Origin of the sequence: Deinococcus carri, assembly GCF_039545055.1 — a bacterium.
Classification (GTDB): domain Bacteria; phylum Deinococcota; class Deinococci; order Deinococcales; family Deinococcaceae; genus Deinococcus; species Deinococcus carri.
The window spans coordinates 1-53,706 of record NZ_BAABRP010000021.1; the positions used below are offsets into that span (position 1 = coordinate 1).

At 68.8% G+C, this 53,706-nt stretch carries 51 protein-coding genes and 1 riboswitch; of the genes, 32 read left to right on the forward strand and 19 right to left on the reverse strand.

Translation table 11 applies throughout. The annotated features are described in order from the left end of the window. Window positions 1-146: 146 nt before the first annotated feature. Both ABEA67_RS16920 and ABEA67_RS16925 read right to left on the reverse strand, forming a co-directional pair. Window positions 147-638 carry a DUF4385 domain-containing protein gene (locus ABEA67_RS16920; RefSeq protein ID WP_345467535.1) on the reverse strand — a complete coding sequence of 164 codons (492 nt, stop codon included), beginning with the start codon at window positions 636-638 and terminating at the stop codon, window positions 147-149. 77 nt (window positions 639-715) lie between these two features. Beyond that, window positions 716-1,420: a Dps family protein gene (locus ABEA67_RS16925; protein ID WP_345467537.1), complete on the reverse strand. Its 705-nt coding sequence runs from the start codon at window positions 1,418-1,420 to the stop codon at window positions 716-718. Window positions 1,421-1,538: 118 nt separating this feature from the next. Here ABEA67_RS16925 and ABEA67_RS16930 point away from each other — a divergent pair, with 118 nt between their 5' ends. Beyond that, a complete protein-coding gene (locus tag ABEA67_RS16930) occupies window positions 1,539-1,997 on the forward strand; it encodes a DUF6328 family protein (protein WP_345467539.1) in 459 nt (152 codons plus the stop codon). 76 nt (window positions 1,998-2,073) lie between these two features. Here ABEA67_RS16930 and ABEA67_RS16935 read toward each other — a convergent pair whose 3' ends face one another. After that, a complete protein-coding gene (locus ABEA67_RS16935; RefSeq protein WP_345467541.1) occupies window positions 2,074-2,991 on the reverse strand; it encodes an MBL fold metallo-hydrolase in 918 nt (305 codons plus the stop codon). A 65-nt stretch (window positions 2,992-3,056) separates the two neighbouring features. On the opposite strand from ABEA67_RS16935, the gene ABEA67_RS16940 reads away from it, so the two are divergent. After that, window positions 3,057-5,267 (forward strand): APC family permease, encoded by a 2,211-nt coding sequence (locus ABEA67_RS16940; protein WP_345467543.1) that lies wholly within the window; start codon window positions 3,057-3,059, stop codon window positions 5,265-5,267. 81 nt (window positions 5,268-5,348) lie between these two features. Here ABEA67_RS16940 and ABEA67_RS16945 read toward each other — a convergent pair whose 3' ends face one another. After that, window positions 5,349-5,555: a hypothetical protein gene (locus tag ABEA67_RS16945; RefSeq protein ID WP_345467545.1), complete on the reverse strand. Its 207-nt coding sequence runs from the start codon at window positions 5,553-5,555 to the stop codon at window positions 5,349-5,351. Window positions 5,556-5,677: 122 nt separating this feature from the next. Between ABEA67_RS16945 and ABEA67_RS16950 the strand changes: the two genes are divergently transcribed. After that, window positions 5,678-6,895 (forward strand): MFS transporter, encoded by a 1,218-nt coding sequence (locus ABEA67_RS16950; protein ID WP_345467547.1) that lies wholly within the window; start codon window positions 5,678-5,680, stop codon window positions 6,893-6,895. 60 nt (window positions 6,896-6,955) lie between these two features. Here the strand turns inward: ABEA67_RS16950 and ABEA67_RS16955 are convergent, their stop codons facing one another. After that, window positions 6,956-7,480, reverse strand: a complete 525-nt coding sequence (locus ABEA67_RS16955; RefSeq protein WP_345467549.1) for a DUF4142 domain-containing protein — start codon at window positions 7,478-7,480, stop codon at window positions 6,956-6,958. Window positions 7,481-7,681: 201 nt separating this feature from the next. Between ABEA67_RS16955 and ABEA67_RS16960 the strand changes: the two genes are divergently transcribed. Then, entirely contained in the window at window positions 7,682-8,074 is a 393-nt protein-coding gene (locus tag ABEA67_RS16960) for a hypothetical protein (protein WP_345467551.1), read from the forward strand. A 39-nt stretch (window positions 8,075-8,113) separates the two neighbouring features. Here the strand turns inward: ABEA67_RS16960 and ABEA67_RS16965 are convergent, their stop codons facing one another. Beyond that, window positions 8,114-9,487, reverse strand: coding sequence for a S41 family peptidase (locus tag ABEA67_RS16965; protein WP_345467553.1), 1,374 nt, complete (start codon window positions 9,485-9,487; stop codon window positions 8,114-8,116). A 98-nt stretch (window positions 9,488-9,585) separates the two neighbouring features. Next, on the reverse strand, window positions 9,586-10,485 hold the full coding sequence (gene rocF / locus ABEA67_RS16970; RefSeq protein ID WP_345467556.1) for an arginase: 900 nt from the start codon (window positions 10,483-10,485) through the stop codon (window positions 9,586-9,588). Window positions 10,486-10,978: 493 nt separating this feature from the next. Here rocF and ABEA67_RS16975 point away from each other — a divergent pair, with 493 nt between their 5' ends. Next, a complete protein-coding gene (locus tag ABEA67_RS16975; protein WP_345467559.1) occupies window positions 10,979-11,419 on the forward strand; it encodes a pyrophosphohydrolase domain-containing protein in 441 nt (146 codons plus the stop codon). A 186-nt stretch (window positions 11,420-11,605) separates the two neighbouring features. Here the strand turns inward: ABEA67_RS16975 and ABEA67_RS16980 are convergent, their stop codons facing one another. From ABEA67_RS16980 to ABEA67_RS17010, 7 genes are all read right to left on the reverse strand, one after another. Then, the gene (locus ABEA67_RS16980) at window positions 11,606-12,373 is read right to left on the reverse strand and encodes a hypothetical protein (protein WP_345467561.1); all 768 of its coding nucleotides are present in this window, start codon (window positions 12,371-12,373) and stop codon (window positions 11,606-11,608) included. A gap of 174 nt (window positions 12,374-12,547) precedes the next feature. After that, window positions 12,548-13,090 carry a single-stranded DNA-binding protein gene (locus tag ABEA67_RS16985; protein ID WP_345467562.1) on the reverse strand — a complete coding sequence of 181 codons (543 nt, stop codon included), beginning with the start codon at window positions 13,088-13,090 and terminating at the stop codon, window positions 12,548-12,550. A 53-nt stretch (window positions 13,091-13,143) separates the two neighbouring features. Beyond that, the gene (locus ABEA67_RS16990) at window positions 13,144-13,644 is read right to left on the reverse strand and encodes a MarR family winged helix-turn-helix transcriptional regulator (RefSeq protein ID WP_345467563.1); all 501 of its coding nucleotides are present in this window, start codon (window positions 13,642-13,644) and stop codon (window positions 13,144-13,146) included. 145 nt (window positions 13,645-13,789) lie between these two features. Beyond that, on the reverse strand, window positions 13,790-14,251 hold the full coding sequence (locus ABEA67_RS16995; protein WP_345467565.1) for a DMT family transporter: 462 nt from the start codon (window positions 14,249-14,251) through the stop codon (window positions 13,790-13,792). Beyond that, window positions 14,248-14,706, reverse strand: coding sequence for a DMT family transporter (locus ABEA67_RS17000; protein WP_345467567.1), 459 nt, complete (start codon window positions 14,704-14,706; stop codon window positions 14,248-14,250). Before ABEA67_RS17000 ends, ABEA67_RS16995 begins: the two co-directional genes overlap by 4 nt. A gap of 34 nt (window positions 14,707-14,740) precedes the next feature. Beyond that, window positions 14,741-15,127 carry a hydroxyphenylacetyl-CoA thioesterase PaaI gene (gene paaI / locus ABEA67_RS17005; protein WP_345467569.1) on the reverse strand — a complete coding sequence of 129 codons (387 nt, stop codon included), beginning with the start codon at window positions 15,125-15,127 and terminating at the stop codon, window positions 14,741-14,743. A 57-nt stretch (window positions 15,128-15,184) separates the two neighbouring features. Beyond that, a complete protein-coding gene (locus ABEA67_RS17010; protein ID WP_345467571.1) occupies window positions 15,185-16,012 on the reverse strand; it encodes a MerR family transcriptional regulator in 828 nt (275 codons plus the stop codon). 83 nt (window positions 16,013-16,095) lie between these two features. Here ABEA67_RS17010 and ABEA67_RS17015 point away from each other — a divergent pair, with 83 nt between their 5' ends. The 12 genes from ABEA67_RS17015 to ABEA67_RS17070 all read left to right on the forward strand — a co-directional run bounded on the left by ABEA67_RS17015 (window position 16,096) and on the right by ABEA67_RS17070 (window position 28,139). Continuing rightward, window positions 16,096-17,160 (forward strand): M42 family metallopeptidase, encoded by a 1,065-nt coding sequence (locus ABEA67_RS17015; protein ID WP_345467573.1) that lies wholly within the window; start codon window positions 16,096-16,098, stop codon window positions 17,158-17,160. A 315-nt stretch (window positions 17,161-17,475) separates the two neighbouring features. Next, the gene (locus tag ABEA67_RS17020; protein ID WP_345467575.1) at window positions 17,476-19,701 is read left to right on the forward strand and encodes an esterase-like activity of phytase family protein; all 2,226 of its coding nucleotides are present in this window, start codon (window positions 17,476-17,478) and stop codon (window positions 19,699-19,701) included. A gap of 426 nt (window positions 19,702-20,127) precedes the next feature. Next, complete coding sequence (gene ribD, locus ABEA67_RS17025) at window positions 20,128-21,234, forward strand: bifunctional diaminohydroxyphosphoribosylaminopyrimidine deaminase/5-amino-6-(5-phosphoribosylamino)uracil reductase RibD (protein WP_345467577.1); 1,107 nt, start codon at window positions 20,128-20,130, stop codon at window positions 21,232-21,234. Continuing rightward, the gene (locus tag ABEA67_RS17030) at window positions 21,234-21,902 is read left to right on the forward strand and encodes a riboflavin synthase (RefSeq protein ID WP_345467579.1); all 669 of its coding nucleotides are present in this window, start codon (window positions 21,234-21,236) and stop codon (window positions 21,900-21,902) included. The genes ribD and ABEA67_RS17030 overlap by 1 nt, the downstream gene beginning before the upstream one ends. Further along, on the forward strand, window positions 21,899-23,086 hold the full coding sequence (locus ABEA67_RS17035; RefSeq protein ID WP_345467581.1) for a bifunctional 3,4-dihydroxy-2-butanone-4-phosphate synthase/GTP cyclohydrolase II: 1,188 nt from the start codon (window positions 21,899-21,901) through the stop codon (window positions 23,084-23,086). The genes ABEA67_RS17030 and ABEA67_RS17035 overlap by 4 nt, the downstream gene beginning before the upstream one ends. Before the next feature lie 63 nt (window positions 23,087-23,149). Beyond that, window positions 23,150-23,680 (forward strand): RNA 2'-phosphotransferase, encoded by a 531-nt coding sequence (locus ABEA67_RS17040; RefSeq protein WP_345467583.1) that lies wholly within the window; start codon window positions 23,150-23,152, stop codon window positions 23,678-23,680. A 4-nt stretch (window positions 23,681-23,684) separates the two neighbouring features. Then, entirely contained in the window at window positions 23,685-24,422 is a 738-nt protein-coding gene (locus tag ABEA67_RS17045; RefSeq protein ID WP_345467585.1) for an SIR2 family NAD-dependent protein deacylase, read from the forward strand. 107 nt (window positions 24,423-24,529) lie between these two features. Then, window positions 24,530-24,910 carry an ArsR/SmtB family transcription factor gene (locus ABEA67_RS17050; protein ID WP_345467586.1) on the forward strand — a complete coding sequence of 127 codons (381 nt, stop codon included), beginning with the start codon at window positions 24,530-24,532 and terminating at the stop codon, window positions 24,908-24,910. Next, on the forward strand, window positions 24,907-25,434 hold the full coding sequence (locus ABEA67_RS17055) for an SRPBCC domain-containing protein (RefSeq protein ID WP_345467589.1): 528 nt from the start codon (window positions 24,907-24,909) through the stop codon (window positions 25,432-25,434). The genes ABEA67_RS17050 and ABEA67_RS17055 overlap by 4 nt, the downstream gene beginning before the upstream one ends. A 193-nt stretch (window positions 25,435-25,627) precedes the next feature. Further along, on the forward strand, window positions 25,628-27,103 hold the full coding sequence (locus ABEA67_RS17060; protein WP_345467592.1) for a DUF512 domain-containing protein: 1,476 nt from the start codon (window positions 25,628-25,630) through the stop codon (window positions 27,101-27,103). A gap of 105 nt (window positions 27,104-27,208) precedes the next feature. Then, window positions 27,209-27,625: a large conductance mechanosensitive channel protein MscL gene (gene mscL / locus ABEA67_RS17065; RefSeq protein ID WP_345467595.1), complete on the forward strand. Its 417-nt coding sequence runs from the start codon at window positions 27,209-27,211 to the stop codon at window positions 27,623-27,625. Between the two features lie 55 nt (window positions 27,626-27,680). Then, the gene (locus ABEA67_RS17070; RefSeq protein WP_345467597.1) at window positions 27,681-28,139 is read left to right on the forward strand and encodes a DinB family protein; all 459 of its coding nucleotides are present in this window, start codon (window positions 27,681-27,683) and stop codon (window positions 28,137-28,139) included. An 82-nt stretch (window positions 28,140-28,221) separates the two neighbouring features. Here the strand turns inward: ABEA67_RS17070 and ABEA67_RS17075 are convergent, their stop codons facing one another. Further along, window positions 28,222-29,433 (reverse strand): vWA domain-containing protein, encoded by a 1,212-nt coding sequence (locus ABEA67_RS17075; protein ID WP_345467599.1) that lies wholly within the window; start codon window positions 29,431-29,433, stop codon window positions 28,222-28,224. A 212-nt stretch (window positions 29,434-29,645) separates the two neighbouring features. After that, window positions 29,646-29,728, forward strand: a riboswitch (cyclic di-GMP riboswitch). A 166-nt stretch (window positions 29,729-29,894) separates the two neighbouring features. On the opposite strand from ABEA67_RS17075, the gene ABEA67_RS17080 reads away from it, so the two are divergent. The 6 genes from ABEA67_RS17080 (at window position 29,895) to ABEA67_RS17105 (ending at window position 43,845) form a co-directional block, all read left to right on the forward strand. After that, on the forward strand, window positions 29,895-30,392 hold the full coding sequence (locus ABEA67_RS17080; protein ID WP_345467601.1) for a hypothetical protein: 498 nt from the start codon (window positions 29,895-29,897) through the stop codon (window positions 30,390-30,392). A gap of 71 nt (window positions 30,393-30,463) precedes the next feature. Next, a complete protein-coding gene (locus tag ABEA67_RS17085) occupies window positions 30,464-32,746 on the forward strand; it encodes a beta strand repeat-containing protein (RefSeq protein ID WP_345467603.1) in 2,283 nt (760 codons plus the stop codon). Window positions 32,747-32,895: 149 nt separating this feature from the next. After that, window positions 32,896-35,673 (forward strand): DUF11 domain-containing protein, encoded by a 2,778-nt coding sequence (locus ABEA67_RS17090; protein WP_345467604.1) that lies wholly within the window; start codon window positions 32,896-32,898, stop codon window positions 35,671-35,673. Next, entirely contained in the window at window positions 35,673-38,846 is a 3,174-nt protein-coding gene (locus ABEA67_RS17095) for a hypothetical protein (protein WP_345467605.1), read from the forward strand. Before ABEA67_RS17090 ends, ABEA67_RS17095 begins: the two co-directional genes overlap by 1 nt. Beyond that, complete coding sequence (locus tag ABEA67_RS17100) at window positions 38,843-42,850, forward strand: beta strand repeat-containing protein (protein WP_345467607.1); 4,008 nt, start codon at window positions 38,843-38,845, stop codon at window positions 42,848-42,850. Before ABEA67_RS17095 ends, ABEA67_RS17100 begins: the two co-directional genes overlap by 4 nt. Before the next feature lie 89 nt (window positions 42,851-42,939). Beyond that, a complete protein-coding gene (locus tag ABEA67_RS17105) occupies window positions 42,940-43,845 on the forward strand; it encodes a DMT family transporter (protein ID WP_345467608.1) in 906 nt (301 codons plus the stop codon). A 21-nt stretch (window positions 43,846-43,866) separates the two neighbouring features. Here the strand turns inward: ABEA67_RS17105 and ABEA67_RS17110 are convergent, their stop codons facing one another. Next, window positions 43,867-44,355, reverse strand: a complete 489-nt coding sequence (locus ABEA67_RS17110; protein WP_345467609.1) for a hypothetical protein — start codon at window positions 44,353-44,355, stop codon at window positions 43,867-43,869. Window positions 44,356-44,462: 107 nt separating this feature from the next. On the opposite strand from ABEA67_RS17110, the gene ABEA67_RS17115 reads away from it, so the two are divergent. From ABEA67_RS17115 to ABEA67_RS17140, 6 genes are all read left to right on the forward strand, one after another. Further along, complete coding sequence (locus ABEA67_RS17115; protein ID WP_345467610.1) at window positions 44,463-45,107, forward strand: response regulator transcription factor; 645 nt, start codon at window positions 44,463-44,465, stop codon at window positions 45,105-45,107. Window positions 45,108-45,127: 20 nt separating this feature from the next. Continuing rightward, a complete protein-coding gene (locus ABEA67_RS17120; protein WP_345467611.1) occupies window positions 45,128-45,376 on the forward strand; it encodes a hypothetical protein in 249 nt (82 codons plus the stop codon). Window positions 45,377-45,388: 12 nt separating this feature from the next. Continuing rightward, entirely contained in the window at window positions 45,389-46,237 is an 849-nt protein-coding gene (locus ABEA67_RS17125) for a serine hydrolase (protein WP_345467613.1), read from the forward strand. 193 nt (window positions 46,238-46,430) lie between these two features. Further along, entirely contained in the window at window positions 46,431-47,288 is an 858-nt protein-coding gene (locus ABEA67_RS17130; RefSeq protein WP_345467615.1) for a c-type cytochrome, read from the forward strand. A 50-nt stretch (window positions 47,289-47,338) separates the two neighbouring features. After that, a complete protein-coding gene (locus tag ABEA67_RS17135; protein WP_345467616.1) occupies window positions 47,339-47,995 on the forward strand; it encodes a Rieske (2Fe-2S) protein in 657 nt (218 codons plus the stop codon). Then, window positions 47,992-49,308 (forward strand): cytochrome b, encoded by a 1,317-nt coding sequence (locus ABEA67_RS17140; protein ID WP_345467619.1) that lies wholly within the window; start codon window positions 47,992-47,994, stop codon window positions 49,306-49,308. The genes ABEA67_RS17135 and ABEA67_RS17140 overlap by 4 nt, the downstream gene beginning before the upstream one ends. Before the next feature lie 430 nt (window positions 49,309-49,738). Here ABEA67_RS17140 and ABEA67_RS17145 read toward each other — a convergent pair whose 3' ends face one another. Both ABEA67_RS17145 and ABEA67_RS17150 read right to left on the reverse strand, forming a co-directional pair. Continuing rightward, window positions 49,739-50,698, reverse strand: coding sequence for a type I phosphomannose isomerase catalytic subunit (locus ABEA67_RS17145; RefSeq protein ID WP_345467621.1), 960 nt, complete (start codon window positions 50,696-50,698; stop codon window positions 49,739-49,741). Between the two features lie 87 nt (window positions 50,699-50,785). Further along, window positions 50,786-51,031: a DdrH gene (locus tag ABEA67_RS17150; protein ID WP_345467623.1), complete on the reverse strand. Its 246-nt coding sequence runs from the start codon at window positions 51,029-51,031 to the stop codon at window positions 50,786-50,788. Window positions 51,032-51,158: 127 nt separating this feature from the next. Between ABEA67_RS17150 and ABEA67_RS17155 the strand changes: the two genes are divergently transcribed. The 3 genes from ABEA67_RS17155 (at window position 51,159) to ABEA67_RS17165 (ending at window position 52,821) form a co-directional block, all read left to right on the forward strand. Further along, window positions 51,159-51,581, forward strand: a complete 423-nt coding sequence (locus ABEA67_RS17155) for a HesB/IscA family protein (RefSeq protein ID WP_345467624.1) — start codon at window positions 51,159-51,161, stop codon at window positions 51,579-51,581. 82 nt (window positions 51,582-51,663) lie between these two features. Next, window positions 51,664-52,167 (forward strand): crossover junction endodeoxyribonuclease RuvC, encoded by a 504-nt coding sequence (locus tag ABEA67_RS17160; protein WP_345467625.1) that lies wholly within the window; start codon window positions 51,664-51,666, stop codon window positions 52,165-52,167. Window positions 52,168-52,176: 9 nt separating this feature from the next. Continuing rightward, window positions 52,177-52,821, forward strand: a complete 645-nt coding sequence (locus ABEA67_RS17165) for a PrsW family intramembrane metalloprotease (protein ID WP_345467626.1) — start codon at window positions 52,177-52,179, stop codon at window positions 52,819-52,821. A gap of 21 nt (window positions 52,822-52,842) precedes the next feature. Here the strand turns inward: ABEA67_RS17165 and moaD are convergent, their stop codons facing one another. Then, window positions 52,843-53,517 (reverse strand): molybdopterin converting factor subunit 1, encoded by a 675-nt coding sequence (gene moaD, locus ABEA67_RS17170; protein ID WP_345467628.1) that lies wholly within the window; start codon window positions 53,515-53,517, stop codon window positions 52,843-52,845. Between the last annotated feature and the right edge of the window lie 189 nt (window positions 53,518-53,706).

Sequence of the window (53,706 nt, forward strand, 5' to 3'; positions counted from 1 at the left end):
TTGCGTCTGAGATTGGCCCATCTGGTGCGCAAAAGTCTATCCTTCTGCCGCAAACAAGCCAACCTTGAGACGCTGCTTTGGCTTTTCATCCATCGCTACAACGCGTCATTACCCTGAACCCTCGACCAGCCGCATTATCCAGTCTGTTATCCGTACCGCGCCTTGTGTTCTTTCTTCAGCCGCGCGTACTCCTCGTTGGCCTCGGCCTCGTCCCACTTCGCCTTGAAGATACGGGCGGACTCGGCCTTGACCGGGTCCTCCGGGGTGCGGGGCAACTCGGGGCGGCCGTGTGCGCCGCTCTGGCCTCTTTTGTCCTCGGGCACCGGCCCGGCGTACTTCTTGCCTCCCTTGTGGTTGGCGTAGCGCCGGGAGCGGGTAAAGCCCATCTGGAGGAACTTGCGGGCCATGTCCGCCCCCACGAAGTCCCCGGCCCGCAGGTAGGCCAGGAACATCGCGTACAGAGTCTCGCTGCTCTGCCGCGCCGCCTCGGGGGTAGCAAAGCGCCAGTGGGGCAGCAACTCACTCTTGTACGGCTGCACCAGCAGCACGCCCTGCTCGCCCACGCCCACCCGGTACAGTTCGGGGTGGGCGCGCAGGTCGAGGTGGGCGTAGTCGAGGGAGTAGTCGAATCTGGGCATACGTCTGGCAGAAGGAGCAAGGCAGATGGCAAAAGGCGGAAGGCCAAACGCCTTTTGCCATCTGCCTTCGGCGTCCTTCAGTTCATCCGGTCGTCGTCCAGCATCGCGCTGAGCATCCAGCGAATCTTGTCGATGGTCTGCGCATAGCCGTTGTACATGTCAGCGGTGGCGGGGTCGTTGGCGTCGTCCACGGTCTGCGAGTCGTCGCGGTAGCCCTTGCCCACGCGGGTGAGGTCGGACACCAGGTCGGCCACCTGGGTGCGGGCGTCACGCACCGTCTCGGTGGGCACCTGCACCACGCTGAAGCGGGCGATGTCGGCGGGCGCGGCGATGGGGCTGCCGCCCAGGGCCACCAGCCGCTCGGCCTGCTCGTCAATGCCGGGGAAAATTTCCTCGATGAACTCGTCGTAGGCGAGGTGCAGGTCGCGGAAGAAGCGGCCCCGGATGTCCCAGTGGTACTTCTTGAACTTGAGGTACAGGCTGATGGTGGTGGCGAGGTTGCGTTGCAGCGTCTCGCTGACCGTCTGGAACTCCTCTTCCGAGAGGTAGCCGTGGTTCACCAGCTGGTTGTTGACGGTGTCGAGGTGCGCGGCGTCGGCCTTGGCCTCACCCTCGGCGGGCACGCCGGGTGCGCCCTCGTCCTGCACGTTGGTCACCTCCAGCTCCGGTGCCCCCTGCGCCTGGGCCGCGCCCGCCTGCATGGCCTGGTCAGCCTGCTCGTCCGCAGTCTTTTTCTTGCGCGTTCCGCCGGTCTTGGAAGCCGATTTGGTCGCTTTCGTCATGTGTCCACGCTACGCCGCCACATGAAACGCGCCTATACGGCGTTTCTTTACGCTTGACGGTCCGGCGGCGGCTGTCACCGGGCGCGCACCACCCGCACCCGGTTATGCTGGGCCTCTCATGACCGACTCGCCGGACACGGACAGGCTGTCCGCCCTGCTGGACGAGCTGCGTATTCTGCTTCAGGGCACCCAGGTTCTCACGAGCTTCCTGATCATCTTGCCGTTCAACGCGAGTTTCCGCGACCTGGTGGCCTCCGAACGCTGGGTGTACGCGGCGACCTTTCTGTGCTCGCTGACCAGCCTGGTGCTGCTGAGTGCCCCGGCCCTGCACCACTACCTGCGCCGCCCGGTCCGCCATGTCGAGCAGTTCAAGGCGACCACCACCGCTCTGGTCCGGGTGGGGGCCGTCTTCATTTCCCTGGCCCTGGTGCTGACCACCCGGCTGGTCACGGCCCAGGTGATGTCCGGTGCCTTTGCCTGGATCGCGCCGGGCGGCATTGCCCTGCTGCTGCTGGGGGTGTGGTGGGCACTGCCCCTCCTGCATGAGCGCCGCGAGTACGGGGGACCCAAGACCTGAGGCCCCCAGCGGCGAGCCGGAACCGAGGGACCGGGTAGGCGCGGCAGAAAAAAGGCCGGAGTGGCCGGAAGCCGTATCAGGCCGGCCCGAAGACGAGGCGGCCCCCGGCCACGTCCATGACCACCGCGCCCGCATCCAGCAGCTCGGTCAGGTGCGCGCTGACCACCGCGCGGTTGAGGACCACCGCCCCCGCGTTCGTCATCTGCACGCCCAGGGCGTCACACACGCGTGCCAGCACCTCGTCCACCGTCGCCGGGCCGGCCTGAAGGGCTTCCCGCACGACCTGCGTGGTGCGCTCGTAGGCGGCGAGGTTGGCGGCGACCAGACCGGCCAGGTCCTCCGTGGGGTCGCCGTGGCCGGGTAGCACCACGCGCACGCCCGGCAGCGTTCCCAGCCGGGCCGCGGCCTCCTTCTGCGGGCGGGAGGCGGCGCAGAAGGTCAGGGGATGCTTTTGCAGGGCGTCCGGGCCGAAGAGGGCGTCGGCGGCATACAGCACGTCGCCGCAGCGCACGGCGTACATCTGGACCGCGTGGCCGGACACGTCCAGCAGCTCCACCTCCACCCCCCCCAGCCGCACCGGGCTGGTCGCGGGGAGGGGGCGGGCCGGACTCGCCGGGGCCAGCAGGAACTTGGTCCGCAACTCGCGGGGAGGCAGCGCCCCGAACAGCGACAGGGGTTCCAGCACCGGGTGGTTGATGACGGCGGCTTCCAGCGGCGGTGCGTGGACCTCCAGCCCCGGAAAGCGCTTCAGAATCAGGGCGTTGCCGCCGTGGTGGTCGGCGTGGCTGTGGGTGTTCAGGATGGCGGTGGGGGTGAGGCCCGCGCCCTCCACCGCGCGCAGGAGCTTGCGGGCGTGCGAGTCTTCCAGGCCGGTGTCCACCAGCAGCGCCCCGCCCCGGCTGCCCTCCACCACCACGCTGTTTACCGCGCCCGGCAGGAAGTGGACGCCCGGCGCGAGGGTCACGAGTGCGGGGTGCGGGAGGGGTGGGGTCATGGGAGACAGGGTAAGGGGCCGGGAAGGTAAAGGTGGGCGGGTGGGGAGAGGAGTACGCTACGCGAATGCCCTCTTCGGAGCAGCCTGCTCAGCCCCGCAGTCCCCTTTCCCGCTGGTTTCTGGAAACTGAACCCCCCGCGAGCGACCACGAGGGCTTCTACGAGGGCGAGCAGGCGGCGCAGGCGCAGCAGCACAAGCACCCCTGGTGGCAGGTGATGTGCCTGACCGGCGTGGACTACTTTTCCAGCCTGGGCTACGCGCCGGGCATCGCCTTTCTGGCGGCGGGGGCGCTCTCGCCCATCGCCACGCTGGTGCTGGTGGCCGTGATGCTGTTCGGTGCCCTGCCCATGTACCGCCGGGTCGCCTTCGAGAGTCCCAACGGGGACGGATCGCTGAGCATGCTCGAACGGTTGCTGGCCTACTGGCCCAGCAAGCTGCTGGTGCTGGCGCTGCTGGGCTTTGTCGCCACGGGCTTCGTGATTACGATCACCCTGTCGGCGGCCGACGCGGGGGCACACCTGGTCGAGAACCCCCTGCTCAAGGACGCGCTGGCCGGCAAGCAGGTCGTCATCACGCTGGGGCTGCTGGCGCTGCTGGGCGCAGTGTTCCTCAAGGGCTTCAAGGAGGCCATCGGGATCGCCGTGGCGCTGGTGGCGCTGTACCTGGGTCTGAACGTCGTGCTGATCGGGCGCGGACTGGTGGAGGTGGCGACGCATCCCGGCCTGGTGGGAGACTGGTGGACGGGTCTGCGGCACACCTATTTCTCGCCGCTGGCGCTGATCGGCGCGGCGCTGCTGGTGTTTCCCCGGCTGGCGCTGGGCATGAGCGGCTTCGAGACGGGGGTGCTGGTGATGCCGCTGGTGAGGGGCAACCCCGGCGACACCCCCGAGCGCCCGCTGGGCCGGATTCAGAACGCCCGCAAGCTGCTGACCACCGCCGCCCTGATCATGAGCACGCTGCTGCTCACCTCGTCGGTGGTGAGCACCACGCTGACGCCCGCCGCGGCGTTCTGGCCCGCCCTCACCTACACGCACGGCGTGAACTCGGGCGACCTCGCGCGGGGCAGCGCGGCCGTGAACGTGCCGCTGGACGACCCGAAGAACCCGCGGCAGTTCTACACGCTGAAGCTGCCCGCCAGCACTGCGGCCGGGCCGCAGAGCTTCAATGTCCGGGCACAGACGGCGGATGGCCCGGTGTCGCTGGCGGTGACGGTCACGCCCACCTCACCCGGCTCGGCCATGGTGACGGTGAACAAACCGGCGGGCGAGGCGAACGGGCGCGCGCTGGCTTACCTGGCGCACCGGCTGCTGGGCGAGGGCTTCGGCACCCTGTACGACATCAGCACCATCCTGATCCTGTGGTTCGCCGGGGCCAGCGCCATGACGGGGCTGCTGAACATCGTGCCGCGCTTCCTGCCGCGCTACGGCATGGCCCCCGAGTGGACCCGCGCCACCCGGCCGCTGGTGGTGCTGTTCATCGGCATCTGTTTCCTGGTCACGCTAATTTTCCGCGCCAACGTGGACGCGCAGGGCGGGGCCTACGCGACCGGCGTGCTGGCGATGATGACCTCGGCGGCGGTGGCCGTCTTCCTGACCGAGCTGAAGCGGGGGCATAAGGCGGCCTCCCTCTTTTTCGGCGTGATCAGCGCCATTTTCATCTACGCCATCAGCGTCACGATGCTGGGGCAGCCCCAGGGTCTCTACATCGCTCTTATCTTCGTGGCGGCGATTCTGGTGATTAGCGTGGCCTCGCGCGTGAGCCGCTCGACCGAGCTGCGCGTGCAGCAGGTCAACTTCGACGAGGAGGCCGCCCGCCTGCTGCGGGAGACGGTGGGCCGCGGTCTGCCCCTGCGCTTTATCGCCAACCGCCTGAATGCCGGCAATACCCGCGAGTACCGCTTCAAGGAACTGGAAGTGCGGCTGGACACCCACCTGCCCCAGGGCGAACCGGCCCTGTTTCTGGAGGTGGCCGTGACCGACCCCAGCAACTTCAGCGACACCGTGACCGTCACGGGCGTGCAGGTGGGGCGCTACGCCATCCTGCGCGCGCGGGGCAACAGCGTGCCCAACACCATCGCCGCCGTGCTCCTGCACGTGCGCGACCGCACCGGCGTGCCCCCCCACGTCTATTTTGAGTGGAGCGAGAAAGGCCCCGCCGGCAACGCCCTGCGCTTCCTGCTGGCGGGCGAGGGCGACATCCCGCCCCTCACTCACGAGGTCCTGCGCCTAGCCGAACCCGAGCATGTCCGCCGCCCGGTGGTGCATGTGGGCGGGTAGTGCAGAAGAAAACCCCCACCGGGGGGTGGGGGCGTCCAGCCGGACACGGTGACGTGCTGGGCAGGCACCCAGAGGCTCAGGTCAGGGCAGGAGCTTGACCAACGTGTGGATCAGCTCTGCAAGAGCGGTGACCAGCGCCGCGAGGGCAGTTGCAAACGCTGTCCAGGCCGCCAGACTCTTCATCCGGCGCTGGAACTTTGCTTGCTCCGCCTTGCGGTTTTTGGTACGCTTCTTGTGCGTCAAGAGCATCACCAACCTTTCGGTGACCCCTGTGTGTTTGCGGCACATGGGGGTTGCTCCTTTCTGGAGCGGTGACCTCTGACCTACCCGACTTGTCATGCAGCGCGCCCGGCCGGACGGGTTGATCATAACCGCACCCGCACCTCCCCCACGGGTGTAGCCTCTCTCCCGTGTCCGTTCCCGCCGCCGCCCCACCCTTCCGACTCTCGCCCGCACAGCTCGGCCTGATCGCCGCCAACTTCCTGATGTGGGGAGGGTTCTTCGCAGTAATTCCGCTGGTAACGGTGCATTTCGTGGACGGGCGGGGGTGGGCGGCGGCCAGTGTGGGGCTGGTGCTGGGCCTGCGGCAACTGACGCAGCAGGGTCTGACGGTCTTCGGCGGGGCCTGGGCCGACCGGATTGGGCCGAAACCGCTGATTCTGGCCGGGTGCCTGATTCGCACGCTGGGCTTCACCTGGATGGGCTTCGCGGACACGTTGCCGGTGCTGCTGGCGGCGTCGGTCCTGGCGGGCATCGGCGGCGGCCTGTTCGATGCCCCCAAGAACGCGGCCATCACGGCCGTCACGCGGCCCGAGCACCGCACGCGGATGTTCAGCCTGACCAGCATTTCCGGCAACCTCGGCATGGTGACGGGGCCACTCATCGGGGCCGCGCTGATTGGCCTGGGCTTCCGCACGGCGGCGCTGGCGGCGGGCAGCGTGTACCTGGTGGCGGGCGCGCTGCTAGCCGCGACCCTGCCCCACACGCGCCCCGAGCAGACGGCGGGCAGCGGCCTCGCGGGCCTGAGAACGGCGGCCCGCGACCGCCGCTTTCGCCGCTTCACGCTGGTGCTGGTGGGCTACTTTCTGCTGAGTACGCAGCTCAACGTGGCCGTGACCCTCAAGGCCGTGGCGCTGGCCGGGCCGGGCGCGACGGGGCCGCTGTACGGCCTCTCGGCGGGGCTGGCGGTGGTGCTGCAATATCCGCTGCTGCGCTTCGTGGAGGCGCGGGTGCGCACGCGGGTGGCCCTGGTCGCGGCGGTGCTGACGGTGGGCCTGAGCCTGGGGTTGATGGGCCTGGCCGTGACCTTCGGGCAACTGCTGGCCTGCGTGGCGCTCTACAGTCTGGGCACTATGCTGGTGTACCCCACCCAGCAGACGCTGACCGCGCGCCTGGCCCCCGCGGGCCTGATCGGCAGTTACTTCGGCTTCAGCGCCATCAGCCTGGGGCTGGGCGGCGCGGTGGGCAACGTGGTGGGTGGCCTGCTGATCGACACGGGTGAGAAGCTGGGGCTGCCGCTGCTGCCCTGGCTCACGCTGATGCTGGTCGGCGTGCTCACGGCCCTGGGCCTGCGCTGGGCGCTGAAGGACGTGCCCACCCGCGAGGAGGCGGAGGAAGCCGGCCTTTGACAGAGGAAGGCCCCACACTCCGCACAGCGGCAGGCGTGGGGCACATCCGGCAGGGCCGGCTCAGGGGGCGCTGGGGGCTGGAGCCGTCCCGCCAGGCAGGGCCTGGGCCTCGGCGAGGTGCTGGGTGATGATGGGCAGTTGCTGGTTGGCGAGGGCCACCACGTCGGCGTCCTTCCCGGCGGCCTGCTCGTTTTGCATGATGCTCACCGTGAGCTGGTGGCTGACCACCATCTCGCGGGCATAGGCGGCGTCAAAGGCCGCGCCGCTCATGCCGCTCAGGGTGTTGATCTTGAGCTGCAATTCGGGCGGCAGCATCTTGGGCAGGGGCACACCCTTGCGGGTGGCGAGGGCCGCCACCTGGTTCTGGGCGTTCGTGTGGTCGTTGACCATGTGCTGGGCATAGGCCCGCACCGCGTCCGAGGTCGTCTTGCCCAGCGCGACCTGGGCCGCCTGGACCTCGAACAGGTTGCTGCCGGTCGCCGCTTGCAGGAACAGGCCGTCGGTGGTGCTGGCGTTGGGGGCCAACATGGAAGGGGCACAGGAAGCCAGCACCAGCGGAAGAAGGAGCAGGGGTCGTTTCAGCATGGAAACCTCCGGAATCGGGAAATGACGTATGTCGCGCTGCTGACCGCAGCGGTCCGCCATCCGCCTCACCAGTCAGTCTGGCCGCAGAGCCGCCGTGCCGCGTGGCGGACCCCTCAAGGCCGGGCTAATGAAGTCTTGGGGCGACCTCCATCACCCTTGAGCCAGGGGCCAGTCCTTCTCTGCGCCCGGTACACTCGCCCCATGCTCTGGGTGAACGTCTTCATGCTGCTGCTGGTGGGCCTGCTGCTGGGGTGGGTGCCGGTGCTGGGGCCGCTGCTGCTGGGCTTTCTGGCGGGGCGGGCCGAACGGGGGCCGCGGGCGGTGCTGGTGCTGCTGCCCGCGCTGGTCCTCCAGACGCTGGGCCTGCTGGGCGCGCGCTGGCTGGAAAACACCATCGAGGCGCGGGGGCTGGAAGGTGGGCTGTGGACGGCGCTGGCGTGGCTGGGCAGCCCGCTGTACACGGCGCTGGGGCGGCCGCTGGGCAACCTGATCGGGGACAGTAGCCTGACGGCCTTTCTGCTGCTGTTCACGCTGCCTGCCGGGGTGGGACTGGTGCTGGGCCTCGTCACGGCGCGGCCCTCCCGGCGGCTGTAGCCAGACGGGAGGGCCGGAGGGCGGCTGTTCAGGGGTCGGTCAGGGGCGCGAGCGGTCAAGGGTCAGGGTCGGGGCCGTCGCCAGGGCCTGCACGCCCAGGGCCAGCAGGGTGTCCTGCCCGCGCGTGAGGAGGCGCAGGTCGTCCTCGGTCTCGTCGTGGCGCTGGTCGGGCGTCACCCGCACCGGGTAGAGCTGGCCGCCCGGCTTGGCGTAGTTCAGGATGGTGAGTTGCAGGGCGGCCTCTCCCAGCGGGAAGACGCGGGTGGCGGTGTTGCCCACCCCCGCCGTCGCCGCCCCGATGATCGGGCCACGTGCGGCGTACTGCACCTCGTAGGCGAAGAACTCGCTGCATGATGCGCTGCCCTGATCCACCAGCACGGCGAGCGGCCCAGTCCACAGTTGCGGGTTGTCCACCGTTCCGGCATTCCGCCCGTTTTCCAGCCGTGCGCCGCGCTGCACCAGGGTGGGCACGTCCCCGTCCGCCGTGCGCGCCACCCGCGTGAAGGTGGGGACAAAGGCGCTGACCGCGCTGTCGCACTCGGACAGGCTGCCCCCCGTGTTGCCGCGCAGGTCCACGACAATGCCCTGGGCACCACTCGCGCGCGCCTCGCCCACCAGCTCATGCACGCGCTGCGCCACGCCGCCCCCCGCCAGGAAGGTGGGAATCCGCAGCACCGCGACCTTGTTCTGCGCCCCGGTAAAACTCAGCCGGGGCAGGTCGCGGGTGCTGCTGTCGCGCGAGGTCAGGTTCACCGTGAGGGGCCGCCCGATCCGTTCCAGCCCCAGCGTGATCGTGCGCCCCGCCAGCCGCGCCTCACGCAGCGCGTCGTAGGTGTAGGGCTTGCCGTCCAGCGTGAGCAGCACGTCGCCGCGCATCAGCCCCACTTCCTCGGCGGCGCTCTGGGGCACGACCTCCAGCACCACGCGGTTCTGGCCGTCGAGCTTGCCCAGCTTCACGCCGAACTGCCGCCGGTTGCCGCCGGTGGCCGTCGCCAGGAAGTCCTGAAAGTCCTCCGGCGTCTCGAAGAAGCTGTGCTCGTCCCCCAGCGCCGTGACCTCGGCCTCCAGCACGGGGTAGGCCTTCTCGACCGGGCAGGTAAGCATGATGGGCGCGCACACCGCGTCCAGCCGCGTCTGGTAGTCCCGCGTCAGCGCCAGGCGGTCCACCGTGGAGAGGCCGCCGTACTCCTCCTGAAGCAGCAGGTTCACCTGATTGAAGATGGCCTGGGCGGGCGACTGCGCCACCGTGCCGTAGGCTTCGGCACGCGGCGGGGGCATCTTGGACGGCGTACTCTGCGCCAGCGTCCCGGCCCCGAACAGCCCGGACGCGAGCAGAGACGTGGTGGCAAGGAAGACAGACACACGTTGAGCGAGCGGACGGCAGGCCGGGACACGGCGCAGATTGGCGTTCATGGGTGCTCCCATTCTGCGGTGGGCAGATGGGAAATTGGTGGGCCGAAAATGCCGTCCAGGTTGCAATTTCAGCCGCTTCCCCCGCGCCTGAGGGGAGGCTACAGGATGCGCTGGCCCAGCAGGCTGGCGGCCATCCCCACCATCACCTCGGCGGTCTGGTTGCGGGTGTCAAGCACCGGGTTCACCTCCACGATGTCCAGGCTGTTCACGCGGCCCGACTCGCTGAGCAGTTCCATCAGCAGGTGGCCCTCGCGGTAGGTCAGGCCGCCGGGCACGGGCGTGCCCACGCCGGGCGCGACCGTGGGGTCGAGCGCATCGGCGTCGAAGGAGACATGCAGCCGCGGCACGTCCGCGAGGCGTTCGAGCGCCTCCTCCGTGATGCGGGTGATGCCGAGCTGGTCCACCTCCTTCATGGTGTAGGCCTGGATGCCCGCCTCGCGCAGCAGCTCACGCTCGCGGGCGTCCACGCTGCGGATGCCGATCATCACGATGTCCTCGGGGTTCAGGTGCCAGCCGCCGCCCAGGTTCACCAGGGCCGGGTCGCCCCGGCCGGTCAGGTGCGCGACGGGCATGCCGTGGATATTCCCGCTGGGGCTGCTTTCCGGGGTGTTGTAGTCGGTGTGGGCGTCCACCCAGATCAGCCCGGTGCGCGTGCCGGCCGGATTGCCGCGCAGCGCGTTGCCCGTCACGGTGCCCATGCTGACCGAGTGATCGCCGCCCAGCGTGACCGGAAACACGTCCTCCGGCAGGGCCGCCAGCCGCTCGGCGGTCACGCGGCAGGCTTCCAGAATCGGGTCCAGAAACACCAGCCCGGCCGAGGCGTGCTTGTCCAGCGTCTCGGGCAGGGCCACATCTACGTCCCCCAGGTCGCGGACGGTGTGGCCCAGGTCGCGCAGCCGGGCGGCCAGATGCGCGTTGCGCAGGGCCGACGCCCCCATGTCCACGCCGCGCCGCCCCGCGCCAAGGTCCATCGGAATGCCCAGAATATTCACGTTCATGCCCCCAGGGTAGGGCCGCAAAGGGTGTATGCCTCAGGGCTGCAAGAATATGATTCGTGCGCCTGCCAGCCAGCGGGGGGAGCGGTCACGCGGTGAATACTCATGAAGGACTCTTGAGGGGCTTCTCGGAAATCCAGGCCAGTTTTCTTAAGGCTGCCTCGCCAGATGGCACATGCAGCCCTGACACTTGCCGGGCATACTTCGTTCCAGCTCCAGGCGACACGCCGGGCCGGAGGGAGACGCCCACCTCCTCATCAACGGGCGCGCGAGCGGGCCGGAAGTAGGCCGTCAGGTGGGTTCGATTCCCATCACCCGCAGCCAGAATGAAGTAAGGGAGCCGCAACAGGCTCCCTTTTTCGTTGGTCCAGTGTCGTGTGGTCCAATTTTGTGGATCCAGGGAGCTGGCGGGCGAGCGGGGCGGGAAGCCAGAAAGTGGCGGGTGCCGTTTTCCGGAAGGGCGGAACTGGAGCCGCCTGCCACCTATCATCCGGCCATGTCCGAGCGACCGCTGACCAATGCCGCCCGCGTGACCCATCTCCACCGCAGGTTCGGCTTTACCGTGCCCGAGCAGCCTGCCCCGCCCTCCCCCGACCTCCTCACCCTGCGCCGCACCCTCATCAGGGAAGAAGCGCAGGAGGTGGAGGAGGAATGGGGCCGTCTGGAAGCCCGTTTGCAAGCAGGCGAGAACGTCCCGCCCGCCGACCTCGCCCCGCTGGCCCACGAACTCGCGGACCTGCTGTACGTGACCTACGGTGCCCTGACGACCCTGGGCATCGACGCCGACGCGGTCTTTGCCGAGGTCCACCGCGCCAACATGGCGAAGCTCGGCGGCCCCAGACGCGCCGACGGCAAGCTGCTCAAGCCGGAGGGCTGGCAGCCTGCCGACGTGCGGGGGGTGATTGAGGGGCAGGAAGTGGTCAGTGGGAAGTGGTGAGTGGAGGGGCTGTTTCCCACTGACCACCTGACGGTCTGGAAAATTTTATGTGAGAGGCCACAAAACAAGCATCCAGCCGTCTTTGAGCAGCGTGCGTGGGCCTGGGCACCTCACTTTTCTCGTGCCTGGCGGCTCTGGGTTACGGCCGGTACGCTTTGAATTCGCCACGCTGTCAGGTTTCCTGGGTCACCGAATCTGAATCGTCACGCTCTTACTGCCTGTACTGCCCACGATGTTCTTGATTCCGAAGGTCAGCAGATTCTTCGTCTTCCCATTTACCGTCGAGATAACCTGCGCCACCTTGTTTTTGCCCAGGTTCTGCTGACCGTCTCCCCCAAGAACGCGCCAGTTCAGGGTCACTTCATTGACGCCCTTTTTCAGAAAGGGGCGCAGGTCTATATTCGCGTCGCCCAGTACGTAAACGTAATGTTTGCCGTCTACGGTAATCGTCCACTCGAATGGTCCGAAAGCGTGGCTGAAGTCGAGTTTCACCCGGTACTGGTCCCCGGCGCAGGCCAGGTTATTCTGTGGGGGAGCCGAGAACTTGTAGGCCAGCTGCCGCTGATTGGGATAGGCCTGCGGGCTGAACTGGAAGATGGTCGTGGCACGGTTCCCGTACATGACCTTCAACTCCACGGGGACATCGTATAGCCTCCCGGAGTCAGAGAGCTTTTTGGGCTGCCAGTTCAATTGAATCCGGTTCTGAGTCGTCAGGGCGTTCGTGACATTCTGACTGACCAGCTCGTACGGCTTCCCCAAGTTGATGGCTTTGTCATTGAGTTTGACCGTGAGGGGTGTGCGCAGGCGGTCGCCCCCAACCTTCAGCAGGTAAGACGGCTGGGGGCACCCAGCGGGGCTGTTCGGCGTTTCCACCTGCGCGAAAGCGGCTCCAGTGCCGAGGAGCCACACCATGACCACGGTTCCGGCTGGATGACGCAGAGGGGTAGGCAGCATGGTTCACCGTAAAGGCCGAATATGAGCGTCCAGCCAAAGTGACGTGGAGGCCAGAACGGTGGTCACGGTCGGAATACGTCCCAGTCCATATTCTCGTCGGTAAAAACAGAAACTGCCCCCGTCAGGGAACAGTTCCTCATAACCTTTCGGGTCGTCAGCACTCCCCCCTCACGTTCAGAACGGCGTTTCCTCGTCCTGCACGGCCACGGCGGCGGGCCGGGCGGCCTGGGGGCGGGCGGCGGCCGGACGGGCCGGGGCGCTCGCCTGAGCGGGGGCGCGGCCACCACCGGGCACCGCGAAACGTTCCTGGCGCTTGCCACCGCGGAAGATCGCCAGCGTCACGTACTCGAACTCGCCGTCGGCCTTCTCGCGCACGTGGTCGGGGTCGGTGTTCTTGGCCCCGCGGCTGTACTTCACGGCGGCGGGCAGCCTCATCTTGCGGCTGTCCACGGCCTCCAGTTCGCGGCGGCGGTAGGCGTGGCCGCGGTGGATGATCATCTCCTCGCCTTCGGGGTTGGTCCACTTCCTGGCCCCGATCAGGGTCCAGTCGAAGTCGGGTTCGTTTTCCAGCGGGAACTGGTAGCCCCCGGTGGGAATCTCGCCGCTGGTCCAGCCCAGGCGGCCGTACTGGCGCTGAACGTCGAGCAGCTTGTCGGCGCTCTCCACGTCCACCGTGACGCGCGCCCCCAGGTCCGTGATGAATTCGATATGCAGCATGTGTGCCTCCTTACGTAAATAACATAACACAAAGCTGCCAGTCCTGTGTGCCTTTACTCCGTCTCCGGTGGGGCTGGAAGACGGCCCAGCAGCGCGCGCAGGGTGGCCCGCTCGGACAGCGTCAGGCCCCGCAGCAAGGCCTCCTCGTGCGCCACGTGCAGGGCCAGGAGCTGGTCCACGGCCTGCAGGCCCTGGGGAGTCAGGGCGGCCCGCACGGTGCGGCGGTCCCCGGCATCGGCCTGCCGGACCACCCAGCCCCGGCGTTCCAGCCCGTCCACGCGCTTGGTGACGGCGGGGGGCGTGATGACCATCCGCTGGGCGAGTTCACCCAGGGTGAGGCCCTCGGGGGGCGAGGAGCGGCGTAGGGTCGCCAGCACGTCGAAGGCCGAGGGCGTCAGCTCGTGCCGCGCGAAAAAGGCTTCCAGCGCCGCCTGAAGGGCCTGGCTGGCGCGCTGCACGGCAATCACGGTCAGCATCGGTTCCGGGTTCACGTCCGGCCGTGCGGCGTGCCAGTCCCGTTCGATCTGCTCCAGTTCCAGCCGCGGCGTCTTCATCCCCCCGTTTTAGAGCATTTGTCAAAAAGAGACCGTCTTTTTGACCGAGCGAAGCGAGTGAAATAAGGAGAGCATTTGGGAGAATGGAGGCGTTGGAAGCGCTTTTCCCAGGGCGGCGTAATTCGGACAAATGCTCTAACGGGTTTCAGCGCCCGGCGTCTTCATCACGTTGCCGGTCCGTGGCGAGCAGGGCCACCGCCCCGGCCAGGAGGGCGGCGCTGAGGAGGCTGCTCGCCGTGGGGGCCTGCGGCGTCTGGCCCAGCCAGCCCAGGGCCGCTATCACCAGCGCCCCCAGCAGTTGCCCCAGCGTCACGCTGACCGTGCTGAGGCCGACCCCGAGCCGCGCTGCGCTCAGCAGACTGAGAGTCACGTAGGCCGCGCCCAGCAGGCCCCCGGTCAGCAGCCATCCGGCGGGAACCTGCGTGGGCCGCGCTCCGTCCAGCCCGCAGGTCCACAGCGCGAGCATCAGCACGCCCCCCACCAGAAAGTTCACGAGGGTCGCGGCCAGTGGACTGCCCAGCGCCCCCGACAGCCGCACGTTGAAGGCGAGGCCCGCAGCCAGACCCACCCCCGCGCCCAGCGTGCCCAGCAGCACCGCGAGGTTCACGCGGCCCCCCAGAGCCGCACGCCGAGCGCCGCGAGGACCAGGACCAGCGCGGCGGCACGCGCCCGGTTGACCCGCCGCCGCTTCAGGCCCAGAACGCCGAAATGGTCGAGCAGGATGGCGGTCACGACCTGGGCGGCAATCACCAGCGTGGTGGCCAGGGCCGCGCCCAGTGCCCGCGTCAGCAGTACGCTGCCTACCACGTACGCGCTCCCGACTGCGCCGCCCAGCCACACCCAGCGCGGTGCCTGCCGGGCAGCGGCCCAGCCGGGGCGAGTCCTGCTCAGGACCAGCAGCAACGTGAGACCCAGTGTCCCCATGCCGTAGGACACGGCGGCGGTCAGGGTCACGGAATGGAGGTGTTCTGCCAGCGCGCCGTTCACGGCGAACTGGACTGGCAGAAAGCTCCCCGCCAGCACCGCGAGAATGAGGGGAAACAGGGAAGGGCGTACAGTCATGAAGCCTCCTTGTTACCAGTAAATATTTAACTGGTTAAAGAGTCAAGGCCTTCCTGTCTTTCCCCCGCTCCCGCCGCGACACGGTCCCCAGGAACAGCGCCAGCACCTCGCCGTCCTCACCGCGCCGCACCTCCACCCGGTAGGTCGCCAGCGTGCGGCCCACCCGTTCGGGCGTGGCGACCGCGACCAGCTTATCCCCCTGCCGCGCGGCGCGGAAGAAACTCAGGTGCATTTCGACCGCCACCGCCTGCGCCTCCAGGTTGCTGATAAGGGCAAAGGCCTCGTCCGCGAGGCTGAACAGCAGGCCGCCGTGGGCGGTGCCGTGCATGTTCAGGCCGCCGGCGGTGACGGTCAGGGCGACGCGGGTTCGTTCGGGCGTGGCCTCCAGCACGCGCATCCCCAGGGTGTCGGCATAGCTCATGGGGGCAGCGTACCGCCCCCGGCTCATACGGGCCGGAGGCGCAGAGGGCAGCAGCGTTCAGTTCTGCGGCACGAAGGGCCAGGCCACGTCCCCCGCCGGGTCGTTTCCAGTCAGGCCGGCCCAGGGCACCGGATAGACCTCGCGGCAGTCCAGGCCGCCCGGTGTGCCGTGGGCCTGGGCGTACTCGCACACGGCGTCGTAGGCCCGCAGGATGTCGGGGAACACGAACTGCGCCCTGGTCAGCGTCACGAAGGCTTCCGTGTGGGCGGGTTCCTCGCGCACGGTCACGTCGTCCGGCACCGTCAGGCTGCCCGTGAAGGGCACGCACACCTCCACCGGGCCGTCGCTGTCGGCGTTGACCTCGCCGTGGTAGATGACGAAGGCCGCCCCCGCCGTCCGCTCTCCCGTCAGGGCGACCAGCCGGCTGCCCGCCTCCCCGATGAAGTCGCTCAGCTCCGCCACCGTCAGCCGCCGGGTGAGGGTCGCCACCCGCTGGGCGGGCACGAACCGCTGCTGAACGTCAAAAGTCTGTGTCATCTTCGTCTCTCCTTGCAGCTTCTCGATGAGGTACTGCGCCACGCCGCGCCGCCGCCCGTGTTCGCGCTCGACCCGCCCCCACAGCTCCGCGAGCCGCGCGGCCTGTGCCGCGGCCGGGGTCTCCAGCAGCGCCCGCACCTCGCTCAGCGGCAAGTCGAGCTGGCGCAGCAGGCCAATCAGGTGGGCGGTGCCCAGTTGGGCGGGCGCGTAGAAGCGGTAGCCCGTGGCCGGGTCCACCCGGGCGGGGGGCAGCAGCCCCAGGTCGTCGTACAGCCGCAGAGCCTTGAGGCTGAGGCGCGAGGCGCGCGAGAACGCGCCAATCGTGAGGGTTGCTGCCGTGTCCGTCATCCTGACCACCCCCGGAGGTGCAGGCAGTCTGGGGTCTGCCCCAGGGTGAGGGTCAAGCCCGGCGGGGCCGTATCATGCCGTCCATGACCACTCCGTCCGCCCCCGCCGCGACCGCCGGGTTCGACCTGTCCGGCACCACCGACCTCCTGCTGCGTCTGCTGAACACCCCCAGCCCGACCGGCTTCACGGAGGCCGCCGTGCGCCTGCTGGAAGGCGAACTGGCGGCCCTGGGCGTGGCGACCACCCGCACCCGCAAGGGTGCCCTGACCTGGGAGGTCGCGGGGCAGCCCGGCCAGCCGCACACCACCTTCAGCGGCCATGTGGACACGCTGGGGGCGATGGTCAAGGAAATCAAGGCCAGCGGCCGTCTGCGCCTCGCCCGGCTCGGGGGCTACGACTGGGCCACCATCGAGGGCGAGTACGTGCAGGTGCATACCCAGGCGGGCGGGGTCCTCACCGGAACCGTGGTGAACACCTACCAGAGTACCCACGTCCACGGCCCGGCCCTCAGCGAGCTGCGGCGCGAGCAGGCGGTGATGGAGGTCCGCCTGGACGCCCCCACCACCAGCGCCGCCGAGACGCGGGCGCTGGGCATCGGGGTCGGGGACTTCGTGAGCCTGGACCCCCGCGCCACCCTGACGGACGCGGGCTACCTCAAGAGCCGCCACCTCGACAACAAGGCCGCCGTGGCCGTCTTTCTGGGCGTGACCCGCGCCCTGCTGGACCAGCCCCCGGCCCATACCGTCGCCTTTCACGTCACCACCTACGAGGAGGTCGGGCACGGGGCGGCGACCGGCATTCCGGCCCACACCGACGAGCTGATCGCGGTGGACATGGCGGCGGTCGGGGAGGGGCAGGCCAGCAGCGAGCACCACGTCACCCTCTGCGTGGCCGACAGCGGCGGGCCGTATGACCACGCGCTCGGCAACCGCCTGCGCGCGGCGGCGCGGCGGGCAGGGCTGGACCTGAAGGTGGACCTCTATCCCTACTACGCCAGCGACGGCACGGCAGCCTGGCGCGCGGGCGGCGACTACCCGGTCGCCCTGATCGGCCCCGGCGTGGACGCCAGTCACGCCTACGAGCGCACGCACCTGGACGCGCTGCGGGCCACCGCGGAGCTGATGCTGGCGCACGTGCGGGAGGGCTGATACCCCATTGCGATGATTCCTTTGAATCATCCCAGCGGACTTGCAAAGCTGAGGAGTGGCGTCCTCAGGGGCGTCCGTTCACGACGACTGCGCAGGAGAGCGAGAAGCAAAAAGGACGGGGTTGCGGTGATGGACCACGAGCGGGTGAACCTACGTTTCTCCTGGCAAGAAAGGCGAGGGGCCGCCCCTGAGCCTGTGGCCCCTGAAGAACATCCGGTGCCGTCCCGGATGTTCTGGAATCAGAGCAAGCCCGTATGACCTCCCCCTGATGCCGGGCCGACGTGGGGCTGACGTGGCCCCGGCACCTTGCTGGACGTGAAACGTCCCCTGGTCTGCCTGACGGCCCTGCTGTCCCTGAGCCTGCCTTTCGCCCGGGCCGCCACCCTGGTGGGCTACGCCGAACTGCCCGCCGACACCTTCGCGGCGGGGCCGGCCAGCGGGGCCTTTGCCGATGGGCTGCGCGGCAAGCCGCGGTTTGCGGGCCAGCCCGTGCAGGGGTTTTCCGGGGTGCAGTTCGGCCCCGGCGGGGACTTCCTGTTTCTGAGCGACAACGGCTTCGGCGCGAAGAACAACAGTGCCGATTACCTGCTGCGCCTCTACCGCCTGAGCCTTACCGCGAAAACCAGCCCGGCGGCACAGGGCGGGGTGCGGGTGGGCACCTTCATCCAACTGCGCGACCCCGACCGCCGGGTGCCCTGGCTGATCGTGAACGAGGCCAGCCCCAAGCGGCTGCTGACCGGGGCCGACTTCGACGTGGAGGGCTTCGCGGTGGCCCCGGACGGGACGCTGTGGGTGGGTGACGAGTTCGGGCCGTACCTGCTGCACTTTAGCGCCGACGGGCGGCTGCTCGAAGCCCCGCTGCCCACCCCCAACCTCGCCGGGCTGCCCACCCTGCGCGGGCAGGCCCCCATCGTGATCGGGCACCGGGGCAGCTCCGGCACGCGCCCCGAACACACGCTAGCGTCCTACCGCGCCGCCATCGAGGGGGGCGCGGATTTTATCGAACCCGATCTGGTTGTCACCCGGGACGGGGTGCTGGTCGCGCGGCATGAACCCGTCATCGCCGTGGTGGACGCCAGCGGCAAGGTGACCGAGGCGACGGCGGACGTGGCGAACCATCCCGAGTTCGGGAGCCGCCTCACCACCAAGAAACTCGACGGCGTGGACGTGCGCGGCTACTTCGTCGAGGACTTCACGCTGGCCGAACTCCGGACCCTACGGGCGGTCGAGCGGCTTCCCGCGCTGCGGGGCCGGGCCTACGACGGGCAGTTTCAGATTCCCACCCTCGCGGAGATCATCGCGCTGGTCCGCGACGTGGAGGCCAGGACCGGGCGTAAGGTGGGCCTCTACCCCGAGACGAAGCACCCCACCTACATGCAGGCGGCGGGCTTCAACACGTCGCAACTGCTGATAGACACGCTGAAAAAAGAAGGCTTCACCGACCCTGCCCGCGTGTTCATCCAGTCCTTCGAGACGGCGAACCTCCGGGACCTCCGGGCGAACATCATGCCCAAGGCGGGTGTGAATCTGCCGCTGGTGCAACTGGTCAGCAGTCCGGACGAGGCCCCCTACGACTGGACCGCGCGGGGGGACGCCCGCAAGTACGGCGCGCTGACCACCGACGCCGCCCTCCGGGACATCGCCACCTACGCCAGTGGGGTCGGCCCTTACAAGCGCTGGGTCATCGACGAGCGGGGTCAGACGACCGACTTCGTGAGGCGTGCCCACGCCGCCGGGCTGCTGGTTCACCCCTGGACCTTCCGCAACGAACCCCCCTACCTGCTGCCCAGCTACGCGGGCGACCCCGAGGCCGAGATGCGCCAGGCGCTGTGGGCCGGCGTGGACGGCTTCTTCACCGACTTCCCGGCCACCGGGGCGAAGGTGGTGGGCCAGTTCACCGCCCCCGAGGTCCGCAGCCCCCAGAGCCCCGCCTTCGCGCAGGGGGCCAGCAGCAGCGCCGCCAACCTGGGCGCGAGCGGCGGTTTCGAGGGCCTGAGCCGCAGCCCGGACGGCAAGACGCTGTACGCCCTGCTGGAAAAGACGGTCGCGGGGGACGTGCCGGGGCAACTGCGCCTGCACGCCTTCGACCTGGCGACCCGCCGCTGGACCCTGGTCGGCCGCTACGCCCTGGAGGACGCCGCCCACGCCATCGGTGACCTGACACCCGTGAACGCCACGGACTATCTGGTGCTCGAACGCGACAACGCCAGCGGCGCGGCGGCGAAGTTCAAGCGGGTCTATCAGGTCAGCCTGACGCAGAAGAATCCCGACGGCACCCTGAAAAAGACGCTGGTAGCCGACCTGATGAACGTGCGGGACCCGCAGGGCCTTGCGCCCGCCACGCGGGGCGGCGTGTTCTCCTTTCCCTACCTGACCATCGAGAACGTCATCGTGCTGGACGCGAGCACCCTCCTGGTCGCCAACGACAACAACTACCCCGCCACGGGGGGGCGCGGTGCGGATGTCAAGGACCGGACGGAGTTCCTGTGGCTGAAGCTGGATGCCCCGCTGAACCTCGCGGCGGGGGTGGGCCGCCGCTGACGCACGCTTCCGGGGTGGGCCGCCTTCCGCGTGGGGCGGCCCCCTGGGCTGTCCCGCCTGCCCGTGCCCTTTCTCCCACTCCCCCCCCTGGCCCCGCGCTAGCATCTCTCCCGGCCCCTCCCAGCGAGGCGGGGCCACCTCTTTCGGGGCGGGGTGCAACTCCCCACCGGCGGTGATCCGGCGCTGTGCTTTTCAGGCCAGGCCGGTCAGCCCGCGAAGCCCGCGCAAACGCAAGACGCGCGAGGCCCGATTCGGTGCGATTCCGAGGCCGACGGTAAGAGGGGGGCGGATGGCAGCAGGCAGAAGGCGAAAGGCCCAGGGGGCTGGCCGCTGAACGCTGGCGGCTGACCGCTTCCCGGAGTCCGGATGGAAGAAGGAGGCCGCTTTGCCCGCCACCCCGGCGGGCGGCGTCAACGTATGTCTGGAATGAACAGTCCCGGAGCGGCCACGCTGCTCCCGGAAGACGAGGCCTGGATGGCCCTAGCCCTCGCGGAGGCGGCCCGGGGCCTGGGCCGCACCGCCCCCAACCCCCCGGTGGGCTGCGTGTTGGTTCGCAGGGGGGAGGTGGTGGGGCGCGGCTTTCACCCCCGGGCGGGCGAACCGCACGCCGAGGTGTTCGCGCTGCGGGGGGCCGGAGAGCGGGCGCGCGGGGCCACCGCTTACGTGACCCTCGAACCGTGCAGCCACTTCGGGCGCACGCCGCCCTGTGCCGACGCCCTGCTGGCGGCGGGGATCGCGCGGGTGGTGGTGGCGGCCCTGGACCCCAACCCGAAAGTGGCGGGCCGGGGCGTCCGCCGGTTGCGCGAAGCGGGCGTGGAGGTCACGGTCGGCGTGCGGGAGGCGGAGGCCGCGCGCCAGCAGGCCGGCTTCCGCTCGCTGGTCACGCGTGGGCGACCCTGGGTGGTCTACAAGTACGCGATGACCCTGGATGGCCGGGTGGCCGCGACGGGCGAGGGCAACGGCCCCGTCACCTCCGCCCCGGCCCGTGAGCGCGTGATGCGCTGGCGCGACGAACTCGATGCCCTGGCCGTGGGCGTGGGCACCGTCCTGGCCGACGACCCTCGCCTGACCGTGCGCGGCGTAATGGGCGGCCGCGACCCCCGCCCGGTGATTTTCGACCGGCAGGCCCGCACGCCCCTCTCGGCGCGGGCACTGCGGCCCGGCACCGTGATTGTCACGTCCCCCTGGGCCGATGCGGGCCGACTGGCGGACACGGGCGCGACCGTCCTGCGCGCCGCGTCCCTGCCGGAGGCCCTGCATGCCCTGGGTGACCTTCACCTCTCCAGCCTGCTGCTGGAGGGCGGCCCCACCCTCGCCACCGCCTTTGTGGAGGCCGGGCTGGTGGACGAGGTGCGCGCCCTGGTCGCCCCCAAGCTGCTCGGTGCGGGCCTCTCGCCCCTGTGCGGCCCTCCCCGCGGGATGGCCGACGCCCTGGTCCTGCGGGACCTCCACACCGAAATCCTCGGCCCGGACTTGCTGGTCTCGGGCCTGCTGAACGACATTCCGCGCCTGGGCGCGGCAGGAGCCAACTGATGTTTACCGGAATCGTGGAACAGGTCGGCCGCGTCACGCACGTGGCCGAGACGAACGGCAACCTCACCCTTACCATCCAGCCCGCGCGGATGTGGCCCGACCTCGCGCTGGGCGAGAGCGTCGCCTGCTCCGGCACCTGCCTCACCGTGACGGGCTGGGACGGCCTGGGCTTCACGGTGGACCTCAGCCGCGAAACCGTGAACAAGACGGCTCCCCACTGGCGGGAGGGCGCACGCCTGAACCTGGAACGGGCCATGACCACTTTCGGGCGCTTCGGCGGGCACATGGTGAGCGGCCATGTGGACGGCACCGGCGAGATTCTGGCGCGGCGGGAGGAACCGGGGGCCTACACCCTGACCGTCCGCGCTGCGCCGCACCTCGCCCGCTATTTGGTGCCCAAGGGCAGCGTGACCGTGGACGGCGTGAGCCTCACCGTGGTGGATACGGGTGGCCCCGGCGGCAGCCGCGCCGACCTCGCCCCCGACGAGTTCACCCTCTGGCTGGTGCCGCACACCCTGGAGGTCACCACCCTGGGGGACTGGCAGCCGGGTACGGTGGTCAATCTGGAGGCCGACCAGCTGGCGAAGTACGTGGAGCGGCTGCTGCTGATGCGGGAAGCGGCCAGCTCTCAGCCGTCAGCCCTCAGCGGGGCGGAGGTGGCGCGGTGACGCTGGCTTCTGTTCCCGAACTGCTCGCCGAGCTGCGCGCGGGCCGCCCGGTCATCCTGGTGGACGACGAGCACCGCGAGAACGAGGGCGATCTGCTGATGCCCGCCGCCACCGCCACGCCCGAGTGGGTGAACTTCATGGCGCGCGAGGGGCGGGGGCTGATCTGCGTGACGCTCACGCCCGAGCGGGCGCAGGCGCTTGACCTGACGCCGATGGTGGGAGCCAGCACCGACCCCAACGGCACCGCCTTCACGGTCAGCGTGGACCATATCGGCAACTCCACCGGCATCAGCGCCTACGACCGCGCCGCCACGATTGCCGCCCTGATCGACCCCGCCGCCCGGCCCGCCGACTTCCGCCGTCCGGGGCATATCTTCCCGCTGGTCGCGCGGCCGGGTGGCGTGCTGCGCCGCGCGGGGCACACGGAGGCGGCGTGCGACCTCGCGCGGCTGGCGGGTTTTGCCCCCGCCGGGGTCATCTGCGAAATCATGGGGGACGACGGCGAGATGAGCCGCTTGCCCGACCTCCTGGCCTTCGGGGAGAAGCATGGGCTGCTGGTGGGAAGCATCGAGGCCCTGATCGCCTACCGCCTCGAACACGATCCCTTCATGCGCGCCGTGGCCGAGGCCGACCTGCCTACCGAATACGGCGAGTTCCGGCTGGTCGGCTTCGAGGACACCCTCAGCGGAGCCGAACACGTGGCGCTGGTGATGGGGGAAGTCACGCCCGAGCCGCTGCTGGTGCGCGTGCATTCCGAGTGCCTGACCGGGGACGCCTTTCACAGCCTGCGCTGCGACTGCGGCCCCCAGCGCGACGCGGCCCTGCGCGCCATCGCCCAGGAAGGCCGGGGCGTGCTGGTCTATCTGCGGCAGGAGGGGCGCGGCATCGGCCTGCTGAACAAGATTCGCGCCTACGCCCTGCAAGACGGCGGGGCCGACACGGTGGACGCCAACCTGCGCCTGGGCTTTCCCGCCGACGCCCGCGACTTCGGCATCGGCGCGCAGATGCTGCACCTGCTGGGCGCGCGGCAACTGAGGGTGCTGACCAACAATCCCCGCAAGCTGCACTCCCTCAGTGGCTTCGGCCTGGAAGTCGTGGAGCGCGTGCCGCTGCGGGTGGGCGAGAACACGCACAACGCGGGCTACCTGCGGGCGAAGGAGGAGCGGCTGGGGCACCTGCGCTGAGTGGGGGAGGGGAGGGGTTTGCGTTGCCCCCTCCCTTTGTGACATTTCTGTAAGACTGACCCCGTGACCGACGAACGCCTCTCCCGCCGCCTCTCGTATCTGCTGCGCCACGTGCCTGGCGAGATGGGCGTGACGCTGGAACCGGGGGGCTGGGCACCGGTAGACGCGGTGCTGCGGCACCTGCACCTCTCCCGCGAACGGCTGGAGCGGCTGGTGGCCGCCGACCGCAAGGGGCGCTACACCCTTCAGGGCGACCGCATCCGCGCCAACCAGGGCCACACCGTCCCGGTGGACCTGCGACTGCCGCTGACCGTGCCCCCGGAGCGGCTCTACCACGGCACCCACGCGGGCGCGCTGGCCGCCATCCGCGCGGAGGGGCTGCGGCCGATGGGGCGGCATCACGTCCACCTCTCGCGCGACGAGGCCACCGCCCGCAAGGTGGGGGCGCGGCGTGGCCAGCCCGTCATTCTCACCGTGCAATCGGGCCAGATGTACCGGGCTGGGCACAGCTTCTACCGCAGCGACAACGGCGTGTGGCTGACGGACGCGGTACCGCCCGAATACCTCGTGTTCCCGGCAGGCGCGTTACCCTGACCCCATGAACCTCCCAGAGGCCCGCGCCGCCCTCGCCAGCGCCCGCCGCGTGGCCGTGCTGACCGGCGCGGGCGTGAGCGCCGAGAGCGGCATTCCCACCTTCCGCGACGCGCAGACCGGCCACTGGGCGCGCTTCCGCCCGGAAGACCTCGCCAGTCCGGAGGCCTACCGCCGCGACCCCGAGACGGTCTGGCAGTGGTACGCGGGCCGCTACGCCGACGTGTCCCGTGCCCAGCCCAACGAGGCGCACCGCCTGCTGGCCGAACTGGAGCGCGCGAAGGGCGCAGGCTTCTTCCTCGCCACCCAGAACGTGGACGGCCTGCACACCCGCGCGGGCAGCGAGCGCCTGGTGGAGTTGCACGGCAATCTCACCACCGCCCGCTGCGAGGGGTGCGGCATCGTGACACCCCTCCCTGCCCCCGATACCTTCACGCCCCCACCCACTTGCCCCGTCTGCGCAGCCCGGATGCGCCCCAATATCGTCTGGTTCGGGGAATATCTGCCGGAAGACGCCCTGGAAGCCGCCACTCACGCCTTTCAGGAGGCCGACGTGGCCCTGATCGTGGGGACCAGCGGCGTGGTGTACCCGGCGGCGGGCCTCGCCTTCGAGACGCGGCGGGAGGGCGGCGTGGTGATCGAGGTGAACCCGGAGGAAACCGAACTCACGCCGTATATGGACCACAGCGTGCGGGACGTGGCCTCAAAGGGGCTGGCGGCGCTGCTGGGGGAGGAGCCTGCCTGACGAGGGGTGCGGGCTGACTTCAACACGAATATTCCTTGACAGGAATATTCCCGATGGAGTATCTTTAAGCCACCAACGACCCTGCGGTCGGAAAGGAGGAGCCTTCCTTGAAGGCCACCACATTCAGTGCTCTGGCCGAACCAAATCGTCTGCATATCGTCGAGCTGCTGGCCCGGCAGCCCCTGACCATCGGTGAACTCGCCGCCCATCTCCAGATACGTCAGCCCCAGGTGTCCAAGCACGTTCGCGTCCTGAGCGAGGCGGGCATCGTCGAGGTCGAGGCGGTCGCCAACCGGCGCGTCTGCACCCTGCGGGCCGAGCCTTTCGAGGAACTCGATGACTGGCTGCACACCTACCGGCAGCTCTGGGAAGACCGCTTCGACCGGCTCGGCGACTACCTGCAACAGCTTCAGCACGACGCCAGCGACACTTCACCGACGGATACGGCAGACACGTCCATCCACCCCGACCAGGAGGAATCCCCATGACCGGCACCGCAGCGTCCCCGATGGTTTCGAGAGTCGAAGCAGGCAAAGTTCTCGTCCTTGAGCGCATTTTCCCGGCACCGCGCGCCCTGATCTTCGATGCGTTCACCCAGGCCGAGCATCTCCGCCGGTGGTGGGGACCCCGTGGCTGGGAAGTTCCCTTCTGCACCGTCGACCTGCGCCCCGGCGGCAAGTGGCACTACTGCATGAAATGCGTGGACAGGAATCAGGGTGAGTTTTACGGCATGGAATCCTGGGGTCTGGGGATCTATCAGGAGATCGAAGCTCCGGAACGCCTCGTCTACACGGATTATTTCTCGGACGCGGACGCCAACATCAACGAGAACATGCCGCCCACCCTGGTGACCCTGACGTTCGAGGAAGTCGAGGGCGGAACGAAAGTGACCAGCCGTGCCAGCTACGGTTCCGAGGAAGCTCTGAAGACCGTTCTGGAGATGGGCATGTTGCAGGGCGTGACCGAGACGTGGGATCGCCTGGCCGAGTATCTGGACTCGCCGCAGGACTGAGCCGCTTTCCGTCTATTTCGCCCGCTGGGGACGGCCGCAGCGGGCGAAATAGACGGGCTTCGCCTTGCCCCACCACCTGCTCGCCCGAACCGCAACCCCCCTCACACCGTTCTCCCCACCGCCCTGTTAAGCTGCCCTGTTTGAACGGGGCCACGTGTGTCCCGCCCAGAATGAACGGGTACAGGGGGATGACGTGACAGCAGTCGAACAACTTCCAGAACAGCAGGACCAGGTGTTTCCCGCGCCCATCAAGACGGTCGAGGCGGGCAGCCCCGCCGAGCGGGCGGGCGTGCGGCCCGGCGACCTGCTTCTCCGGGTGAATGGCACCCCGGTGACGGACGTGCTGGCCTACCGCTGGCGGCTCTCACAGGGGCGGGCCACGCTGGAAATCAGCCGCCCGGTGGAGCGCCCCTCCGTGCTGAGCGGCGTGCTGGGGACCGCGCAGGACCACCACCGCCTGGAATACGACCCGGCGGCCCCCACCTTCACCTTCGACGTGGAGTGGGAGGACCCCGGCCTGGACTTCGAGGAAGTGCTGTTCGACGGCATCAAGAAGTGCGCCAACAAGTGCGACTTCTGCTACGTCCACCAGATGCCGCGCGGCTTTCGCAAGAGCCTCTACATCATGGACGACGACTACCGCCTGTCCTTCCTGTATGGCTCCTTCGTGACGCTCACCAACCTGACGGAAGGCGACATCAACCGCATCCTGGACGAGAATCTCTCGCCGCTGTACGTGTCGGTCCACACCGCCAATCAGGATCTGCGCCAGGACCTGATGAAGTGGTGGAAGCTCAAGGTCAAGGACCCCCAGGCCGTGCAGATTCGCTCCATGATCGAGCGGCTCGAACCCATCGACCTCTACACCCAGATCGTGCTGGTGCCGGGCCGCAACGACGGCGAGCATCTCGATGAGACGGTGGAGTACCTGAGCAGCCGCCCCAACGTCATCTCGGCGGCGGTGGTGCCCATCGGCCTGACCGGGCACCGGAAGAACCTCCCCGACGTGCGGACCTTCACGCGCGAGGAGGCGCAGGACACCTTGGCCCGCCTGAACCGCTGGCGCAGGCAGTTCCTGAATGAACGCGGCACCCGCTTCGTCTTCCCCTCCGACGAGCTGTATCTGCTGGCCGGCGAGCCGCTGCCCAGCGAGGAGGAATACGAGGGCTTCCCGATGCTGGAAAACGGGGTGGGCATGATCCGCGACTTCCTCACGGAAGGCCTGCCCGAGCTTCCTGCCGCCCTCCCGGCCCCCCGCAAGGTGATTCTGGGAACGGGCCTGCTGTTCGCGGAGTCGCTCGACCGCGCCGTGGACCCCCTGCGGCAGATTGAGGGTCTGGAGATCGAGGTGCGTGCCGTGGAGAATCGGACCTTCGGGCGCGTGACCACCGTAGCAGGCCTGCTGACCGGGCGCTGCTTCCGCCATGCGGTGAGGCCCGGCGAGGCCGACCTGCTGATCGTCCCCCCGACCACCCTGCGCTACGGCACCGAGCTGATGCTCGACGACACCAGCCTGACCGAACTGCGGGGAGAGTTCCGGATGGACGTGCGCCCCGGCGGCGCGACGCTGGGCGAACTGGCCCGCGTCCTGCTGGAAGGCGTGCAGAGCAGCGGCCACCAGTGGGGCATGAGCGCCCACGCGGTCAAGGAGCAGCGCGGGCAGGCCTGAACGGCTGGCCGGGAGCAGGCCCCCTCCAGGCAGGCTCAGTCTGAGCAGGCCCCAGTCCACCTGTGCGGTCCACCTGCACCTCGACAAAGTGTAAAAATACTCACCATGTTGAGAGGATTCCGAGACTTCATCCTGCGTGGCAATGTCGTCGACCTGGCGGTCGGTGTGGTGATCGGGGCGGCCTTCGGGGGCGTCGTGACGGCCTTTACCAAGGCTTTTCTCGATCCCCTGGTGAAGCTGGTGACGGGCGGCGCGGTGGCCGGGGCTATCACCCTGCGCGCGGCCAACCCGGCGCAGGGCATCGACGCCATCGTGCTGGACTACGGCAGTTTCATCACGGCGCTGATCAACTTCGTGCTCACGGCGCTGGTGCTGTACCTGTTCGTCGTCACGCCCATGAATACGCTCATGGCCCGCTTCAAGCGCGAGGAAAAACCCGCCGTGGCCGAACCCAGCAACGAGGAAAAGCTGCTGGCCGAGATCCGCGACGAGCTGCGCCGGCGTCCGGGCACGTCCGTTTAATCCTCTTCATCCTGCCTGGGCGGCTCTCTGCGGGACCGCCCTTATGCTGTTCCCCATGAACACCCCTGCCCACTACGCCCGCGCCTTCCAGATGCACCGCGCGGCCCTGCAAGACCTCTACGAGACGCTGCCTGACGAGCAGAGCACCTTTTCTCCCTGGGAGGGCGGCATGAGCTTCATCGGGCTGGCGGACCATCTGGCGGCCAGCAGTCAGCGGTTTCTAGGGCTGCTGGGCAGCGAACCCCCGGCCCCGATTTTGGACACCAGTGGCAGCGCCGACCTCCCCAGCGCCCGCAGCCGCCTCCAGGAGAGCACCGAGAACGCCCTGCTCGCCATCCGCGCCCTGAGCGAGGAGGACATGAACCGCCGCGTGAAGGCCTTCGGCGGGCGCGAGATGCCGGTCGCTGCCCTGCTCGACTTCATGATCCAGCACGAGGCCCACCACAAGGGCCAGGTCTGGATGATGGCGCGCATGGTGGGCGTGCAGCCACCGATGTTTGTGAAGCTGGGGTAGGGGAGCCGTCAGCAAAAAGAAGGAAAGCTCCTGCAAAAGCATCGGCTTTCCTTCCTGACTGCTGACCACTGACGGCTGAAAGCTAATTCACCATCTTCGTCTTGTTCGTCACGAAGTCCATCAGCACGTACTGGCCGATGTTCTGCGGGGTGGTGAAGTAGGCCTTACCGCGGGTCATCTCGGAGACGCGGCGCACGAAGCCGACGAGTTCGGGGTCGCGGGCCAGCATGAATGTGTTGACCTGAATGCCGCTGCGGCGGCAGTTGGCGACCTCGCGCAGGGTGGCCCCCAGCACGTAGGGGTCGAGGCCGTAGGCGTTCTTGTAGATGCGGCCGTCGGGCAGCGTGAGGGCCGAGGGCTTGCCGTCGGTGATCATCACGATCTGCTTCATGTCCTTGTTCTCGCGCTTCAGGAGCTGCTGCGCCAGCCGCAGGCCGCCCGCCGTGTTGGTGTGGTACGGCCCGATCTGGGCCTGCGCGAGCTTGCTGACCGGCACTTCCTCGGCCGAGTCGTGGAACAGCACGAACTTGACCGTGTCGCCGGGGTACTGGGTGCGGATCAGGTGCGCCAGGGCCAGCGCGACCTGCTTGGCGGGGGTAAAGCGGTCCTCGCCGTACAGGATCATGGAGTGCGAGCAGTCGAGCAGCACCACCGTCGCCGCCGAGGAGTTGTATTCCGCCTGCCGGATCACCAGGTCGGACTCCTCCAGTTGGTCGAAGCCCTTGCTGATCACGTTGCCCAGGGTGGCCGTCGTGTCGAGGTTGAGGGTGTCCCCGAACTCGTAGTTCTTCAGCTCGCCGGTCATCTCGACCCCCGAGGCGTACTCGCGAGTATCGTGTGCGCCCGCGCTGGAGCGGCCCAGGCCCCCCATCAGGTCGCGCAGGCTCTTGTAGCCCAGGAAGTCGATGCTCTTGTCGGTGAGCTGGAACTTGGCGTCGCCCGCCTCGCCCTGGCCGCCCTGCCCTTCCTCGTCGTCGAACTCCTTACGGATGAAGCCGTCCTGCTGGAGTTTGTCCATCAGGCGCTCGATCTGCTGGCCCAGGCGCGTCTCGCGCACGTCGTCCGCCTGCATCGCCTCCATCAGCAGGTCCTCGGGGATCATGTTCCGTTCCGCGAGGGCTTCCAGGATCGCGTCGAACAGGTCGTCCATGCTGGGGCGCGCGTTCGGGTCGGGGTCGTAGGGATCGTTCATGCCCTGGCCGAGCAGGGCTTCCTGAATCATCTGCATCAGCTCGCTGGAATCGAGCTGGTCGAGTTCGCCCTCGAATTTGCTGTACCGCGTGATACGCGCCATGACCGGACCTCCGTGGGAAACAGGATGGCGCGGAACGTTCCCCGCGTTTGTAAGCCCGGAGGGAACCGGCGACGCGGCGTGCAGCGCGCTTTCCGGGTCGAGGTCTGCCGGAAGCCTCCCGCGTCCGGCCGTAGCTCAACCCTGGCGTTTCTGTTTGATGAGAGATTTATGAAAATCTGTAAGGCTTCTGTCATGGCCTGACAACTACCTTCTCCCTGTTCCGGGGCGATGAAGCGTGTGGTGTATCCGGGCACCTGCCACACGCCGAGCCAGTGGTGCGACCGACGAGCCGTGAACCCCAGGTGGGGCGCGCGTTCGTTGGTCGTTTTGCATTGTGGTTGCGCTGTCCAGTCCCCCCGCAGGGGGATACCAGGTTCTTCAACGTCAAGTTATCTTGCGCTCCGTTTCGCTGAAGCGCTTCCAGCCGCCCTGTTCCCTCTCCCTTGCCCCAAGGAGCTGACATGAAATCCCCAGTCCCCCTCCTGCTGCTGGTTCTGTCCGGCGTGGCACTCGCCCAGGGCACTTCGCCCCTGTCGCTGCTGTACGACCAGGTTCTGGTGCAGTCCGTGACCCGGGACGGCAAAACGGCCGAGAAGCGCACCCCCGCCTTCACGAAGGTGCGTCCCGGTGACGTGCTGGCCCAGACGGTGACGGCGCGCAACGTCGGCAGGGTTGCCCTGCCCAACCTGCGGGTCCAGTTGCCCGTGCCGGCGAACATGGTCTACCTCGCGCCCGACGGCCCTGCGCCCGAGGGTGTCCGCACCGAATACTCCATCGACGGCGGCAAGACCTTCGCCCCCGCGCCCCTCAAGAAGACCGTCACCGTGACCGAGAACGGCAAGGCCGTGACCCGCGAGGTCGAGGTCAAGCCCAACGAGTACCAGGCCGTCCGCTGGACCATCGGCACGCTGGAGGCGGGCACAGAGAAGACGCTCGGCTTCCGCGTACAGGTGAAGTAACCCGTGCAGGTGAAGTCAATACAGAACTTCCGCAGGGCACAGCGCGGCCCGCAGCAAGCAGAGGAGACAGCATGAAAGTGAACACGAAGATTCTGGGTCTGATGGCGGCGCTGGCTGCCGGAGCAGCTTCCGCGGCCCCCACCCCCAACACCACCAGCACGGTGGCCGGCACGCCGATCACCAACCAGGCCACGGCCAGCTTCACGGACCCCGGCACGGGTCAGCCCGCCCCGGAAGTCAAATCCAACACCGTGACCACCACGGTGCTGCCGCTGCCGGGCTTCGACATCGTGTACGACGACAACACCGCCGACGGCAACACGCTCGCCAACACGCCCAAGACCGTGACCGGCGCGACCCCCGGCCAGGTCATCAAGACCGACTACGACGCCGTCAACAACGGCAACACGCCGCTGACGGTGAGCCTGCGCCCCAACACCACCGGCAGCGCGTCCGGCCTGACCGTGCGCTACCTGGACGCCAGCGGCAATGAGCTGGCCAAGAACAGCGACGGTTCCTACAGCCTGACGCTCCCGGCGGGCAATGCGGGCGTGGTCAAGTTCACGCAGGAGATCACCCTTCCGGCGAATGCCCCGGCGAACACGACCTACGGGGCCTCGCCCGAGGGTTCGGTCGCGGGCACCGGCACGGGGACGGGCCAGAACGGGATTCCCACCGGTAGCACCCTGTACGAGGGGCAGACCGTCAGCAATGGCGCGGTGGTGACCACCCCGGCGCAGGGCACGGACCTCCAGTTCGTCAAGGTGACGACCTTCCAGCCCGCTCTGACGGGCACCCCCAACGTCCCCAACCCCACCAACCCGGTCGGCCCCGACGGCAGCACCGGCGCGACCCCGCCCGCGCAGGGGACGGTCAACGTGCCCACCGTGCCCGGCGGTACCCCCAACCAGCCCACCCCCACCCAGCCCGCGACCGGCTATCCCTCCTACCCGACCAACCCCGCGGACCCCACCTCGGGCGGGACGCCCATCGTGCCCGACGTGCAGGGCAACAAGCAGATCGCCTACCCCAGGGCCGACAGCGACAACCCCTCGACCAGCCCGGCCACCGGCCAGACCAACGATCTGCCCGGCACCGCCGATACCATCATCTTCACCAACGACCTGAAGAACAACGGCACCGCCAGCGACCGGGTGCAGCTCTTCCCGGCGGGACCCGACGGCAAGCTGCTGGCCGGCACCACCTTCGACTCCAGCACCGGCGTCTTCACCCTGCCCGACGGCACCAGGGTCCGCTTCCTGGGGCCGAACACCAACCAGCCCATCCCGGTGGGCAGCGGGGCCACCTACCCGACCGTGACGGCACCCGCGGGCGGCACGGTGATCTACCGCGCCGAAGTGACCCTGCCCGACGGCAGCGACGCCGCGCGGGTGGACCTCCTGACCATCATCGTCGGTGCCGACTCGCTCAACGATGCGGACATCGTGGCCGACGCCACTACCCTCGACATCGTGGCGCAGGGCGCGGCGCAGTTCGGTGACAACACCGACGGCGTGCTGGGGGCAGTACCCACCCCTGCTCCGCAGCAGACGGTGGTGCCGGGGGGCAACACGGCCACCAGCACCGACACGGCCAACAGCACCGACAACGTGGCCGTCTTCCCGATGGACGTCGCCAACATGGGCGCGTACAACGACAGCTACACCCTGTCGGCCACGGTGGCCGGGCTGCCCGCGGGCGCGGCCGTCACCTATGTGGACAGCAGCGGCGTGGCGCTGCCCACCAACGGCGCGGGCAACTTCATCACGCCCGTCGTGGCCGCCGGCCAGGAAATCAAGGTCTACGCCGTCATCACGGTGCCGACCGGCACGGCAGCGGGCAACTACACCGTCAGCCAGAAGGCGGTGGGCAACTACAGCACCATCACCATGACCGACCTCAACGACGTCATCAAGGTCGGTGCGGTCGGTGCGGTGAACGTCGCCAAGTTCGTGCAGGACGGCAAGACGGCGGCCGGGGCCACGCCGCAAAACGGCATCAACAACCCCGCGAACTACACGGCCAACAACACGGCGGCCCTGCCAGGCGCGAACATCGTCTACCAGATCATCGGCAAGAACACCTACAACGCCCCGGTCGCGGGCTTCGCCCTGAACGACACGGTGCCCACCAACACCACCTTCCAGTCGGCCAGCCTGAGCATCGGCGGCACCGCCGTGACCAAGGTCATCTACAAGATCGGGAATGGCACCTGGTCGGCCACCGCTCCGGCGGCAGGCACGGCAGCGGGAACGGCCATCGCGGTGGCGGCCGACGCCAACGGCGACAACGTGCCCGACGCGCTGCCCTCCGGCTCCACGATGGAACTCACCTTCACCGTCAAGGTGAACTGAGGCCCCCTCCCGGCGCACCTCTGCGGTTTTGCGGGGTGCGCCGCCTGCTCAACACCCCAACAGCAGATTCTTTTTGACTTTCTACCCCCGCACATCAAGTGCCCACCCCACGCGCCCTTCCCGGCATTTTCCCAAGGAGAGTCCCTTCTGTGAATCGCTTTCTCACGCGGCTTCCTCATCGGCTGGGTCTGACCGGGCTGCTGGCCCTGGGCGGGCTGGCGGCGGCGCAGGGCCAGACACCCGCCGGGACCGAGATCACCAACCAGGCGACGGCGGTCTTTGATCCGGCCATCCCCGGCGGTCCTGACAGTGCCGTCTCCAACGTGGTCCGGACCACCGTACAGGCCGTGTGCGCCGTGAGCGTCACGCCCGACGGCACACCGGAGCAGCCCGGACAGACGGCCTCCCTGCCCTACGGCGGCCGCACGGTCTTCGCCTACAGCCTGGTCAACGCGGGCAACCAGACCGCGACCTTTCCGGTGGCGGCCCGCACCGAGGCGGGAAGCGCCTTTACGCCCACCACCCGCCTCTATCTGGACGCGAACGGCAACGGTGCCGTGGACCCCGGCGAGCAGGTCGTGGAGAACGTCACGCTGGCCCCCGAGAAGGGCGCGAACCTGCTGCTGGCCGTGGAGGCGGCGAGCGGGCAGGGCACGGCCTACGTGAATCTGGTCGCCAGTTGCGCGGGTGGCGAGCAGGCCGACAGCAACAACGTCAGCCGCGTGACGGTGGGCGCGCCCCCACAACTGGCCGTGCAGAAGGCCTTCGCGCCCGCCCTGCTGCGCCCCGGCAGCGAGACGACCGTGACCGTGACCACCCGTAACGACGGCCAGGGCGAGGGCCAGGACGTGGTGCTGACCGACCTGCTGGACACGCAGATCGCGCAGGGGCTGACGTTCGTGCGGGGCAGCGCCCAGACCACGGCCGGCACCCTGGAATACACCGCCGACGGCGTGACCTGGCAGGGGACCGAACCCGCCGGGGTGCGCGGCGTGCGCGTCCGCGCGGCCAGCCTGCCCGCGGGCGCGGCCCTGACCCTCACCTTCCGGATGCTGGCGACCCCGGCGGCGGAAAACCACGTGATTCCCAACACCGCAACTGTCCTGGCCGGTGGCCTGGCCGCGCAGGGCAGCGCCCAGGTGGACGTGCGCTACCAGCCCGCCGTCGCCATCGGCCCGGCCGGCGTGCCCGAAGCGCCCGAGAACACGGCCGCCGACACCCAGAGCAAGGCCTTTGCCGTCATGGGCCAGCAGGTGTGCTTCGACCACACCCTCAAGAACACCGGGGATGTCCGCGACGACTTCCGGGTGACGGTCACGTACCCGCAGGGCCAGGCCCGCGCGGTTCTGACGGGCGAGAACGGGCAGGCGCTGGCTGAGCCGCTGCCGCTCGACCCCGGCCAGACGGCGCTCGTCCGCATCTGCTACGACGCCACGCAGAGCGGCCCGCTGGAGGCGCTGGTCACCGCTGCCGGCACCCGCGGCACCCGCAACACCACCCTGGACCGGGTGCAGGGCGTCGAGGCGGGTCTGCCCGAGCTGGTCAAGACCGTCAGCCCTGGCCCCACCGTCACGCTGGCGCGGGGCGAGCCGGTGACCTACACGCTCAGCGTGCGCAACCCCTACACGCGGCCCCTGACCGGCGTGGTGGTCAGCGACCCCCTGCCCGCCCACGTGGACTTCGTGCCGGGGGGCAACGTCATCTCGGACGGCGGCACCGTGACGGGCGAGGCGGGGAGGCAGGTGGCGACCTGGAACGTCGGCACCCTGGCTCCCGGCGAGACGCGCACCTTCCGCGTGACCGTCATCGTCAGCGACCGGGCGGTGGACGGCGAGACGCTGAACAACGTCTTTCAGATGGTTTCCAGCGAACTGCCCGCGCCGACGCCCAGCAACGAGGTGAAAAGCCCGGTCTGGAACGCCCAGCTCCGCGTCCTCAAGACCGTGAGCGCCGCGCAGGTGACGCCCGGCGACCGCCTCACCTACACCCTGACCATCCGCAACGGGTCGGCCACCACCGACATCGTGGACGCGGTGGTCACCGACACGCCCGCCGCCGGGCTGGTGTACCTCCCCGGCACCAGCACCCTGAACGGCGAGCCGCTGGCCGACCCCACGGTCACGAACGGCGTGCTGCACTGGAACCTCGGCAAGCTTCCCCCCAGCCAGGACATGGTGATCACCTACGGGGTGCGCGTGGGGGCCGGCACGCAGGGCGAGCTGCTGAACAGCGTGCAGGTGGTGGGCACGGGGGCGGGCGGCGCGGTGCGGACCATCGCCAGCAACAAATCGACCGCTGCCGTCAAGCTGCGGCTGCTGAACTTTGCCCCGCTGAACGACATCGTGGGAACGGTCTACGTGGACCGCAACCGCGACGGCCGCTTCGATGCCGGACTGGACACGCCGCTGGAACGTGCCCGCGTCATCCTGGCCGGGGGCCGCCTGGCCCTGACCGACGCGGCGGGGCGCTACCACTTCGCCAATGTGCCGCTGGGCACCCAGGCCCTGCGCCTCGACCCCGGCTCGGTCCCGTACCTGCCGCTGGACCTGCCGCAGGACGGCGGTCTGCCGGGAACCCGGACCGTGCAGGTGGGCGGCCTGACGGGCGTGGACTTCCCGCTCGCGCCGCTGGCAGGCGAGGTGGGCACGCTGCGCCGGACCACGCTGAGCGCCGGTCCCCTCAGCATCGAGAAAACGGTGGTCCTCACGGCCGGGGGCTACGCGGTGACGCTGCGCCTGAACACCCCCACGGCGCTGGAGGGCTTTACCCTGAACGACCCCCTGCCGTCCGGCGCGGCGCTGAAAGAAGGCCGCAATACCTGGAACGGTACGCTGCCCGCCGGTGAAACGGTCCTGACCTACCGCTTCACGTTCACGGGCAGCCCGAGCACCGCCGTGACCGACCCGACCGCCGGGTGGAGGTACTGATGAAGCCCTTTTCGAGGCGACCCCTGGTGGCCCTGACGGCCCTGATGCTGCTGGGCGCGGCCAGCGCGCAGACGGACGCGGGCAGTCCCGCCGTCAGCGCCCCCACCGTCCAGCGCACCAGCACCGTCAGCCTGCCCTTCGACGCACCGGCGCAGGCCCAGGAACTCGTCATCGCCCAGGCCCTCCCGGAAGGCGCGGCCTTCGTGTCCGGCAGCACCCGGCTGGACGGGCGTCCCCTGCCCGACCCCCGGCGCGGCCCCGGCGGCACGCTGTACTGGACGCTGCCCGCCCAGGCGCGCGGCCTGCTCACCTACGACCTGACCCATACCGCGCCCCTGGCCGCCCTGCCGGAACCCGCCCTGCTGGCCCGTTTTCCGGGTGAGCGCAGCGAGGTGCTCCAGGGCCTCATCGATTCTGCGGACCTGAAAGCCGCCGCGCCGCTGAACCTGCCGGAACCCGTCACCGAGAATGCCGGGGCCATCAAGCTCCCCCTGGCCGGCAGCGTGATTCGCCTGCGCGACCGCATCACCGTGGAGGTGGAAGCGCCGCTGGGAGCCGCCCCCGACCTCACCGTGAACGGCGTGGCCGTCGGCCAGGACCGCATCGGCACCACGGTGCAGGACGAGGGGCGCGGCGTGCAGCGGCTGACCTACGTCGGCGTGCCCCTCGTCCAGGGGCCGAACGTGCTGCGCTTCGGCACAGGGCAGGGGGCAGACGAGGTGCGGGTCGTGCGGGCCGGTCCCACCGCCCGCGTCGAGCTGACGCCCCTGAACCTGACCGCCGACGGCAGCACGCCCATCCGCCTGAAGGTGCGGACGCTCGACGCCTACGGCACGCCTTCCGCCCAGGCCACCCTCACGGTCCGCACCAACCTCGAACCCCGCGTCCCCGACGCCAGCCCCGGCGAGGCCGGGTATCAGGTACGGCTGGAGGGCGGCGAGGGCCTGCTGGAACTGCAACCGCAGACCGCCCCCACCGGCCTGAAGGTGGAGGTGCTGCTGGGGGAGCAGGTGCTGACCTCCCGCTATGAGGTCACGCCCGACCGCGCCCGCGTGGGCGTGGGGCTGGTCAGCGCGACCGTGGGCCTGAACGGCGGGCGGCTGTCGGAGAACGTCAGCGTGCAGGCCCGCGCCTACGCTGAGATGCCGGTCGGGGCGGGCAAGCTGTACGTGGCCGCCGACCGGGACGGGTTGCCGAAGACCGACAACCCCGCGGTCCGCTCGCCCGTCTTCGGGGACGCCAGCACCGAGCAGACGCCCCTGCAAGGCCTGGACCCGGTTGCGGCCATCTACGACCACCCGGCCTTCCGCGCGGCCTACCGCCAGACGGCGCTGCCCGTCAGCGTGCTGCCGGTGGGCGAGCAGCTCACGGCCCTGACCGTCGTGACCAAGAGCAACCCCAGCTTCTCGGCCTTCGTGGCGGGGGTGCCCGTTGACCGCGTCTCGGAAGTGCAGCTCACGCCCGACGGCACCCGCATCCTGCGCCTGCCGAACAGCGGTGTCGTGGACAGCAGCGAGACCCTGGAGGTCGTGACGCTGGAGGCGCGCACCGGCAAGGAACTGCGCCGCGTGACGCTGACGCGGGGCGTGGACTACATCGTGGACTACCCCACCGGCATCGTCACGCTGGTGCGGCCCCTGGAGCGGGTGGACGCGGGCTTCAACGACGTGCGCGTGCTGGCGAGCTACCGGCTGGTGGGCGGGGAGGCGGGCCGCCACCTCGCCTACGGGGTGCAGGTGCGCCAGGAGGGGCAGCACTCCAGCGTGGGCGCGGCGGTCGTGAACCTGGACGGCAAGACGACCTTCGGGGTGCGCGGCACCTTCGACAACGGCATCACGCGCGCCGACACCCGCGTCGCCTACGCGGGCGGCGTGCAGGCCAGCGCCGACCTCAGCACCCGCTTCGGGGACGACACCGCCAGCCTCTCCGCCCGCTACCAGGACGCGGGCTACCAGGGCCTGGCCCCCTTCAACGTCGGGCTGAATGTGGCCGCGAACTACACCGCCGCCCTCGGCCCGAGGTTCGGTGCCGTGGTGGACGGCGAGTACCACGCCACGCCTACGGCGCGGGGCGGCAGCGTCACCGCCCGCGGCGAGTACCGCTTCGCGCCCTTCAGCGTCGGCGCGGGCTTCAAGTCCGCCTTCGGGGACACGCACGGCCTGGGCGTGGTCGGCAGCGTGGGCTACCACCGCGCCCCGCTGGACGTGGACGTGGTGCATACCCAGCCCCTCACCGGGAATCTGGACACCACCACCGCCATCAGCACCCGCTACCGCCTGACCGACAAGGTGACGCTGGGCTTTGCCGACAAGATCACCTGGGGCATCGGCCAGGCCGCCGCGCTGACGCTCGACACCATGATCGGCAACGTGAACTACGCGGTGGGCTACGAACTTCCCACCGCCAGCGGCGAGGGCAACCGCGCCCGCTTCGGTGTCTCCACGGCCCTGCCGCTGAACGAGCGCACCACCGTCGGCCTGCGCGGCAGCGCCCTCTACGACGTGACGGGGGGCCAGGCCGAACTCGCGGGCGGGGCCGACCTGAACTACAGGGCGGACACCTTCAGCGCGGCGGCGGGCATCGACCTCAGCTACCGCGCGGGCCAGCTCGGCACCGTGGTGCGTGGCGGCATCACTGGCAGCGTCACGCCCCACCTCACCCTGACCGCCGACGGCCTGGCCGAGTTCGGCGCGGGCAAGAACGGCCAGCGCCTGGCCCTGGGGTACGCTTACCGAAACAGCACCGTGAACAGCTTGGGCTACCTGCGCTATGTCCAGGGCACGCTGGCCGCTGGAACGCCCGAACTGGACAGCGGCCTCAGCGCCGAGTACCGCCAGCCACGTTATGCCGTGCGCGGCGGCGTGGATACCCGCACTCTGCTGAACGATGCCGGCAGCTTCACCGCGCAGGCCTCGCTGGGGGGCACGGCCTACCTGGGCGACCGTTTTGGGGTGGGAGTCTGGGGCCGCCTGCTGACGCAGCCCTCTACGAACACCACAGCGCTCGGCTACGGTGTGGAAGGCAGCTTCCTGGCCTTGCCGGGCACCTGGCTGACCGCCGGCTACAACTTCAGGGGCTTCGAGGGCCTGCCCAGTGCGGGCATGTACACCAAGCAGGGGGCGTACCTGCGGCTGGACTTGACACTGGATGAGACGCTGGGAGGAAAGAAGTGAAGCGACTGCTCCAAAAGCTCCTGCCGTTCCTGGGCCTGTTGAGTGTCTCGGCCTCCGCCCAGACGAATACCGGAATCAGCAGCACCCCCCGTATGCAACAGTCTGGCCGCGTCGACTATGTGGCGCTGGGGGCCAGCTTCCGAACCGACAACGGCAACGGTGGAAACACCTGTACGGTCAAAACGGGGACCACGACGACCTCGACCGGGAGCGGCAACTTGCCCAATGGCGAGGTCGTCGCCAACAACGCCGTTGTCCAGGCGTCTGACCGCTCTGCCGCACAGCTCGTTCCTACGGGATCGACCATCAAGGCCGCTTACCTGTACTGGGTCGCCTCACAGAACAGTGACGATCCGGCCTCTGCCGACAAACAGGTGACCTTCATCGTCAATGGCGTACCGAACACGGTGACGGCCAGTCGGGTATGGACGGGGGTCAACAGCAACGGCGGCAGCATGGGGGCTTTTGCCGACGTGACCGGGCTGATGGGCAGCGTCACCGCGGCCAACGCCACCATGCGCATGGATGGGCTGAGTATCCAGAACAATGGCGATCAGTGCAGGAACGCCACGGTGCATGGTGCCTGGACGCTGTACATCGTGTACGAGAACGCGGGTCTGAGCAGCAAGCTCATCTCCTTTTACGATGGCCTGGAGTACATCGGCGGCAGTGCGGGGATCGCCAACAAGACCATTACGGCCAGTGGCTTCTCGGTGCCCAATGCCAGCAGTCTCGACCGTGTCTCCAAAGTCAGCGTCATGGTGGCCGACGGGGATTACGACGCGGCGGGCGACAGCCTGAGTCTGAAATCCAACCTGAACACCGCCGCGACCACCCAAAGCTCGGCCAGCCGGGGCGCTGGCAACTTCTTCGGGGGGGTCGTTTCCGCCGCAGCGGAAGACGGCACGGAAACGCGGCAGACGGGATCGGTCAACACGGCGGCCTCCACCACCGGCGGGCTGGACATCGCCACCATTTTCGCGCCCACCAGCGTGATTCCTGCCGGAACCGGCACCATCACGGCCACCATCGATTCTCAGGCTGGGGAACTGCTGATCACCCACAGCCTGGTGGTGATGGCGAACACGTCCAACGCGAATGTCCGCATCGCCAAGACGCTGGAGGGCACCGCCACGACCTACCGGGTCGGTGACGCCCTGAAATACCTGTTGACGGTCGACAACCGCCAGGGAACCTATGAAGCGCTGAATGTGGTGACGACCGACACCCTCCCCAGGGGCCTCACGTACAACGGCACCGAAATCAGCTACGACGGCGGCACCAGCTGGGCGGCCCTGAGCGGCGTGACCACCAGTGTCGACGCCACGGGGGTGACCACCATCACCCTGCCCGCCGTGCGTCGCCTGGACAACGACGGCAAAGTCTGGGGCGGCACCGGCAGCGTCGCCACCCAGCTCGGCACCCAGGACGTGAAATACCGTCTCAGTGTCACCGCCAACGGTGCGGTCACCGGCAGCCTGAACAACCAGGCCAATGTCACGACCGGCAGCGCCGAGACCGCCACCACGGACAACAGCAGCAGTGCCAGTGTGACCATCCTGCCCCAGGCCGACCTCGCCGTCACCAAGACCGACGGCGTCTCTTCGGTCATGTACGGCAGCGATACGGTCTACACGGTCCGCGTGACCAACGCTGGCCCGGCGGCCGTGACGGATGCCGTCCTTCAGGACCCCGCCGTGAGCGGCTTGAGCGTCTCCGGCGTGAGCTGCTCGGCGGCCACGGGCAACAGGTGTGCGGCACCGCCGACCGCGGCCCAACTCCAGAGCACCGGGGGTGCCACCCTGCCGGCACTGGCCTCCGGGGAATTCTTTGAACTCCAGGTGACGGCCAACGTCACGGCGAGCGGGAGCGTGACCAATACCGCCCAGGTCAGCCTGCCCTCGGGCAGCGGCGTGACGGACCCGGTCCCCGGCAACAACACGGCGGCCGACACGGACAGCGTCGTGCTGCCGTCCGGCCCCGCGGTCCCTCCGGGTGTCTGGAGTGCCAGCACCTGCCTGGACTTCAGCGGGGTGGCCCTGAGTGTCAACGGGGCACCTGTCACCAAGACGCTCACGACGCCTGAAGGGGTGCTGATCACCTACACCCTCGATGTCACCAGCAATGCCCAGTACGGCACGGGCAACACCCCCAGCAACCCCAGTGGCGAAGCGGTCCTCAACGGCTACGTTCCAGGCTCCTGGAGTGGCGACCGCTGGGACGACTACTTCGGCAGCGGCAAGACGAATGCCGTGGTGAACCGGCCCGTGGGCCGCAAGGTGGGCTATACCCTGAGCGCTTATGCCACCTACGGCGGCCAGGCCGTGCCCCTCACGCTGCTGACCGGCAGTGCCGAGGACGACGCCAGCAACGAGTACGTCATGACCACCACCAACGGCACCCCCTTCGCGGTGGTGGACCGCACGGTCGCGTCGACGGTCAACGGCACCCTCACCGTCTCGGGCAGCGGCACCACCGCCAAAATGACCGTGGACTCCGCAAACGGCAACTTCCTGCTGCTCGGCACCACCAAGATGGACGCGACGGCGGCGGCCCCCCTGGTGCTGACCAACGAGCTGGCGGGCAACGGGGCCACCGCGCAGGGGTACTGCCTGGCCTACACCTACGACCGTGGGGACGCGCCCAGCAGCTACCTCAGGGCCGCCCACCTCCAGTACCTCAGCTTCGGGACGACCCTGGCGAACGGCACCTACAACCTCAGGGACGCGGCCGTCGCCCCCTCCGCCGCGACCAGCCGCACCTCGGCCTTTCTGGGAGGCCAGCCGACCAGCGAGGCCACCGAACGCGGCACCAACGGCACGGCCGACAGTGACGACGCCGTCCCCGGCACGCTGCCGACCCTCGGCAACAACGCGGCGACCTACAGCGTGACTCTGGCCTACACCAACGCCTCCGGTGCCCCAGTGACGCTGGCGGGCTGGGTGGACTTCGACGGCAACGGCACCTTTGACGCGGGTGAGCGCACCACGACCAGTCTGGTGGCGGGCAGTGGCAATGTCACCCTCACCTGGAACGGCATCAGCGCGAATAGCAACAGGTCGGCGGCCCGCTACGCCCGCTTCCGGATCAGCAGTGACGCGACCAGCGCGGGCAATCCCAGCGGCACCGCCCCCGACGGTGAGGTCGAGGACTATCCGGTGCCTTATAGCGTCACGCCCGATCTCACCCTGACCAAGGCTGGCCCGGCCTATGCCAAGCCCAGCACCGTCGCCAATACCGATCCTGCCGCCGGTCCGGTCGTGGCCGCCGGGGACAGCTTCATCAGCTATACGCTCACGGTCAATACCGCTGGAGCCGACGCTACCGGGACCACGACCGTCACCGATACCCTGCCCGCTGGCCTGAGCTGGACGCCGTCTGGCAACTACACGGCCGGCCCCGGCAGCTGGACCTGTGGCGTTTCCGGCCAGACCATTACCTGCACGACCAGTAGTACCATCACCGTCGGGACGCCCCAGACCATCACCCTCAACAACGTCCGGGTCGGCCCCGGCACGGCGGCAGGCGCGACCTTTACCAACACGGCGACGGTCGCCAACCCCAACGAGGCTGCGGCGGACAAGAACGCGGGGAACACGGGAACCGCCAGCACCAAGTTGGTGCTGACGCAGGTGACCAAGGAAGTGCGGCTCCTGCCTGGTGCCACCTTCGGGAAGAGCGCGTCCGTGCGGCCCGGTGACGTTCTGGAATACTGCATCGACACCCGGAACCTGGGGGGTGCGGACCTGACGAATTATGTCCTCAGTGACACGCTGAACAGCAGTGGCCGCTCGCTGACCAGCATCACGACCGACACTGCGTATGGCGGCAAGGCCATCAAATGGACCCGCACCCCAGCCAGCGGAACAGCCACCACCGCCAGCTTCACCGCCGTGGCAGGCGACGATGCTGGAACCCTGACGGACAGCAGCCTGTCGGTCAACCTGGGGACGCTGGTCGCCGGGGAGACAGTCCGCACCTGCTTCCAGGTCCAGGTCAGGTAACGCTGGCCGCCGACCCTCCCGCACCCTTCGCCGCCCTGGTCTCCCCGGGGCGGCGCTGGCCTTTGCCCCGCCGCCGTACAATCCCCTGCGTGTCCTCTCACGCCCGCGGCCTGCTGCTTCTCGTTCTGGTGACGGCCATCTGGGGAAGCACCTTCGCCGTGGTCAAGGAACTGGGCGAACTGCTGCCACCCCCCGTGCTGATCGCGTGGCGCTTTCTCATCGCCGCGCTGGCCCTGCTGCCCGCGCTGGCCCTGACCCGCCGCCCTGCGCCCCCGACTCACCCGCCCACGCGCCCGCTCTGGCGCGACGGGCTGATTCTGGGGGCGTGGCTGCTCGCCGGGTACGGCACCCAGACCATTGCCCTCCAGACCACCGGGGCCAACCGCGCGGCCTTTTTCACGGCCCTCAGTGTGGTGCTGGTGCCGCTGTGGCTGACGCTGGCGCAGCGCCGCCCGCTGCCGCTGGCCCTCTGGCTGGCCCTGCCGCTGGCCGTGGCGGGCCTGGCCCTGCTCTCCTGGGAGGGCGGGGCGCTGGTCGTCGGGGACGCCTGGGCGCTGGCCTGCGCGGTGACCTACGCGGGCTTCATCATCACGCTGGAGAGGATGGCCGCGCGGCATCAGGCGCTGCGCTTCACGTTCGCGCAGCTGCTGGCCGTGACGCTGCTGGCCTGGGGCTGGGCGCTGCTGGCGGCCCCGGCGCAGCTCTGGCCCCCGGCCGCCGCCTGGGGGCCGCTGCTGTATCTGGGCGTGGCCGCCACCGCGCTGACCACCCTGCTCCAGACGGTCGGGCAGCGCAGCGTGAGCGCCGCCGAGGCCAGCCTGATCTACGCGCTGGAACCGGTCGCGGCGGCCCTGTTCAGCTTCCTGCTGATTCAGGAACGGGTGGGGCTGCGCGGCGCGCTGGGCGGCCTGCTGGTGGTGGGCGCGACCGTTCTGAGCCAGCGGGCCGAGGGCAACGCACATCTGGAAGCCCCCGCCCCACAGGCGGAAGACTGACAGCCGTGCGGCTTTCGGCCCTCAGCGGCCCTGGTGGGCCTGGTCCGGCATCACCAACAGTTGCAGGGCGGGGCTGGCCTGCCAGGCATCCATCAGGCTGGCTTTCAGCACCGAGTTCTGGACGGCCTGGTACAGGACGGGCGACAGGTTGTTGGAGGGGTACACCCGGCTGCGGCCCTCTGCCCCGACATGGATGCCGATGGGAAAGCCCAGCGTCAGGGTTGCCACCAGCATCGCGCCCAGGGCAAAGCCCCCCAGCGCCCCCGCGCCCAGATGCCAGGGACGGCCCAGCTGCCCGCGCAGCAGCCGCCGGGTCGCCAGCGCCAGAACGACGCCCAGCAGCAGCGCCAGGCCGGTGGCGACCAGCGCGCCCGCGCCCAGCAGGTTGGCGAGGAAGCACGCGGCCACGCCGCCCAGCCCCCACACCAGTCCCGAGAGGCCGCGCCGCGCGCCCAGCGCCGTCACGACCGCCCAGAGGGTCACGAGAAGCGCATCGAACCAGGTAATCACAGCCGCCAGTCTAGCCAGAGATTTCTTACAAAACTCATCTGCCCGGACTCTTGTGGGAAGGTGGGGGTGGCTGCCGTCTTTTTCCCGGCGGGGGCTAGACTGGGGCCATGATTCGAGTCCTCCTCGTCGATGACCACGCGCTGTTCCGTCAGGGCCTGCGCAGCCTGCTGGAATCCGAGGGGATGCGCGTGATCGGGGAGGCCGCCAACGGGCGCGAGGCCATCCGCTACGCCGCCGATACCCACCCGGACGTGATCCTGATGGATATCCAGATGCCCGAACTCGACGGGGTCAAGGCCACCCAGAGCATCCTGGAAATCGACCCCCAGGCCCGCGTCATCATGATCACGATGTACCGCCAGGACCGCTACGTGTTCGAGGCGGTCAAGGCGGGCGCGCGCGGCTACGTGCTCAAGGATGCCGACGCGGCCACCCTGCTCGACGCGATTCGCCGGGTGGCGGGCGGCGAGGCGCTGCTCGACGCGGACATGGCCCAGAATGTCCTCGACGACTTCCGCCACAAGCGCGAGGAACTGCCCAGCGAGAAGCACGCCGACCTCAACGAACGCGAGACGATGATTCTCAAGCTGCTGGCCCAGGGCTTTTCCAATCAGGACATCGCGCTGCGGCTCGACATCAGCGAGAAGACGGTCCGCAACCGCCTCTCGGAGATCTTCACCAAGCTGCAACTGAACAATCGCACCCAGGCGGCCCTCTACGCGATCCGCGAGGGCATCGCCAACCTGGAATAGGGGAGGGTCCACCACCGTTCATGCCCAGGCCCCGCCCCGCCAGAACCGCGCCCGCCGCCTCCCCCGTGACCTTCCGGGCGGGGTGTGGCCGGGAGTGGGCGGCCGCTTCCGCCGAGGCGGATCTGGCCTACACCGAGCAGGCCTATCCCGACTGTCCGCTGTGCCCGCACCGGGTGGAGCCGGAGGGCGGCCCGCCCTTCTGCACCCTGCGTCCGGTGGGAACGGCGCACCCCTTCGCCGCGCTCGCGGGGTTGGAGTGGCCCGAGTGAGGGCGGCCGCGCGTGGTCTTTGACCTGACCGCCGACCTGCGCTCGCGGGGCTACGGCGGCGAGGTCAGTGTCCTGATCACCGATCTCGCGGGCCGGGAGCTGTACGCGCTGAATCCGGCGCAGGTCTTCCCGGCGGCCAGCACGATCAAGGTGCCCCTGCTGCTGCTGGCCCTGGAGGAGGCGCAGGCGGGACGGCTGGACCTGCGGGAGCGCGTTACCCTCCGCGCCCAGGACCGGGTGCCCGGTGCCGGGGTCCTGCACGAACTCGGCGCGGGCCTGCCCCTGACCTGGGAAGACCTGCTGACCCTGATGATCATCGTCAGCGACAACACCGCGACGAATCTGGTCATCGCCCGGCTGGGCCTGGAGCGGGTGAATGCCTGGCTGAGCGGGCAGGGCCTGCAAGACACGCGCCTGGTCGGGCCGCTTCAGCTGCCCCCCGAGCGGCAGAACGCGGCGCAGCGGCGGGGCGAGCGTAACCGGACCTCGGCCCGCGATCAGGCCGCGCTGCTGGGGACGCTGGTGCGCGGGGAACGGCTGGACGAACACCATACCTGGCAGGCCCTCTCCATCCTGTCGCGCCAGCAGCTCCGCGACCTGCTGGGCCGGCACGTGCCGCGTGACCCGCAGGGCGAACCCCTCTACCAGGTGGCCAGCAAGAGTGGTGAGCTGCCGGGCCTCCACCACGACGTCGGGGTGTTGTTCACGCCGCGCCCCCTGGTGGCCGCCGTGCTGTCTCGGGGAGGCACCGACCCCCGCGAGCATCCGGACAACCGGGATGTGGCGGTGCTGGCGGCCGCCCTCTGGCCGCTGCTGGCCGCCCTGGGAGGCGTGTTTCAGGGCACATCCGGGGACATTTAACCGCGCGGTCAGGGCTAGCCTGAAGTTGCAGAAGTGGGGCGTTTTCGCCGTACAGCACGGCAGGAGGCGCTGTGGGTGCGTGCTATGCTGGACGCCTCAGCCGGCTGCCTTAAGGATTCTCAGGGGAGGCGGAGCAGCCACTTCAGACGCAAGCACTGGAGCAGCAGGCACTTCAAGCGCGAGGAGAAGGAACGTGGAGAGAAACGACGCTGTCATGCCCTGGGTCGCCATCGTGTGTGCGGCCATCATGTGGATCATCCTGCTGTTCCTGTTCAACAAGGAAACGGCCCCGGAACCCGTCGTGGTGGACCCCGCCGTGGTGGCGAGCATCAACCAGGAGTGGCCCACCCTCGGCCAGCAGGTGTTCACCTCGGCGGGCTGCGTGGGCTGTCACGGGGCGCAGGGGCAGGGGGGAGCCGGCCCCAAGCTGGCCGGGGACGAGAAGATTCTCAAGGACCCGGTGTATGTCCACACCATCGTCGATAAGGGCAAGGGTGGGATGCCCGCTTTCGGGGACAAGCTCTCGGAGAAGGAGATTTACGCGGTCGCGAACTTCGTGCTGCACTCCTGGGGCAACAGCATCCCTGAGCCGCTGACGCCCGCGACGGTGGCGGCAGGCCAGACCAAGGTGGACCCGGCGGTCCTGAAAAACCGCTCGCGTTTCGTGCCCGAGGACATCAAGCTGCCGGAAATCTTCCTGGCGACCTTCACGATGGTGTTGCTCACCTACGGTCTGATCGGGCTGTACAGCGTGTGGGCCGAAGGCACGGAACTGCACCCCGGCATTCACAAGGTCCGCTCGACGCCGCTGTCGATGCTGGGGATGGTGGTCACGCTGGGGCTGAGCGTGCTGTTCAGCGTGCTGTTTGTCCGGCAGATGGTGGCCGATTACGGGGCCTGGGCCAACAAGGAACTGCCGAACGTCACGATGGAAGGCTTCTACGCCGCGATGATCCTGCTGACGCTGGCTGTCGCCATCGGCCTGTACAAGAAGTTCTTCATGGACGGCGAGGTGCTCGTCGAGGACGCCAGCGGCGAGTTCCCCTGGTAATCCTTCCCTGGGCATTTCCGGGACCCACGACACAAGGGAGAGTTTGAACCATGACCCGCTACAAGAGACAAGACCCCGAACTCACGCGCCGCAAGTTCATCAATGTGGCGATGGGCACCGCCGCCGCGGTCGGAGGCGTCAGCCTGATCAGCACGCTGGGCACCGCCAACCCCATCTTCCGCCTCACCCGCGAGAACATGCCCCCCCTCAAGGGCGACATCCTGGTTCACGCCGAGGGCAGCAAGGAGGGGCAGCCCATCGCCATCAGCGAACTGGGGACCGACCTGGTCCGCGCCTGGCCGATGGGCAAGGGCGAGAACGGCGAGGACATCATCCGCAAGGGCGACCCCAACAACATCCTGGTGGTGTACCACTTTCCCCAGGGGCAACTCGTCGCGCCCACCAATCTGGAGGCCACCATTCAGGGGCAGACGGTGGCGTACAGTGACATCTGCACCCACGCAGGCTGCACGGTCGGCGGCACAGGGGAAGGCATGCTGTGTCCCTGCCACTCCGGGCAGTACGCCCCCAAGCGCGGTTGCGTCGTTGTCGGTGGTCCGCCCCCCCGCCCGCTGGCGCAGCTCCCCATCGCTGCCCAGGGGAACAACATCGTGGTGACGGGGTTCTTCCTGACGATGCCCTACCCCTACATCCATGAGGCAGAATGGGACGAGTTCAAGAAAACCGTGGAGGAGCAACTCGCATGAACCAGTGGCTTGACGAGCGCCTGCATCTCTCGCGCCTGAACGACAAGTTCCTGCGCAAGGCCTTCCCCGTTCACCACAGTTTCTTCCTGGGTGAAATCACGCTGTTCAGCCTGATCATCCTGGTGCTCACCGGCATTCTGCTGGCGCTTGCCTATGAACCGAGCAACAGCCTGATCGTGAATTCCTTCGATCCCGGCACCTCCGACAAGCCCAACCTGATTCCGGCGGCGTACCACTCGGCCCTCAAGATCAACGCCATGCCCTTCGGGGACATGCTGCGGCGTATCCACCACTGGACCGCCAACATCATGATCGCGGCGGCCGTGATCCACATGATGCGCATCTACTTCACGGGGGCCTTCAAGAAGCCGCGTGAAATCAACTGGTGGATCGGCATGCTGCTGCTGATCTTCGCGGCGCTGACCGCCGTGACCGGCTACGCCCTGCCCTACGACAACTACGCCTACAACACCCTCAAGGTGATCTACGGCATCGCCGCCTCGATTCCCTGGGTGGGCGAGTGGGTCGCGCAGGCCGCCTTTGCCGGGCGCTTCCCCGGCGCGGGGATCATTCCGCGCGTGTACGGCTACCACATCATGCTGCTGCCGATGATTCTGGTGGCGCTGACCGCCGCTCACATGCTGATCATGATCAAGCAGAAGCACACGCAGCCGCAGTACGCCAAGCGCATCGCCTACAAGAAGATCGTGGGCGTGCCGCTGATGACCCAGCAGACCCCCATCATGCTGCTGCTCGCCATCGGGTTCGCGGCCATCATCGTGCTGTTCAGCGCCTTTATCCCGGTTCACCCGGTCGAGTTCTTCGGACCGCCCAGCACCACGCCCATCAACAACATCAAGCCCGACTGGTACCTGCTGTGGGTGTTCGGCGCGCTGGCGATCATTCCCGGTAACGTCGGCTTCACCTTCCTGGGCGGGGAATTCGGTTCGGAGTTCCTGGGCGCGATTGTGCTGCCCACGGTGATCATCCTGCTGATGTTCGCGGTGCCGATGTTCGACCGCAGCCGCGACAACGTGTACTACGCCGAGAACCCCACCAACCACCCGGTGCGCCTGGCGGCAGGCATCGCCTTCATGGCCCTGCTGATCGTGTGGTCGGTCGCCGGGTACAAGCCGGAGCTGATCGCCTCGGGCATCCTGTCCACCGGCAACGCCAATACGGTTCTCTGGATTGCCACCTTCCTGGTGCCCGCCCTGTCCTACTTCCTCACGCTGGCGATTGTGCGCGGCATCCGTTCCCTGCGGGAGTCCGACGCCCGCGACCGCGCCGCCTTCTCGCACGCCGACGACTGAGCGGTTCCGTCCAAAGAGAACGGCCACACTGAGGCCCCGGTGATCTTACCGGGGCCTTTTTTCCTGCCGCCACCCTAGGGCGGGGCGCAGAAAGGTTGCCGCTTTTTGGCAACCTCTCCGAGCGAAGCGAGAAGCGCAGAAAGGGCGGCGCGCAGTGGAGTGGACGCCTAAGACATGCGGCAACGCAACGGAGCGCCGCCCTATGCTGCCCCCATGAACGATTCGCTCGCGCTGTCTCTGGCCCGCCCAGGCCCATGCCCTCGGCCTCGATGCCCTGAACGTCGAGGACGCCGACCCGGAAACGCTGCGGGCCTTTGCCCACGCTGCCTTGCAGGAGCTGGCCGCCCTGGGTCTGGTGGCTGGGGAGGTGGAGGTCGGGTGCTGGGCCGCGCCCCGTCTGGCGGGTCACTGAGCCGGGCCAGCGAACCAGTTAGGGCAGGCGCGAACGCAGGAGCTGGAAGTCGCCCTCCAGGGTGTAGGTATCGGCGGCCGCCGGGACGAGCGCGGATTCCAGCTTCCCGAGACGCAGGGTGTCCTGTCCGGCCCGGAGCTGCGCTTCCCCCTCGATCACGGTCAGGGCGTGGAAACTCTCGCCGCGGGTCGTGCCCTGGAGAGGAGCGGGGCCGCCCGTCAGCCGCTCCAGCACGAAGTAGGCGCAGCGCGTCAGCTCCTGCACCTCGCCGGGCTGCGCTGGCGGGCTGGCAAGGGGGGCCGCCTGGGCGGGGAGGGTCACGGCGGCGCTCTCGCGCAGGTGCAGTGCCCGCCCCGCGCTGGCCGGGCGGTCCCAGTCGTAGACCCGGTAGGTCAGGTCGCTGGTCTGCTGCACCTCGTACAGCAGCAGGCCCGGTCCCAGCGCATGCAGGGTTCCGGCGGGCATCAGGACCGTGTCGCCCGCCTGAACGGGATGGCGCTCGGCATGGTCCATCACCTGCCCCGCGAGGATTGCCTCCCGCAGCCTCTCCGCCTCGGTCCCGGCCCGCACCCCCGCGATAAGCTGGGCCTCCTGGGCCGCTTCCAGCAGGTGCCACGCTTCCGTCTTGCCGAGGTGCCCCTCTCCCGCCAGGACGCGGGCCTGGGCGTCGTCGGGATGGACCTGCACGCTGAGCCAGTCCGCGCAGTCCAGCAGCTTGATCAGCAGCGGAAAGCGGGTGCCCTGGGCGTGGGTGCCCAGCAGTTCGCGCGGATAGGCGGCGCTCAGCTCGGCCAGTGTATGTCCGGCATAGGGGCCGCGCGCGACCACATTGCCCTCGTACACCACCCAGGCTTCCCCCACGGGTGAAGGGGCCGTGGGGGCCAGTCGTCTCCCGCCCCAGACCCGCTCCGAGAACTGGGGCTGAAGCGCGATTGGCAGGGTCAGGGCAGCGGACGCAGAGCTTGGCGGCAAGGACATGTCCCCATCATGCCGAATGGGGCAGCGGCGTGATGGGGACGTGACTTGAGGCGGGCTTGGAACTCGGCGGGACAGCGCCGGGCAGGTTCAGGCCTGCACGCGGCCGGGGCGGACGGCCGGCTGGGCCTCGCCCTGCTTGGCCCCGGCAGCATACCCCACCTGTGCCCCGAACTGCCAGGCCAGTTTGAGCATGAACTGAATGGCCGCCTCGTCCCGCTGCTGAATCAGGGTGTGGAGATGTTCGGGCAGGCCGTCGGGAAGGGGCATGGCCGCGAGCTGCTCGCCGTACTCCGCGCGGAGCTGCTCGAACCACTCGGCGTAGGGATTGGTCATGCCTCCAATCTTAACACTGACGCACTCAAGGAATGTAAGCCAGAGAAACCGCTGGCAGGGGAGAGGCGGGGCCTGACTTTGCTGGCCGCGCACCTTTTTCTTTCTCCAATGGTGTTACGCTTCACGCATGACGGCGACCTCTCTTCCTGAATCCCGTGGTGATCAGCCCACTCAGGACATCAGCATCAGTGAATTCGGAGCGCAAAAGGCCCTGGCTATCCTGGCCCAGAGCGGCAAGGAAAATGCGGGCGTGCGCGTCTTTATCAAGAGCGGCGGGTGCAGCGGCTACCAGTACGGCATGGCGATTGACGACCGCGAACTGGAAGGCGACACCATCGTGATGGACCGGGGCGTGAAGCTGCTGGTCGACCGCATGAGCTTCCCGCTGCTGCGCGGTAGCGAGGTGGACTTCGTGGAGAACATGATGGGCGGCGGCTTTACGGTCAACAACCCCAACGCCACCAGTTCCTGCGGCTGCGGCCACTCCTTCCGCACTGACGGTGCCCAGTCCCCCGACGGCGAGGGCAGCGGCGGCTGCGGCAGCCACTGAATCTTCCCCTCCCTTTCTCGCACCACCCGGCAGATTTGGCCGGGTGGTTTTTGCTGGCCCCGGCCTGCACTATCCTGCGGCCATGATCGTGCTTGGCGTGGACCCCGGACTGGCGAACCTCGGCCTGGGGCTGGTGGAGGGGGATGTCCGCAAGGCGCGGCACCTGTACCACGTCTGCCTGACCACCGAGAGTGCCTGGCTGATGCCGCGCCGCCTCCAGTATCTGCACGAGGAGGTCTCGCGGCTGCTGGCCGAGTACCGCCCGGACGCCGTGGCTATCGAGGATCAGATTCTGCGCCGCCAGGCGGACGTGGCCTTCAAGGTGGGGCAGGCGTTCGGCGTGGTGCAGCTGGCCTGCGCGCAGGCGGGCGTGCCCATCCACGCCTACGGCCCCATGCAGGTGAAACGCTCGCTGGTGGGCACCGGCCGCGCCGAGAAGGAACAGGTCATCTATATGGTCAAGGCCAGCCTGGGCATTCGGGAACTCTTCAACAACCACGCGGCCGACGCCCTGGCCCTGGCCCTGACCCACCTGGCCCATCAGCCGATGCAGGCGGCCGCCGCGGCCCGTCTGGCCCGCCGCTAGACGGTTCCCGTGTCCCTGGCACTCGCGTTGTCGGCCGGCCTCACGTTCCTGTGGCTGTGGTTCTTCGTGCGGCGCGACCGGCACCCGGAACCGGCCTGGTTGCTGGCCCGGACCTTCGGCTGGGGCCTGCTGGCGTGGGCGGTGTCGGCGGCCTTCGAGGGCAGCTTCGACCGCCTGGCTCTGCCCCTGCTGGTGATGCTGCTGTCCGCTGTCGTCGAGGAAGGCAGCAAGTTCCTGGCCGCGAGCACGGCCATCAGCGAACACGCCTTCGACGAGCCGATGGATGGTCTGGTCTATGCCGTGACCGCCGCGCTGGGGTTCGCACTGCTGGAAAACGTGACCTATACGCTGGGGTTTGGCCCCCGCGCGGCCACCTGGCATGCCCTGCTGACGACCCTGGCGCACGCCCTTTTCAGTGCGCCGCAGGGCTATGCCCTGGGGGGGCGACATCTGGGCCGGGGCCGCTGGTGGCGTTCACGCGGCCTGCTGCTGAGTATCGCCCTGCACTTCGTCTTCAATGGCCTGTTAACCGGCCGCGCCAGCTGGTTGCAGTTGCTGGCGCTGGGCGCGGCCGTGCTGCTGATGGCCCTGCTCGCCAGCCGCTACTACCTGCACTTCGAGGCCCACGCCCGCGAGAATCCCCGGCTGCCCTGAACTTCCTGGCCTTTCCGGGGGTTACAGCGTGGGATGCCCGGTCTGCCCGGCCACCCAGTGCTGCCCATCCTCGTCGGCCTCGTGCTTCCAGATGGGCAGGTGGACCTTCAGATGCTCGATCAGGAAGTCGCACGCCTCCAGGGCCGCGCGGCGGTGCGGGCTGGCGACGCCAATCAGGATGCTTTCCTCGCCGGGCAGCAGCCGGCCCAGGCGATGCTGCACCATCACCCGCAGTTCGCCGTGGCGGGTCCGGGCCTCGCTGGCCGCAGCGTGCATCACTTTCTCTGCCATCGGTGCGTAGCCCTCGTACTCGATGGCCTCCACCTCCTTGCCCCGGTTCGGTGAACGCACCGTGCCCACGAAATAGGCCTGGGCACCATAGGCAGGCCGAACCAGAAAGGCCGAGGCCTCTTCCAGCCTCAGAGGAGAGGTGACGACCTCGCAGCGGGTGTCCTCGTCCGCTCCCCCCGCCACCGGTGGCAGAAAGGCGACTTCATCCCCGGCCCTCAATACCTGCTCGGGGGCGGCGTAGGTTTCGTTCACGGCCACCATGCACCCGCGCAGGCTCAGGCCATAGGTCTGCTCGACCTGACTCGCCAGGCCCCTGACCGTCGTTCCCTCCAAAGCTTCCAGCATGGCGGTTTCCAGCCCAGATTCACGCTTCAGGCGCGCAAAAAATACCACGTTGACCTGCATGGGGCGAGCGTACCATGACCCCTCTGGCGCTGCCGAATCCTCGTCTGAAGGAATGGAGGCGAGGCGGGGGTTGACAGAATTCTCCAACGCCTGTATCTTTTCTGAGCCTCGGTTGAGGCGAGCAGCATGACAAGCGAAGCGTGCGAGTGAAGCACATACTGCAAGAAACAATCTCCTCCGTTGGAGGGG

Coding starts and splice junctions, on each gene's coding strand:
- ABEA67_RS16920 (WP_345467535.1), bottom strand. CDS start 638: ATGCCCAGATTCGACTACTCCCTCGACTACGCCCACCTCGACCTGCGC.
- ABEA67_RS16925 (WP_345467537.1), bottom strand. CDS start 1,420: ATGACGAAAGCGACCAAATCGGCTTCCAAGACCGGCGGAACGCGCAAG.
- ABEA67_RS16930 (WP_345467539.1), top strand. CDS start 1,539: ATGACCGACTCGCCGGACACGGACAGGCTGTCCGCCCTGCTGGACGAG.
- ABEA67_RS16935 (WP_345467541.1), bottom strand. CDS start 2,991: ATGACCCCACCCCTCCCGCACCCCGCACTCGTGACCCTCGCGCCGGGC.
- ABEA67_RS16940 (WP_345467543.1), top strand. CDS start 3,057: ATGCCCTCTTCGGAGCAGCCTGCTCAGCCCCGCAGTCCCCTTTCCCGC.
- ABEA67_RS16945 (WP_345467545.1), bottom strand. CDS start 5,555: ATGTGCCGCAAACACACAGGGGTCACCGAAAGGTTGGTGATGCTCTTG.
- ABEA67_RS16955 (WP_345467549.1), bottom strand. CDS start 7,480: ATGCTGAAACGACCCCTGCTCCTTCTTCCGCTGGTGCTGGCTTCCTGT.
- ABEA67_RS16960 (WP_345467551.1), top strand. CDS start 7,682: ATGCTCTGGGTGAACGTCTTCATGCTGCTGCTGGTGGGCCTGCTGCTG.
- ABEA67_RS16965 (WP_345467553.1), bottom strand. CDS start 9,487: ATGAACGCCAATCTGCGCCGTGTCCCGGCCTGCCGTCCGCTCGCTCAA.
- rocF (WP_345467556.1), bottom strand. CDS start 10,485: ATGAACGTGAATATTCTGGGCATTCCGATGGACCTTGGCGCGGGGCGG.
- ABEA67_RS16975 (WP_345467559.1), top strand. CDS start 10,979: ATGTCCGAGCGACCGCTGACCAATGCCGCCCGCGTGACCCATCTCCAC.
- ABEA67_RS16980 (WP_345467561.1), bottom strand. CDS start 12,373: ATGCTGCCTACCCCTCTGCGTCATCCAGCCGGAACCGTGGTCATGGTG.
- ABEA67_RS16985 (WP_345467562.1), bottom strand. CDS start 13,090: ATGCTGCATATCGAATTCATCACGGACCTGGGGGCGCGCGTCACGGTG.
- ABEA67_RS16990 (WP_345467563.1), bottom strand. CDS start 13,644: ATGAAGACGCCGCGGCTGGAACTGGAGCAGATCGAACGGGACTGGCAC.
- ABEA67_RS17000 (WP_345467567.1), bottom strand. CDS start 14,706: ATGACTGTACGCCCTTCCCTGTTTCCCCTCATTCTCGCGGTGCTGGCG.
- paaI (WP_345467569.1), bottom strand. CDS start 15,127: ATGAGCTATGCCGACACCCTGGGGATGCGCGTGCTGGAGGCCACGCCC.
- ABEA67_RS17010 (WP_345467571.1), bottom strand. CDS start 16,012: ATGACGGACACGGCAGCAACCCTCACGATTGGCGCGTTCTCGCGCGCC.
- ABEA67_RS17015 (WP_345467573.1), top strand. CDS start 16,096: ATGACCACTCCGTCCGCCCCCGCCGCGACCGCCGGGTTCGACCTGTCC.
- ribD (WP_345467577.1), top strand. CDS start 20,128: ATGAACAGTCCCGGAGCGGCCACGCTGCTCCCGGAAGACGAGGCCTGG.
- ABEA67_RS17030 (WP_345467579.1), top strand. CDS start 21,234: ATGTTTACCGGAATCGTGGAACAGGTCGGCCGCGTCACGCACGTGGCC.
- ABEA67_RS17045 (WP_345467585.1), top strand. CDS start 23,685: ATGAACCTCCCAGAGGCCCGCGCCGCCCTCGCCAGCGCCCGCCGCGTG.
- ABEA67_RS17055 (WP_345467589.1), top strand. CDS start 24,907: ATGACCGGCACCGCAGCGTCCCCGATGGTTTCGAGAGTCGAAGCAGGC.
- mscL (WP_345467595.1), top strand. CDS start 27,209: ATGTTGAGAGGATTCCGAGACTTCATCCTGCGTGGCAATGTCGTCGAC.
- ABEA67_RS17070 (WP_345467597.1), top strand. CDS start 27,681: ATGAACACCCCTGCCCACTACGCCCGCGCCTTCCAGATGCACCGCGCG.
- ABEA67_RS17075 (WP_345467599.1), bottom strand. CDS start 29,433: ATGGCGCGTATCACGCGGTACAGCAAATTCGAGGGCGAACTCGACCAG.
- ABEA67_RS17080 (WP_345467601.1), top strand. CDS start 29,895: ATGAAATCCCCAGTCCCCCTCCTGCTGCTGGTTCTGTCCGGCGTGGCA.
- ABEA67_RS17085 (WP_345467603.1), top strand. CDS start 30,464: ATGAAAGTGAACACGAAGATTCTGGGTCTGATGGCGGCGCTGGCTGCC.
- ABEA67_RS17095 (WP_345467605.1), top strand. CDS start 35,673: ATGAAGCCCTTTTCGAGGCGACCCCTGGTGGCCCTGACGGCCCTGATG.
- ABEA67_RS17115 (WP_345467610.1), top strand. CDS start 44,463: ATGATTCGAGTCCTCCTCGTCGATGACCACGCGCTGTTCCGTCAGGGC.
- ABEA67_RS17120 (WP_345467611.1), top strand. CDS start 45,128: ATGCCCAGGCCCCGCCCCGCCAGAACCGCGCCCGCCGCCTCCCCCGTG.
- ABEA67_RS17135 (WP_345467616.1), top strand. CDS start 47,339: ATGACCCGCTACAAGAGACAAGACCCCGAACTCACGCGCCGCAAGTTC.
- ABEA67_RS17140 (WP_345467619.1), top strand. CDS start 47,992: ATGAACCAGTGGCTTGACGAGCGCCTGCATCTCTCGCGCCTGAACGAC.
- ABEA67_RS17145 (WP_345467621.1), bottom strand. CDS start 50,698: ATGTCCTTGCCGCCAAGCTCTGCGTCCGCTGCCCTGACCCTGCCAATC.
- ABEA67_RS17150 (WP_345467623.1), bottom strand. CDS start 51,031: ATGACCAATCCCTACGCCGAGTGGTTCGAGCAGCTCCGCGCGGAGTAC.
- ABEA67_RS17155 (WP_345467624.1), top strand. CDS start 51,159: ATGACGGCGACCTCTCTTCCTGAATCCCGTGGTGATCAGCCCACTCAG.
- ABEA67_RS17160 (WP_345467625.1), top strand. CDS start 51,664: ATGATCGTGCTTGGCGTGGACCCCGGACTGGCGAACCTCGGCCTGGGG.
- moaD (WP_345467628.1), bottom strand. CDS start 53,517: ATGCAGGTCAACGTGGTATTTTTTGCGCGCCTGAAGCGTGAATCTGGG.